This is a genomic window from Pseudomonas sp. SWRI92, assembly GCF_014268685.1.
GTDB classification, from domain to species: domain Bacteria; phylum Pseudomonadota; class Gammaproteobacteria; order Pseudomonadales; family Pseudomonadaceae; genus Aquipseudomonas; species Aquipseudomonas marvdashtae.
The window spans coordinates 226,295-282,109 of the sequence record NZ_JABWQY010000004.1 but is presented as its reverse complement, the minus strand read 5'-3'; the positions used below and the strand labels follow the sequence as shown (position 1 = coordinate 282,109).

Here is a 55,815-nt window from a genome sequence, read left to right as displayed (position 1 = left end):
AACCGAGCGCGGTGGAAACCAGCCCGAGGAATACCAGTACGCCCCACTGCAACGGCGCTTCAGGCCAGAAATCCGCCTTGCCGAACAGCAGGAACGCCGGCAACGCAACCATCAGCGCGCCCAGGTAGAAATAGCCGAAACGTCGGTAATGCGGCAGGTCACTCGGATGCCGCGCTACCAAGTGCTTGTACAACACCTGCCCCGCCGCATAGGTGAAGTTGGCCAGTTGCAGCAGCAAGAACCCCATGAAGAAATCCGGGTTGATCCGGTCGTAGCGAATCACCGCCGCGCCGGCCACGGCCACCAGCGCCGCGATCAACGCCCAGGGATTGAAGCGGCGGTTGAGGGCATCTTCGATCAAGGTCACGTGGAGCGGCGTGAGGATGGTGAACAACAATACCTCTGGGACCGTCAGCACTCGGAAACTCAGGTAAAGGCAAACGTAAGTCACGCCGAACTGCAAGGCGCCGATCAACAGCATGCCGCGCATGAACGACGGTTCCACCTGGCGCCAGCGCGTCAACGGAATGAACACCAGCCCCGCCAGCACGACCCGCACCAGCACCGCGAAATAACTGTCGACGTGGCCGGCCAGGTATTCGCCGATCAGGCTGAAGGAAAACGCCTGGATCAATGTCACAAAAAGTAGATAGCCCATACCGCCCTCGTTTCGAATGGCGGCGAAGATAACGGTTTTGAACAGTGGGAGCCATGAGATCGCAGGCAAAAAAAAGCCCGATCTCGCTTAAGCGTTCAATCGGGCTGATGCACTCAGGGAGCAATAAGTGCAAAGGGAGGTTCGATGCGCAAAACAGTTTGAAGGGAAGCGCCGAGTCACTAGACCACTTGGCGATTACCCGAGGATTAACGGATCAGGCGACTTGGGACAGCTTGGCGTTGGCCTGATTCAAGCCCTTCTCCTGGAAGTCACCGCCCAGGTTCAAGCCTTCGGCATGGATGAACGTGACATCGTGGATACCGACGAAGCCCATCACCTGGCGCAGGTACGGTTCCTGGTGGTCGGTGCTGCCGCCTGCATGGATGCCGCCGCGGGCGGTCAGGACGAAGGCGCGCTTGCCGGTCAATAAACCCTGGGGACCGGTGGGGGTGTACTTGAACGTCACGCCAGCACGCAATACGTGGTCCAGCCAGGCTTTCAAGGTGCTGGGAATCGCGAAGTTGTACATCGGCGCGGCCATCACCAGTACGTCGGCGGCCAGCAGTTCGTCGGTCAGTTGGTTGGAGCGCTCCAGCGAAGCGTTCTCGATGTCGTTGCGCTGCTCGACCGGTTTCATCCAGCCACCCAGCAAGTTGGCGTCCAGGTGCGGCACCGGATTGACGGCCAGGTCACGAACGCTGATCTCATCGGCAGGGTGTGCGGCTTTCCACTGGTTGATGAAGGTCTGGGTCAGTTGGCGGGAAATCGAATCTTGCTGGCGGGCACTGCTTTCGATGATCAGGACGCGGGACATGGCTTTGTAGGCTCCATCTGAGAATGTTGTCAGTCGATGGAGTGAAGGTTAAGCGCGATCATATCGATGAAAAAGCGCAAATAATTGCTGCAATGCATCGATATTTTCGTTTATAAGCGGAGCACGCCTAGCGACGCTGCCCGCCGTTGGCTACTTCGGCTTACAGGTCAGCTCGATGCGCAGCTTGATGATGTTGCGGTTGAACTTGGCGGTGGCGTTCTTGAATTTGCCGGCGGCGACTTCGATCTTGCGGGTGCGCGGCGCTTCGGGGCCGTTGCGGAAAACCACGGCGCAAGCCGCGTCCGTGTTGCCGTAGTTGTTGACTTGGATCGAGCCAATATCGGCATCGGTGTCGTAGGCGGTGTAGTCGATGCTCAGGCCGTTGAGGTGTTTTTCCACATCGATCGGGTAGGCGAACGCGGTCAATGGCAACAGGGCCAGCAACGCACAACAGATTTTCTTCATTCGGCAGTCTCCACCAAGGGACCGCCAGCTTAGGACAAGAGGAGCTCAATATGAAAGCGCCCCGCGTGACCCTTGATCAGTGGCGAACGTTGCAGGCGGTGGTGGACCACGGTGGTTTCGCCCAGGCTGCCGAAGTGCTGCACCGCTCCCAATCCTCGGTGAGCTACACCGTCGCGCGCATGCAGGATCAGCTCGGCGTACCGTTGCTGCGCATCGACGGGCGCAAGGCCGTGCTGACCGAAGCCGGTGGCGTACTGTTGCGCCGCTCCCGGCAATTGGTGAAACAGGCCAGCCAATTGGAAGACCTGGCCCATCACATGGAGCAAGGCTGGGAAGCCGAAGTTCGCCTGGTGGTCGACGCGGCCTACCCCAACGCCCGCCTCGTTCGCGCCTTGACGGCGTTCATGCCACAAAGCCGTGGCTGCCGGGTGCGGCTGCGCGAAGAAGTGCTGTCGGGTGTCGAGGAAGTGCTGCTCGAAGGCGTGGCGGACCTGGCCATCAGCGGTTTCAGCATTCCCGGATACCTGGGCGCGGAACTGAGCGATGTGGAGTTCATCGCGGTGGCCCATCCAGAACATGCCTTGCACCGCCTCAATCGCGAGCTGAACTTCCAGGACCTGGAAAGCCAGTTGCAAGTAGTCATCCGCGACTCCGGCCGCCAGCAACCCCGAGATGTCGGCTGGCTCGGTGCCGAACAGCGCTGGACCGTCGGCAGCCTGGCCACCGCCGCGAGTTTTGTCGGCAGCGGGTTGGGATTCGCCTGGCTGCCCCGCCATATGATCGAACGAGAACTCAAGGAAGGCTTGCTCAAGCGTCTACCCTTGGAACAGGGAGGCAGCCGCAACTCGACCTTCTATCTGTTCTCAAACAAGGAAAAACCCCTGGGCCCGGCCACGCAAATCCTGATCGAACTGCTGCGCACCTTTGACACCGCGCCGCTGGATGCGCCGTTCGCCGCCCCTGAACAAGCCTGACAAGGATTTCGCCGATGGCCTATTTCGAGCACGAAGGTTGCAACCTGCATTACGAAGAGTACGGCCACGGCGCGCCCCTGGTGCTGGTCCACGGGTTGGGCTCGAGCACGCGGGACTGGGAAAGACAGATCCCGGTGTTGTCCGCCCGTTATCGCCTGATCGTGCCCGATGTGCGCGGCCACGGTCGCTCCGACAAGCCCCGCGAGCGCTACAGCATCGAAGGCTTCAGCGCCGACCTGTGCGCCCTGATCGACCACCTCGACCTGGGCCCGGTGCACTTGGTGGGCTGGTCCATGGGCGGCATGATTGGTTTCCAGTTGGCCGTGGACGAACCCGCGCGGGTCAAGAGCCTGTGCATTGTCAACAGCGCCCCTGAAGTCAAAGTCCGCACGCCCGACGATTGCTGGCAATGGTTCAAGCGCTGGAGCTTGATGCGCCTGCTGAGCCTTGAAACCATCGGCAAGGCCCTCGGCGCCAAATTGTTCCCCAAGCCCGAGCAAACCGAGCTGCGCCTGGAAATGGCCCGACGCTGGGCACAGAACGACAAACGCGCCTATCTCGCCAGTTTCGATGCCATCGTCGGCTGGGGTGTGCAGGAACACCTGTCGCACATCGCCTGTCCAACCCTCATCATTTGCGCCGACCACGACTACACCCCGGTGGCGCTGAAAGAGGCTTATACGAAGCTTTTGCCTGACGCACGACTGGCGGTCATCGCCGATTCACGGCACGCTACACCGCTGGATCAACCCGAACGCTTCAACCAGACCCTGCTCGAATTCTTGACCGCAATCGATTCCACTACCCAGGATCACTGAACCCATGCTGAAAAAAATCGCCCTCGCCGCCGGCTCCGTCCTGTTTGCCGCCAACCTGATGGCCGCGCAACCAGCCAAGGCGCCACACGTCTTGCTGGATACCACCAACGGCCAGATCGAAATCGAACTGGACCCGGTCAAGGCGCCCATCAGTACCAAGAATTTTCTTGAGTACGTTGACAGCGGCTTCTACAACAACACGATTTTCCACCGCGTGATCCCAGGCTTCATGGCCCAGGGCGGCGGCTTTACCCAGCAGATGCAACAGAAAGACACCAAGGCGCCGATCAAGAACGAAGCCAGCAACGGCTTGCACAACGTTCGCGGCACCTTGTCGATGGCTCGCACTTCCAACCCGGATTCGGCCACCAGCCAGTTTTTCATCAACGTGGCTGACAACGCTTTCCTCGATCCGGGCCGCGACGCCGGCTACGCGGTGTTCGCCAAAGTGGTCAAGGGCATGGACGTGGTAGACGTCATCGTCAACTCCCAGACCACCACCAAGTCAGGCATGCAAAACGTGCCGATCGATCCTGTGATCATCAAGTCGGCCAAGCGCATCGACTAAACGCACAGGGCAAGCCTGAGCGGCGCCGGCAACCCCGCGCCGCTCACAGCAAAGAAGGAGAGCCCTCGCCCGGGCTATGTACCCCATGGTTTACCGCCGTTTTGAAAAACTGATCGACATCTTCCGCGACGCGCCGACCTCGGCCCCGCCGAACCGCGTCCTGCCCTTCTATACCTATTACCTGAAACAGGTCTGGCCCAGCTTCGCCGCGCTGCTGCTGGTGGGCCTGATCGGCGCGCTGATAGAAGTCGCGCTGTTCAGCTACCTGAGTCGCATCATCGACCTGACCCAGGCCACGCCCAGCGCAGACTTCTTCAAGCTCCACGGCGTGGAGCTGGCTTGGATGGCCGTGGTGGCGCTGGTGTTCCGACCGATCTTCGTGGCCCTGCATGACCTGTTGGTGCACCAGACGCTGAGCCCCAGCATGACCAGCCTGATCCGCTGGCAAAACCACAGCTACGTGCTCAAGCAGAGCCTGAACTTCTTCCAGAACGACTTCGCCGGGCGTATCGCCCAGCGCATCATGCAGACCGGCAACTCACTGCGCGACTCGGCGGTGCAGGCGGTGGATGCGTTGTGGCACGTGCTGATCTATGCCATCAGCTCCCTGGTGCTGTTCGCCGAAGCCGATTGGCGCCTGATGATCCCGCTGCTGATGTGGATCGCCAGCTACATCGGCGCGCTCTGCTATTTCGTGCCACGGGTCAAGGAACGCTCCGTGGTCTCCTCCGATGCCCGCTCCAAGCTCATGGGACGGATTGTCGATGGCTATACCAATATCACCACTCTGAAGCTGTTCGCCCACACCAACTTCGAACAGCAATACGCGCGCGAAGCCATCGAGGAGCAAACTGAAAAGGCTCAACTGGCCGGCCGTGTGGTGACCAGCATGGACGTCGTCATCACCAGCATGAACGGGCTGCTGATCGTCGGCACCACCGCCCTGGCGCTGTGGCTGTGGACGCAATCGCTGATCAGCGTCGGTGCCATTGCCCTGGCCACCGGCCTGGTGATTCGCATCGTCAACATGTCCGGCTGGATCATGTGGGTGGTCACCGGCATCTTCGAAAACATCGGCATGGTCCAGGACGGTCTGCAGACCATCTCCCAGCCCGTCAGCGTCACCGACCGCGACGAGGCCAAGCCGCTGGCCGTGGCCCAGGGCGAGGTGCGTTTCGAGCATGTGGATTTCCACTATGGCAAGAAAAGCGGCGTCATCGGCGACCTGAACCTGATCATCAAGCCAGGCGAGAAAATCGGCCTGATCGGCCCGTCCGGCGCGGGCAAGTCGACGCTGGTGAACCTGCTGCTGCGCCTCTACGACGTACAAGGCGGGCGCATCCTCATTGACGGCCAGGACATCGCCCACGTCGGCCAGGAAAGCCTGCGCGAGCGCATCGGCATGATCACCCAGGACACCTCGCTGCTGCACCGTTCGATTCGCGACAACCTGCTTTACGGCAAGCCCGACGCGACCGATGCGCAACTCTGGGAAGCGGTGCACAAGGCCCGCGCCGATGAGTTCATCCCGCTGCTATCGGACGCCGAAGGCCGCACCGGTTTCGACGCCCATGTGGGCGAACGCGGCGTGAAGCTTTCCGGCGGCCAGCGCCAGCGCATCGCCATCGCGCGGGTGCTGCTCAAGGACGCGCCGATCCTGATCATGGACGAAGCGACTTCCGCGCTGGACTCGGAAGTCGAGGCGGCGATCCAGGAAAGCCTCGAGACGCTGATGCAAGGCAAGACCGTGATCGCCATCGCTCACCGCCTCTCGACCATCGCCCGGATGGATCGCCTGGTGGTGCTGGAAAACGGCCGCATCGCCGAGACCGGCAGCCATGCAGAACTGCTGGCCCATGGCGGGTTGTATGCGCGGCTTTGGCAGCACCAGACGGGTGGATTTGTGGGGATCGACTGAGCCCGGAGTCTGCACAAAACCCGTGGCGAGGGAGCTTGCTCCCTCGCCACAGGGTGTTGTAGTGACCATTAGCAACCTCAGCACTGCCGATAAGGCAGTGCTGCTTTCGCCTCTTCGGCATACGCCAGCACCCCTTCATGCTCGCGCATGAGGAAATCCGCCACAGCTGCTTTCAGGCCCGGATGACGCAAGTAGTGCCACGAGCGGGTAATCACCGGTTCGAAGCCGCGGATCAACTTGTGCTCACCCTGGGCACCGGCGTCAAAGCGCTGCAGACCGTTGGCTATCGCATAGTCCATGCCTTGGTAGAAACAGGTTTCGAAGTGCAGGCGGTCGAACTCCGCCAGGCATCCCCAGTACCGCCCATAAAAGCTGTCGCCCCCCACCAGACTGAACGCCATTGCCACCGGCCGCGAACCTTGCTTGGCCAGGACCACGCGAATGGCCTCGGGCATGCGCTCGGCCAACAGGCTGAAAAACGCCCGGGTCAGGTACGGCGCCTGCCGTCGCACCGCGTAGGTGTTGGCGTAGCAGGCGTAGACAAAATCCCACTGCGCCTCGTCCAGTTGATGGCCTTCAAGCCACTCGAATTCTATGCCCTGCCCCGCCACTTGCTCGCGTTCCTTGCGCATCTGCTTGCGCTTGCGGGAACTGAGCGCATCGAGGAAATCCTGGAAGTCCCGGTAACCGCGATTCTGCCAGTGGTATTGGCAACCGATCCGCTGCAGCCAGCCCTCCTGCCCAGCCAGCGCCGCGTCGGTGAAAGGATCGGTGAAGTTGATGTGGGCGCTGGAGAGCGCTTCGATTTCCAGATAACCCGGCAGGCTGCCGAGCAATTCCAAGCCATCCTCCACACACGCCGCCAACAACCGCGGACCGCTGACCGGGCTGAACGGCACCGCCGTCAACAGCTTGGGATAATACTCGATGCCGGCCCGGGCGCAGGCATCGGCCCAGCCGTGATCGAACACATACTCACCGTAGGAATGCCACTTGCGATAACTGGGCAAGGCCGCCAGCAAGCGTCCCTCTTCGATGTGCAACAGGTGCTCGGGCTGCCAACCGGAATGCGCGCCCAGGCTGGCGCTGTCTTCGAGGGCGCTTAGAAAGGCGTGGCGCAGGAAAGGTTGATTGGCGGGCACCAGCGCGTCCCACTCATGTGGCGCGATGGCGGACAGACTGTCCAGGACGTGAAGCGGCATGCAGTTCCCCGTGATCCAGGTGATGGGGCGAGTATCGCCGATTCGGACCGTGCGGGCTAAAAAAAACCCCGCCAGTGGCGGGGTCGAAAGGAGCTGTAACAGATGAAAGTGGAGCGGTGTATCAAGTCAAAGCGATTTAGAACACGTACTGGGCACGTACCACCACACCCTTGCCGTCGTCGTCGCCGTTGACGTTGGTCACGTTGTCGGTCTTGGCCTTGACGTAGGCGGCAGAGATCTTCACCGCTTCGTTGGCGTACCAGTTGACGCCCAGGTTGTGCACCTTGGCTTCGGCATCGCCCACATCACGGGTCGCGGTGGCGGTGGTGATGTTGTCGTCTTCGACGGTCATGCTGTCGAAGCGGTAGAACACTTCCCAGGCACCGATGGATTTGTTCTGAGGCTTGATCGAATCGAACTTGCCGATTTTATAACCACGGGACTCACCGGTGATGGTGTAGGCACCCTGCACGTAGAAGCCATGGCCCTTGAGGTCTTCGAAGGCGTCGCTGTCAGCCTTGGTCTTGCGGGTGATGTATTCACCTTGGATCGAGGCTGGACCCATGGCGAACGCGGCTTCCAGGCCGAAAGCGGTGTCGGTGTCGTAGGAACCGGCCGGCGAGTTGTTGGCGCCGCCCAGGACCGGACGGTTGCCGTTAGGACCGGCGTCGTTGCCACCCAGGGTCTCGACACCACGCATGCCCAGACGGGAGCGATAACGGGCGTCGAATGCGGTGTCGGAAACGTCGCGGGAGGCCACGTTCAAACCGAAGTGCAGCACGTTGCCGGCTTCGTGCATCGGGGCGAACACGAAGCGACCGTTGGCCTGCTTGATGCTGTTGCCGTCGGTGTCGTCGGTGTCTTTGCTGAATACACCGGCCGACGCGTAGAACGAATCGGCGAAGACGCCGGAGGCTTGCAGGCCCAGGCCGTTCTGGTGGCCGTTCGCCCAGTCGATCAGGTCGTAGGCGGCGTTACGCTCGGGCGCGGTGACCCACTTGGAGCTGGTGGCTTTTTCCAGGCCGAAGTCCGGGTCGAAACGACCGACCTTGATCGACACCGGCTTGAAGCCGTTGTAGGCCAGGGACGCTTCGTCGAAGTAACCGTTGTCGGAATCGCCGCTGTTGTGGGAGAAATCGTAGTTGATGGTGTAGGCCCAGTCCGTGTACAGCACGCCGGACAGCTCCAGGAAGCCGCGGCGGATGTAAGCGGCATCGGCCTTGTCGCCATTGTCGGTGTAGATACCGTCGAACTGGCTGTAGTCAGCCTGCAAACGACCGCCGAGCTTGAAGCTGAACTCTTTGTCAGTGGTAGCGACCTCAAGGCCGCCCTTGGTCTTGACCACGATATCGGCGCCATCGGTGGTGACGGTGCCGGCGAAAGCCTGGGCGGTTACTGCCATTGCCAGTGCGCTGGCGGCAACACCTGCGAAGTGCTTACGGATCATCGAAGAATTCCCCTAGTTGGTAGTCTATGCGTTAGAAAACACGCGGAACTGGGCCCGCTGGTGTTGGGAGGGGATCTTGGCGACGGGGTGTGTCAGGCAAGTTGCTATCACATAAAGATTTTATGACAGCGGAACTTTTTACTTCGAATCGGAATAACTGAAGGGCAGCTTCGAGAGGTGAGCTGCAAGCGGCAAGCTAGAGCGTTGGCGGAGAAATCAGGTTGCCATCGTGGTGAGAGCAAGCGCTCTCACCACGGGTAGATCGAGCAGTTCAGGTCACCGCTTGCGCAGGATCACGCTGCCAATCGAGTAGCCGGCGCCAAACGAGCTGAGCACTGCGACCGAGCCGCTGGGCAGGTCATCCTGATACATGTGGAATGCAATCACGGAACCGGCCGAGCTGGTGTTGGCGTAGCGGTCGAGAATCACCGGGGCTTCCTCTTCGCTAGCCTCGCGCCCCAGCAGCTTGCGCACGATCAGCTGGTTCATGCTCAGGTTGGCCTGATGCAGCCAGAAACGCTTCACTTCGCCGACGTTCAGCTGGTTTTCCGCCAAATGAGCGCCGACCAGTTCCGCCACCATCGGGCAGACGTCACGGAACACCTTGCGGCCTTCCTGGACGAACAGTTTGTCTCGGGTGCCGAGGCCCTCTTCCGCCGCGCGGTTGAGGAAGCCGAAATTGTTGCGGATGTTGTTGGAGAACTTGGTGAGCAGCTTGGTGCTGACCACGTCGAACTGGTACGGCGATGTCGCCTGGTCCGCGCGCTCAATGATTACCGCTGTGGCCGCATCGCCGAAGATGAAATGACTGTCGCGGTCGCGGAAATTCAAGTGACCGGTGCAGACTTCCGGGTTGACCATCAGGATCGCCCGGGCCTGGCCCAGTTGCACGCTGTTGGCCGCGGCCTGGATGCCGAAGGTCGCCGAAGAACAGGCTACGTTCATGTCGAAGCCGAACCCTTCGATGCCCAGGGCTTCCTGGACTTCGATGGCAATGGCCGGATAAGGACGCTGCAGATTGGAACAAGCGACGATCACGCCGTCGATGTCGGCAGCGGTGCGGCCGGCGCGCTCAAGGGCCTGCTTCGCGGCGCCTACGGCCATTTCGCAGAGCACCGACCACTCGTCGTTGGAACGCTCAGGCAGGCGCGGCGTCATGCGTTGCGGATCGAGGATGCCCTCCTTGTCCATCACGAAACGGCTCTTGATGCCCGAAGCCTTTTCGATGAACGCCGCGTTGGATTCGGTCAATGCTTGGATTTCGCCGCGTTCGATGGCCTCGGCGTTGTCGGCGTTGAACTGCGCGACATAGGTATTGAAAGATTGCACCAGCTCTTCGTTGGAGATGCTGTTGGCCGGGGTGTACAGGCCGGTGCCGCTGATGACGACGTTATGCATGGTCGTTTCTCTGATCTGTTCAGGCAGAAAGTATTGGCACCGACGTACCAATACGCAAAGGGACTTTTCCCATCCGGGGGAAGCAGCCCAGGCATCGCTTTATTCCGATCCGCCCGTGGCCTTGAAGCTCAAAACCACGGGACCGGCATTTATAGGCGCGAAGTTTGCCATAAACGCTGGCGTTTGGCCCATTCTCCCTGGCCGTCCCTATGAAATAGGATCGGTCGCGCTAACCGAATTCATTCAGGGTTCCACCTGTCCCCACTGCTTGCCCAGGCGCTTGTCGGAAATCGGCACCTTGGTGCCCAACTGCTGGGCGAACAGCGACACCCGATATTCTTCCAACCACCAGCGATACAGCTCCAACTGCGGATCGCGCTTGCCTTCCTGGGCGTGTTTGCCCGCGCGGGCCTGGTATTGCGCCCAGAGGTTTGACAGCTCGCCACTCCAGACCCGGTCTTTCTGCACCTGGCTGCCGAGTTTCTCGAAACGTTGCTCGACGGCCCTGAGGTAGCGCGGCAGTTCCTTGAGCCACTGATGCGGGGTTTCACGTACAAAGCCCGGGTACACCAAGTGGCTGAGCTGCTGCTTGATATCGTTCAGGGCCACGGCCTGGGCGAGGTCGATCTTGCCTTTGAAGCGTTTTTGCAGGCCATGCCAGAGCTTGAGGATGTCCAGCGTCAGCTTCGCCAGGCGTTCGGCGTGTTCGGTCCAGCCGCCACGCTTGCGCTCGGCCAGGGCCGCCAGTGCGGCGCCGTCACGGGGCAGGCTCGGCTCGCCTTCGAGCACGCAACTGTCGAGGCTGGCGAGCAGAATGTCTTCCACCAGGCCGTCGATGCGGCCCAAGTCGCGGTACAGCAGGCCCAGCTCCGTCAGGCCTGGCAGCTTGCCACGGAGGAACTTCGCCGGTTCGGCCAGTTGCTGCATCAGCAAGCGCTGCAAGGCGCGACGGTGCTGGAACTCGGCTTCGGCCGGCGTTGGGAAGCGCCCTTCCTTGACCACGCCGCCTTCTTCCACCAGCGCCGGATAAACCGTCATCGACAACCCGGCGATCTTCTGCTGGGTTTTCTCCGCCACCGGCGCAAAGACTTTCGCCTCCACCGGCGCCTGGCTTTTCGCCGTTTGCGGTACGGCCAACGCGGCCTGGCTGGCTTCGGCAAAACGCGCCGTCAGCTCGGCCAGGTCACGTCCTTCGCCGAGGAACTTGCCCTGGCCATCGACGATTTCCAGATTCATGCGCAGGTGGCTCTCCACCTGCTGCGCCGCTTCGGTCCAGGCTTCGTCGCTGACCCGCGCGCCGGTCATGCGCAGTAACTCGCGTCCCAGCGCCTGGGGCAACGAGCCCTCGGCGAATGTCATGCGTTGCAGCGCGGCCTTGACGAAATCCGGCACCGGCACGAAGTTCTTGCGCAAGGCCTTGGGCAGGTTGCGCACCAGGGCGATGCACTTGGCCTCGATCATCCCCGGCACCAGCCATTCCAGGCGCTCCGGCGGCAACATCGGCAGCAGTGGCGCCGGCACGCGCAAGGTCACACCATCGCGCGGGTGATTGGGCTCGAAGTGGTAGCTCAACGGCAAGGTCAGCTCGCCGACGCGCAAGGTGTCGGGGTATTGAGCGGCCGTCACCTCGCTGGCCTCGCGCGCCAGCACGTCTTCTTCACGCATGATCAGCAATTGCGGATCTTTCTGGCTGTTGATCCGATACCAACTATCAAAGGTCGCGGTCTGGTGGATCTCCGCGGGCAGGCGCGCATCGTAGAACGCGAAGAGGGTTTCCTCGTCCGCCAGGATGTCACGCCGGCGCGCCTTGGCTTCCAGTTCGTCGAGTTGTTCCAAAAGGCGGGTGTTGGCGCTCAGGCACTTGGCCTTGGACTGGATCTCGCCGCGCACCAGCGCTTCGCGGATGAACAGTTCACGGGACACCACCGGGTCCACCGGCCCGTAATGCACCGGCCGGCGACCGACGACGATCAGGCCGAACAAGGTGATCTGCTCGTACGCCACCACTTGCCCGCGCTTCTTCTCCCAATGGGGCTCGAAGTGGTTTTTCTTGATCAAGTGCCCGGCCAGCGGTTCGATCCAGTCCGGTTCGATTTTCGCCACCATGCGCGCGTACAGCTTGGTGGTTTCCACCAACTCGGCGGTCATCAGCCACTGCGGACGCTTCTTGCCCAGGCCCGACGATGGATGAACCCAGAAACGCCGTTGACGAGCGCCGAGGTAATCGCCGTCTTCGGTCTTCTGGCCGATCTGGCTCAGCAGGCCCGAGAGCACCGCTTGGTGAAGCTTCGGGTAATCAGCCGGATCTTTGTTGAGGCTCAGCTGCATGTCGCGGCAGATCAGGCTCAACTGGCGGTGGGAATCGCGCCACTCGCGCAGGCGCAAGTAATTGAGGAAATTCTTTCGGCACCAATTGCGCAGCGGGCTGGCCGTCAGGGCTTGGCGCTGCTCTTCAAAACCGCGCCATAGATAGACCAGCCCGGCGAAGTCCGAGTCCGCGTCCTTCCATTGAGCGTGGGCCTGGTCGGCCGCTTGCTGGCGTTCCGGCGGGCGCTCGCGCGGGTCCTGGATCGACATGGCGCTGGCGACGATCAGCACTTCCTGCAAACTGCCCAGTTTTGCCGCTTCCAGCAGCATGCGGCCCATGCGCGGGTCCACTGGCAGCCGCGCCAACTGCCGACCCAACGGCGTCAACTGGCTGTTGCGGTCCACTGCCGAGAGCTCTTGCAGCAGGTTGAAACCGTCGCTGATGGCCTTGCCGTCCGGCGGCTCGATGAACGGGAAGTCGGTGATCTCGCCGAGGCGCAGGTGCAGCATCTGCAGGATCACCGCTGCCAGGTTGGTGCGCAGGATCTCGGGGTCGGTGAATTCCGGTCGGCCAAGGAAATCTTCTTCGCTGTACAGCCGAATGCAGATCCCTGGCTCGACCCGCCCGCAGCGACCCTTGCGCTGGTTGGCGCTGGCCTGGGAAATCGCTTCGATGGGCAGGCGCTGGACCTTGGCGCGATAGCTGTAGCGGCTGATGCGCGCGGTGCCGCTGTCGATCACGTAGCGGATGCCCGGCACGGTCAGTGAGGTTTCGGCGACGTTGGTTGCCAGCACTACGCGCCGACCTGGGTGGGACTGGAAAATCCGCTGTTGCTCGGCCGGCGACAGGCGTGCGTACAGCGGCAGGATCTCGGTGTGCTTGAGCTGGGCCTTGCGCAGCATGTCCGCGGCGTCACGAATCTCCCGCTCGCCCGGCAGGAACACCAGCACATCGCCAGGGCTGCGGCGCTCGCTACGTTCGTAGGCGGCGATTTCATCGAGGGTGGCTAGGATCGCCTGGTCGACGGTCAAGTCGTCTTCGACCCGGTTGCCCTCCTCGTCCTGTTCCAGGGTCAGCGGGCGGTACCAGGTTTCCACCGGGAAGGTGCGGCCCGAGACTTCGACGATCGGCGCATCATCGAAGTGCTTGGAAAAGCGCTCCAGGTCGATGGTCGCCGAAGTGATGATGACCTTCAGGTCCGGACGACGCGGCAGCAGGGTCTTGAGGTAGCCGAGCAGGAAATCGATGTTGAGGCTGCGTTCGTGGGCTTCGTCGACGATGATCGTGTCGTAGCGCTCGAGGTAGCGGTCGTTCTGGGTTTCGGCCAGCAGGATGCCGTCGGTCATCAACTTGATCAGGGTGTTGGCATCGCTCTGGTCCTCGAACCGCACCTGATAACCGACCAGCGCGCCCAACGGAGTGCCCAGCTCGTCGGCCACGCGGCTCGCCACGCTGCGGGCAGCGATCCGGCGCGGCTGGGTGTGGCCGATCAAGCCATGCTGGCCGCGACCGATTTCCAGGCAGATCTTCGGCAACTGCGTGGTCTTACCCGAGCCGGTCTCGCCGGCGATGATCAACACCTGGTGCTTGAGCAGCGCCTCTTTGATTTCGTCGCGCTTGGCGGCAATCGGCAAATTGTCGTCGTAGCGAATCACCGGCAGGCTCGCCTTGCGCGCCAACACCTGATCGCACGACGCTTGCATGCGCGTCACCCACTGGGCCAGCTTGGTCTCGTCGGGCTTCTTGCGCAGCTCGAACAACTGCCGCCGCAACCGGTTACGGTCGGCGAGCATGGCGTGATCGAGGTTTTTCAACAGTTTGTCGATAGCGGGGGCTTGGTCAGTCATCAGGTACGCAAGGGTCGTCGGTTTGTGCAAGGGAGCGATTGTCGCAGATTTGTGTCCAGGACGCCGAGCGCTAGCGCTTTTGTGGCGAGGGAGCTTGCTCCCGCTCGACTGCGAAGCAGGCGCCTGGATTTAACGCCGGTCATCAAATCGCCGGGGTGCGCTTCGCACACCAGCGGGAGCAAGCTCCCTCGCCACGGGGGATTCGTTCAGCCGCCGAGTTATTCGTTGTCCAGGTCCTTGCGCCGATACGGGAACACGTCGATTACCTTGCCAGCCCGAATCGCCTCTTGCAGGCTTTTCCAGTAGTCGGCGTTGTACAGCTCGCCATGCAACTGATCGAACAGCTTGCGCTGTCCGGCGTCGGCGAACAGGAAGGGTGGAAATTCCTCGGGGAAGACATCCAGCGGCCCGATGGAATACCAGGGCTCGGACGCCATTTCGTCTTCCGGCGTGCGCGGCTGGGGGATGTGGCGGAAGTTGGCTTCGGTCAGGAAGCAGATTTCATCGTAGTCGTAGAACACCACGCGGCCATGGCGGGTCACGCCGAAGTTCTTGAGCAACATGTCGCCAGGGAAGATGTTGGCGGCCGCCAGCTGCTTGATCGCCAGGCCATAATCCTCCAGCGCCTCGCGCACCTGGGCTTCGTTGGCGTTTTCCAGGTAAAGGTTCAGCGGCGTCATCCGGCGTTCAGTCCAACAGTGGCGGACCAACACCGTGTCGCCGTCCACCGACACCGTGGACGGTGCCACCTCCAGCAGTTCCTCCAGGCACGCTGGCTCGAACTTGCTCAAGGGAAAGCGGAAATCGGCGAACTCCTGGGTATCGGCCATGCGCCCGACCCGGTCGACACTTTTCACCAGCCGGTATTTCTCGATGACCGTGGCCCGGTCGACGTTTTTCGACGGCGAAAACCGGTCCTTGATGATCTTGAACACGGTGTTGAAGCCCGGCAGGGTAAACACGCTCATGACCATGCCGCGCACGCCGGGTGCCATGATGAACTGGTCGTCGGTGTTCGCCAGGTGATTGATCAAGGCCCGGTAGAACTCCGACTTGCCATGCTTGTAGAAGCCGATGGATGTGTACAGCTCGGCAACGTGCTTGCCCGGCAGGATGCGCTTGAGAAAACCGACGAATTCCGCTGGCACCGGCACGTCCACCATGAAGTACGAACGGGTGAACGAAAAGATGATCGACACCTGCGCCTCATCGGTGATCAGCGCGTCGATCTGGATACCCCGACCTTCGCGGTGCAGCAAAGGAATCACCAGCGGCCATTGGTCGTCCCGGGTGTAGATGCGCCCCACCAGGTAAGCGCCCTTGTTGCGATAAAGCACCGAGGAGAACAATTCCACCGTCAGCTCGGGGTCTTTGCAGACCCAGTCCGGCAGGTTGTCGCGCAGTTGGGTTTCGAGGCGTTTCAGGTCACCGGGCAGGTCGGCGTAGTCTTCGCTGAAGCGATAATCGGCGAACATCTGCGCCAGCATCTTGTCCAGCTGCCCTTCGGGTTTATAGGTACGAGTCTGGGCGGCGCGGGCACGACGCAGGCTCGGCCGGGTCGTGTGAATGAACATCGTGCCGTCGCTGATCAGGTCATGACTGAACAGGCCGCAAAAGATCGAGTTGTACCAGGTCTCGGACAACTCATCGTCGAAGCGCAGGTCGATCAGGCTGATGTAGGCGCTTTTCACCAGGGGCCAGCAACCGACATCCATCAGGGCTTCGGCAGCGAAGGCCTCGCGCAGCCTGGCCACGGTTTCGAAGACTTTTTCTTCGTACAAGCTGATGCGCGCCGCCGAAGCCGTCTGCGCCTCTTGCCACCGCGCCTGCTCGAACCGGGCACGGGCACCGTCGGTGATTTGCCGGAAATGCTCACGATAATCGTCGAAGCCGTCGAGGATCGAACGGGCGATATCGGTGGCGGGCCATGGCTGCGACATAGGGAAAACCTCGGCGGGTCATGCTTGTTATTGGCGACTGAGCTTAGAGGCCAATTGCGCGGCAACGCAACCATTGCCATTGGTCTTGGGGGCGGCGACACTTGCGACCCCATCAAGGAAGGAAATCCCCGTGAACCCCGTCGATATCTTGCGTTTGCTATCACTGGCCGCCATCTGGGGGGCGAGTTTCCTTTTCATGCGAATTATCGCTCCGGTAATTGGCACGATTCCCACGGCGTTTTTTCGCGTTTCCATCGCCTTCGTCGGACTGCTGGTGATCCTCGCGCTGATGCGTATCGATTGGAATTTCCGCGGCAAACTGAAAATCGTGATGGTGCTGGGCCTGATCAACTCAGGCATTCCGGCGACCTTTTATTCCCTGGCCGCACAAGTCCTGCCGGCCGGGTACTCGGCGATCTTCAACGCCACCACACCGCTGATGGGGGTGTTGATCGGCGGGTTGTTCTTCAGCGAAAAACTGACCCTGGCCAAGGTCAGCGGCGTGTTCCTTGGGCTCTTTGGCGTCGGCATCCTGACCGGCGCCGGCCCGGTGGCCTTCGACCTGCAATTGCTGATGGGCGCCCTCGCCTGCCTGCTCGCCACCACCTGCTACGGTTTTGCCGGTTTCCTCACCCGTCGCTGGCTCGATCACCAAGGCGGGCTGGACAGTCGCTTGTCGGCTTTGGGCAGTATGTTTGGCGCCACGGTTTTTCTGCTGCCACTGTTTGGCTACAGCGTCATCAGCCAACCACCGGCCAGTTGGGGCGGTTGGAGCGTCTGGCTTTCGCTGCTCGGATTGGGGTTGGTGTGCACAGCGCTGGCGTACATTCTTTATTTCCGCCTGCTCAGTTCCATCGGCCCGGTCAAGTCCATGACCGTGACCTTCCTGATCCCGCCGTTCGGCGTGCTATGGGGGGCGTTGTTGTTGGATGAACCGTTGGGAATGGCGCACCTGTATGGCGGAGTGTTGATTGCCGCGGCGTTGTGGCTGGTGCTCAAGCCTGGCGCGGCGAAACCGGTTGAGATTTCTGCCCGCTAGTCTTTCGGCGAACCCTGAAAATGCCATCGCGAGCAGGCTCGCGATGGCAGTGGTCCGACAGGAATCAGCTAGCGACTCTTACGAAATACAAACACCAAGCCGATGATAATCAGCACCATCCCCAGCAAGCTCAACAACGCCAGCCGGTTGCCAAATACTAGGTAGTCCATGATCGCTGTCACCGCCGGCACCAGGTAGAACAGACTGGTCACGTTGACCAGATTGCCCCGGGCGATAAGCCGATACAGCAGCAGGGTCGCCAGCACCGATACCACCAGCCCCATCCACAGCACCGGCACGATAAAACCCATGCTGTGTTCGAAGTGAAACGGCTGGAACGGCACGAACACCGCGCACAGGATGAGCCCGGCCAGGTATTGCACCGGCAGGGTGCCGAGCGGATTGTCGGTGATGCGCTTCTGCATGATCGAACCCGCGGTCATGCTCACCAGCGCCAGCAACCCACAGAGCATCCCCGCCAGGGACATGCCCGCCAGGCCGATGCCTTGGTACACCACCATCACCAGTCCAACCAAGCCCAGCGCCAGGCCGAACATCCGTTGCCAGGAACGTTGACGCTCCATGAGCACCACGGTGAGGATCGGCTGCACACCCATCAGCGTGGCCATCACGCCGGGGGTAACGTTCAGTTGCAGCGCCAGCAGATAGAAAATCTGATAGGCCCCCAACAACACCAGGCCGGTCACCGCCGCATAGAGCATCGGCTTGCCGGGCCGTGGCAGCTTGAACTTCAGCAACGGGACCAACAGCACCAACGCACACAGGGCGATAGCGAAACGGATCAGCAGGAAAGCGAACGGTGACGCATGGGCCAGGCCCAATTTTGAAAAGATCGCCCCGCTGCTCCACAGCAAAACGAACAGGCTCGTGGAAGCCGTCGCCAATAAGGCGTTTTTGGAAAAGGAAAACATGAAAACCACCTGTAGTCAGGCAAAAAGCCAACTCAGCCGAAGCTGAAATCCAGTCGTTTTTTCAGGCGGGCACAGGGAACGGCAGCCGTTGCCGGTCAGCCCTGAACGCCAACACCCGGCGGTGATACGCAGGCGTACACCGAAGAGCGACTGACAGGTGGGGGGTATTGACCGATCTGCTCAGGCGGCGGGTTCCCGCACGGCACGACGCCAGCGTCGAACGCTGGAACCACAACCGCGGTGAAAGGGAATGCAGGCATGAGCCGATCTCTTGGAAGGTGGGTTCGAAAACCCGGAGAGCGCTGACTATAACCAGCGTCCTATGAACTACGCAATGTTTAAACAAACAACCAATAGCCCAGCGCCGTCAACACGGCCACCGCCAGCACGGGCCGCATCACCCGGTAGGCCTTGGGGTGCTTGCGTTTGAATTGCTTGACCCGGCCGCTGATGCCGTCGCTGAGCGATTTGCTCCAGGCATAGGCCCGGTTGATGCCGCCGACGTGCTCATCGTCCAGGTTCTGCGGTGCGGTGGCGCGTCCGAGGAAGGCGCTGATGGCGCGGTTGAAGCGAGTCATCAGCGGATTTTTCAGGGGCCGCTCAACATCACAGAACAGGATCACGCGAGTCTGCGGTGTTTCGTTCTTGACCCAGTGCACATAGGTTTCATCGAACATGACGTCCTCTCCGTCGCGCCAGGCATAGATCTGCCCGTCGACGAAGATCCGGCAATCGTCGGAATTGGGCGTGGACAGTCCCAAGTGATAACGCAGCGACCCGGCGAACGGATCGCGATGAGGATTGAGGTGGCTGTCGCCCGGCAGCAGCGCGAACATCGCGCCTCGCACGTTGGGGATCCGATTCACCAGCTCGACGGTTCTGGGGCACAACAGCTCTGCCGAAGGCAGCGGTTTGTCGTACCACTTGAGGTAGAAACGCTTCCAGCCCTTCTTGAAGAACGAACCGAAACCAGCGTCGTTGTTTTTCTCCGCGGCGCGGACGTAGCCCTCGTCGCACAGGTGCATGGCCTCGTCGCGGATCACCTGCCAGTTGTCCTTGAGCACATCCAGTTCGGGAAACTTGCTGCGATCCAGGTACGGCTTGGCAGGCACCCCGGAAAACAGGTACATCAAGGCGTTGTAGGGGGCGAACAACGCGGAGTGATTGACGAACTGGCGCAACACCGGCAGACGCGCCTTGCCACGCAAATGCACAAACAGCGTACTGCCCAGGAACAGCAGCAACACCGAGGCCTTGGCGACAAACGAAACGGTCATTTCTTTCAACTCCTTGTTTGAATTGCGCAGCGCCATCAGCCCGACGCGGCGGCAGGCCATGTTAAATATCCTCGTCCAGATGAAACATCGGCAGACGCGACATTCACTGTTGAGGATTACGCAACAAAGCCCTTGTTAACATGCGTCAGCTGAACCTTGGCTGACGCACCGAACGAATCCCAATCTGCCTTCCAAATGGGCGAGATGCTTCTTGTGGCGAGGGAGCTTGCTCTCTCGCCACAAAAGCCTGCTCTTTCGGCCAAAATTCCCCGCTAAACCGGCGTTCGGTTACTGCTGAGTCTCCTGCTCGGTAAACAAGTCGCTGAACAGCATGCTCGACAGGTAGCGCTCGCCCGAGTCCGGCAGGATCACGACGATCGTCTTGCCCTGCATTTCCGGTTTTTCCGCCAGGCGCACAGCCACTGCCATCGCCGCGCCGCAGGAGATGCCGCAGAGGATCCCCTCTTCCTGCATCAAGCGCAGGGCCATGGCCTTGGACTCATCGTCGGTGACCCGCTCGACCTGGTCCACGATCGACAGATCGAGGTTCTTCGGTACGAAACCCGCACCGATCCCCTGGATTTTGTGCGGACTGGGCTTGATCTCCTGCCCCGCCATCACCTGGGTAATCACCGGCGACGCTTCGGGCTCTACCGCCACGGACAGGATCGGTTTGCCGCAGGTGTTCTTGATATACCGCGAAACGCCGGTAATGGTTCCGCCGGTCCCCACGCCCGCGACCAGCACATCGACGGCGCCGTCGGTGTCGTTCCAGATTTCCGGACCGGTGGTTTTCTCGTGGATGGCCGGGTTGGCCGGGTTATCGAACTGCTGCGGCATGAAATACTTCGACGGGTCGCTGGCGAGGATTTCGGCGGCTTTCTCGATGGCGCCTTTCATGCCTTTCGCCGGCTCGGTGAGCACCAGTTCCGCGCCCAAGGCCTTGAGGACCTTGCGCCGCTCGATGCTCATGGACGCCGGCATGGTCAGCATCAGTTTATAGCCACGGGCAGCCGCCACGAACGCCAGGCCGATCCCGGTGTTGCCCGAGGTTGGCTCGACGATAGTCATGCCAGGCTTGAGTTTGCCCGAGCTTTCAGCGTCCCAGATCATGTTCGCGCCGATCCGGCACTTGACCGAATAACCTGGGTTGCGCCCTTCGATCTTGGCCAGGATGGTCACACCACGAGGGGCGATGCGGTTGATCTGCACCAGCGGCGTATTGCCGATGGAATGGGCGTTGTCAGCGTATATACGACTCATGACCGGGTCCTTAATGCAGAGGGAATTTAGCGCTTTAAGGTAAGCCTGTTGCCAAAGGGCGTCCAGTTGCACCGAACGTTCCCGCTGTGACAACAGTCAATGGTTTAACAACGGAGACTACTGACATGAAGCGTCGATACAGCTGGCCACTGTGGGCCTTCGTCGCCATCGTTGCGCTACTGGTGGCCCTGCATTTCGCCTTGCCTTACCTGGTGCGCAACTACCTGAACGACAAACTGGCCGACATGGGCAGTTACCGTGGTCAAGTGACCGATGTCGACCTGGCCCTCTGGCGCGGTGCCTATCGGATCAACGGCCTGCGAATCGTCAAGGTTGACGGTAAGGTCCCGGTGCCATTCGTCGATGCGCCACTGGTCGACTTGTCCGTGAGCTGGCACTCACTGTGGCATGACCACGCGGTCGTGGCCGAGGTGGAGTTCGCCCATCCCGAAGTCAATTTCGTCGACGGTGGCGCCAACCGACAAGACTCCCAGACCGGCCAAGGCACCGACTGGCGCGAGCAGTTGAGCAAGCTGATGCCCATCACCCTCAACGAGGTGCGGATCAACGATGGCAAGGTTACCTTCCGCAACTTCAACTCCAAGCCGCCGGTCAACCTGCGAGCCACCAACGTGAATGCCACCTTCCATAACCTGACCAACGTGGTCGACACAGAAGGCAAGCGCGACGCCCGCTTCGAGGGCAAGGCCCTGGTGGCCGAACATGCACCACTGGAAGTCCAGGCCACGTTCGACCCGCTGAGCGACTTCGAGGACTTCGATTTCCGCCTGCGGGCCAGGAACATCGAACTCAAACGACTGAACGACTTCGCCGCGGCCTACGGCAAGTTTGACTTCAACGCCGGCCACGGCGACCTGGTGGTCGAAGCCGAAGCCAACAACGCCAAGCTCAGCGGCTATATCAAGCCGCTGCTGCGCGACGTGGATGTGTTCGACTGGCAGCAGGACGTGGAAAACAAAAACAAGAACATCTTCCGCTCCGTCTGGGAAGCGTTGGTCGGAGGGGGTGAAACGGCCCTCAAGAACCAGCGCAAAAACCAGTTTGCCACCCGCGTGGAACTCAGCGGCAACGTCCACCAACAGGACATAGGTGCGTTCGAAGCCTTCCTGCAGATCCTGCGCAACGGTTTTGTCCAGGCCTTCAGCGCCCGCTACGAGCAACCGCCACCGTCCGAGGATTAAGGCTTGCGGGTGACGGTGTAGCGGCCGCTCTGCTCCGCCGCCGCTACGGCTGTGGTGCGTTGCAGCGAGTCCCAGCCCAGGCAGGCCAGGGCCAGCGAACGCGGCACCGCCTCGCGGCCACTGCTGTAGCGGCTGATGCTACGGGCGCTGACCCCCAGCGCTTCGGCCGCCTGGTTCAACGGCAAGCCGGTGCGGGCGCGCCAACTGATGAAGATGCGGGTGTTTTCATCTTCTGCATTCTGCGCCAGCGCATCCAGGTACAAAGTGTCGGCGCCGATCTGAATATCCAGCGCCGGCCACTCGACGCTCCAGCCGTCGTCACCCAGCACCGCGCCTTCAAACGCGCCCTCCTCCAGCAAAGGTCGCAGGCCCGGAAAATGTTGCACATCGGCGCTCAGGTCCAGCGTCAGTTGCTGACCATCGATAAAAGTCAGTTCGAGAATGCACGGTAATAAAGGCTGCACGGCCAATAGCCGCGGTCGTTTCATGGGTAGCATCGTTGCCAATCCTCCAGCAGTTGCGCCTGATGAGCCCTGACCCAGTCCAACGACCAACACATGGCTTACGTGTAGCGCACTTGTGGCGAGGGAGCTTGCTCCCGCTGGGCCGCGAAGCGGCCCTAAAAGCCTGCGAGCGCTGCGCACTCGAGCGGGAGCAAGCTCCCTCGCCACAAGTGCGGCTGACCGTTAGAAAAGTATGAATCCGGAACTGTATCGCCAAATTGGCGATACGCAATACTGGCAAGCGGCCGAGACTGAGTCAACATGTGACGCCCCATTCAGAGACTGAATACAGCGTCTGCGTTCACAGTCGGCGGGGGCTCGCGTTATAGTCGGGCACGATATCTATTTCGCGCGCCTTGCCTCGCCGGGCCGGCGACACCGTTCGAGGAAATACCGATGAAGTTCGAAGGCACCCGCGCCTACGTGGCCACCGATGACCTGAAACTGGCCGTGAACGCAGCCATCACCCTGGAGCGGCCGCTGCTGGTCAAGGGCGAACCGGGCACCGGCAAGACCATGCTTGCCGAACAACTGGCCGAGTCCTTCGGCGCGCGCCTGATCACTTGGCACATCAAGTCAACCACCAAGGCTCACCAGGGCTTGTACGAGTACGACGCGGTCAGCCGCCTGCGGGACTCGCAATTGGGCGTAGACAAAGTCCATGACGTGCGCAACTACTTGAAGAAAGGCAAGCTCTGGGAAGCGTTTGAATCCGAGGAGCGGGTAATCCTGCTGATCGACGAGATCGACAAGGCCGACATCGAGTTCCCCAACGACCTGCTCCAGGAACTCGACAAGATGGAGTTCTACATCTACGAGACCGACGAAACCATCAAGGCCAAGCAGCGCCCGATCATCATCATTACCTCCAACAACGAAAAAGAACTGCCGGACGCCTTCCTGCGCCGCTGCTTCTTCCACTACATCGCCTTCCCCGACCGCGTCACCCTGCAAAAAATCGTCGATGTGCATTACCCGGACATCAAGAAAGACCTGGTCAGCGAAGCGCTGGACGTGTTTTTCGACGTGCGCAAGGTGCCGGGCCTGAAGAAAAAACCTTCCACCTCCGAACTGGTGGACTGGCTCAAGCTGCTGATGGCCGACAACATCGGCGAAGCGGTGCTGCGCGAGCGTGATCCGACCAAGGCCATTCCGCCGCTGGCCGGTGCCCTGGTCAAGAACGAGCAGGACGTGCAATTGCTCGAACGCCTGGCGTTCATGAGCCGTCGCGGCACTCGCTGATCCTCTTCGTCTAACAAGAGCGAGGGCGATTGCCATGCTGCTAAACCTGTTCAATGAGATGCGCGCCGCCAAGGTGCCCGTGTCGGTGCGTGAATTGCTGGACCTGATCAACGCGCTGAAACAGCGGGTGATCTTTGCCGACATGGATGAGTTCTACTACCTGTCCCGAGCGATCCTGGTGAAGGACGAACGGCATTTCGACAAATTCGACCGGGCGTTTGCCGCGTACTTCAACGGCCTGGAGAAACTCGACGATCACCTCCAGGCGCTGATTCCCGAAGACTGGTTGCGCAAGGAGTTCGAGCGCTCGCTGACCGATGAAGAACGGGCTCAAATCCAGTCCCTCGGTGGCCTGGACAAACTGATCGAAGAGTTCAAGAAGCGCCTGGAGGAACAGAAGGAACGCCACGCTGGCGGCAACAAGTGGATCGGCACCGGCGGCACCAGCCCGTTCGGCTCCGGCGGCTTCAACCCCGAAGGCATTCGGGTCGGCGACGCCGGCAAGCGCCAGGGCAAGGCCGTGAAGGTCTGGGACCAGCGCGAGTACAAGAACCTCGACGACCAGGTCGAACTGGGCACCCGCAACATCAAGATCGCCCTGCGACGCCTGCGCAAATTTGCTCGCCAAGGTGCGGCCGAAGAGTTGGACATCGACGGCACCATCGACCACACCGCCCGGGACGCCGGCCTGCTGAACATCCAGATGCGCCCCGAGCGACGCAACACCGTCAAGCTCTTGCTGCTGTTCGACATCGGCGGCTCGATGGATGCCCACGTGAAGATCTGCGAAGAACTGTTCTCGGCCTGCAAGACCGAGTTCAAGCACCTGGAGTACTTCTACTTCCACAACTTCGTCTACGAATCGGTGTGGAAGAACAACCTGCGCCGCACCTCGGAGCGCACATCGACCCAGGACTTGCTGCACAAGTACGGCGCCGACTACAAAGTAATCTTCATCGGCGACGCCGCCATGGCCCCTTACGAAATCACCCAGGCCGGCGGCAGCGTCGAGCACTGGAACGAAGAAGCCGGTTATGTGTGGATGCAGCGCTTCATGGAGAAATACAAGAAGCTCATCTGGATCAATCCGTACCCGAAGGATACCTGGGGTTATACCGCCTCGACCAACATCGTGCGGGAGTTGGTGGAAGACCGGATGTATCCGCTGACCTTGCGAGGCTTGGAAGAAGGGATGCGGTTTCTCTCCAAATAAGCACTTCGCGCCAGTGATGTCTCTTCGCGACCCCGGCGGATCGCGAAGCTTTTCAACCCCTCAAGAACGCCTGAAGACATTCAACCTGCTGCCGATGCGCAACCTCCTGCACCACCGGCCGCAACCGCACCTGCGCCCCCGGCAGGCATTGCGCCAGCCGCGCCAGGGACAGCGGTGTCAGGGCGCCCAGGCGCGGATAGCCGCCGATGGTTTGCCGATCGTTGAGCAGCACGATCGGCTGGCCGTCCGGCGGCACCTGCACGGCCCCCAGCGGAATGCCCTCGGAAATCATCGCCGGCCCCTGATATTCCAGCGCCGTGCCCAGCAAGCGCATGCCCATGCGATCGGCGCGACTGTCCAGCGTCCACGCAGTGTTGAACGCATCGAACAGGCTGCGTCCACTGAACGCGCCATTCTGCGCGCCGAGGATCAGGTCCAGCGGCTGCGCTTGTTTAAAATCTGGAATCAGCGCGTACGGCATGGGCCGAGGCGTCGCCGCGCCTGAATAACTCAAGTGTTCGCCGCGACTCAACGCCCGCCCCCGCCCATCCAGGCCACCCAGTTCTTCGCGCACCACCGTCGCCCGGCTGCCCAGCACCGCGGGCGCGTCGAACCCGCCGGGCGCCGCCAGGTAAGCCCGGGCGCCAAGCACCGGCTGGGTGAGCGCCAGGGTCTGGCCTCGGCGCAGGCTAAAAAACCGCCACGACGCCACCGCCTGGCCATCCACCCGCGCGCCCAGATCAGCCCCGGCCAGCGCCAGCACGCAATCTTCCTCGGCCACCACGGTAAAGCCGCCGAGGGTGATTTCCACCACCGCCGCGTCGGGCGCGTTGCCCAACATCCAATTGGCCCAGCTCATCGACAGCCAGTCCGCCGCCCCGCCTTGGGTCACGCCCAAGTGCCTTACGCCGAAACGGCCGGTGTCCTGCAACAGGCACAGCGGTGTGCTGGCCTCGATCAACAAACGACTCATGCCTGGGCCTCCAACGGGCTGTCGTCGCCGCCCAGGGCGATGAATTCAGCGTGATCGATGGCGGCAAAACGCACCGTGTCGCCGGGTCGCATCAAGCTGTAGCCGTCGCGCTCACGGTCGAACAGTCTGGCCGGGGTGCGACCGATCAGGTTCCAGCCGCCGGGCGAGACCACCGGGTACGCCGCGGTCTGGCGCTCGGCGATGCCCACGCTGCCCGCGGCTACCCGCTTGCGCGGCGTATCGAGGCGCGGCGCGGCCAGTTCTTCGTCAACCAGCCCCATGAAGGCGAAGCCCGGCGCGAAACCCAGGGCAAACACTTGGTACTCACGCTCGGTGTGGCGACGGATCACTTGCTCCACCGTCAACCCGCTGCGGCTCGATAGCAGGACCAGCTCAGGCCCGACGCTAAGGTCGTACCACACCGGCAACACATGGCATTGACCGACGGAGCCGGCGTCCGGCGAAAGATTGTTCAGCGCCTCGCCGATCAGCTCGCGAGCCTGGGTTGGCGTCAGGGCCAGCAAATCGTAATGCACCATCAGCGTGGTGTAGGACGGCACCAGGTCGATCAAGTCGCCGGCAAAAACCTCACGCAAACGCTCGCTGGCGGCGAGCATCCACGGCATGTTGGTCTCGGCGATCTCATCGAACAGGCGAACCATCAGGCAGTCCACCGCCACCACTTCCAAGCGCGGCTTCATGGCGCGTTCTGCCCATCCAGGGCCTGGCGGATACGCTGCACGGCGGCTACGGAACTGGCGTTGTCGCCATGCACGCACAAGGTGTTGGCGTGCAGATTCAAGGGGCTGCCATCGCTGGCCGTTAGCGCATCGCCGCGGGCGATGGTCAGGGCCTGCCCGATGATGATCTCGGGATCGTGATGCACCGCCCCGGGCAATTGCCTGGAAACCAGGTGACCGGCACTGTCATAGGCTCGGTCGGCGAAGGCCTCGAACCACAGCGTCAAGCCATACTCATCGCCCAAGGCTTGGGCGGCGCTGTTGTCCCGAGTCGCCATCAGCATCAACGGCAATTGCCGGTCATAAGCGGCGACTGCCTGGATTACCGCGCGCAGTTGCGCCGGGTTGGCCATCATGTCGTTGTACATCGCGCCGTGGGGTTTGACGTAGCTGACCCGACCACCTTGGGCGCGGCAGATACCGTCCAGGGCGCCGACCTGATAGTGCAGCAGGTCCTGCAACTCCTGGGCGCCATAGGCCATGGAACGTCGGCCGAAGCCCGCCAGATCCTGATAGGCCGGGTGCGCGCCGATCCGTACGCCATGGCTCAGGGCCAGGCTGACGGTCTTGCGCATGATGCTCGGGTCGCCGGCATGGAAGCCGCAGGCGATGTTGGCGCAATCGATAAAGGGCATCACCTCGGCGTCCAGACCCAGGGTCCAGTTGCCGAAGCTTTCGCCGATGTCGCAATTCAATAGCAGGCGGTTCACGGTGAACGCTCCTGTAGGCTCTTTCTTTTTAGCTATGGGGCATTTGGCCCCACAGGTTATCAGTTACTCGGCTTCCAACTGCTTGCCTTGGGTTTCCGGCAGGCTCAGGGCCGCGAGGATCACCACTCCGTAGGACACCGCCGCGAACGCACCGATACCGACGCTCAATGGCACCTTCTGGCTGAGAATACCGATCAACAGAGGGAACAGCGCCGCCACTGCCCGGCCAATGTTGTAGCAGAAACCCTGGCCCGAGCCCCGGATGCGGGTCGGGAATAACTCGGTAAGGAACGAGCCCATGCCGCTGAACATTCCCGAAGCGAAGAAACCCAACGGGAAGCCCAGCCAAAGCATCACGGTATTACTCACCGGCACTTGGGTGTACAGCAGCACGATCGTGAATGAACCGACGGCGAACAGGACGAAGTTTTTCTTGCGACCGAGGATGTCGCTCAAGTACGCGCTGATAACGTATCCCACATAGGAACCGACGATAACCATCGCCAGGTATCCGCCGGTGCCCAGCACGCTCAAACCGCGCTCGTTTTTCAGGAATGTCGGCAGCCAGGAGGTGATCGCGTAGTAACCGCCCAACGCGCCTGTCGTCAGCAGCGAAGCCCGGATGGTGGTGAAGAGGATGCCGGGGGCAAAGATCTCGTAGAACTTGGCCGGATTCTCCGGCGTCAGCCGGGCCTTGGTCTGGTTGTAGATTTCCGGATCCTTGACCAACCGGCGGACGAAAATCACGAACACCGCCGGCACGATGCCGAGGATGAACAACGCGCGCCAAGCGTCTTCCGGCGGCAAGACCGAGAACAACAGCGCATACAGAATCGCCGTCATGCCCCAGCCCAGCGCCCAACCCGATTGCACCATGCCCACCGCCTTGCCACGGTCCTTGGCGCGGATCACCTCGCCCATCAACACCGCGCCGGCGGTCCACTCGCCGCCAAAGCCGAAACCCATCAATGTGCGGGCGATCAACAACTGTTCGTAGTTCTGGGCGAAGCCGCAGAGGAAGGTAAAGAAGGCGAACCACAACACCGTCAGTTGCAAGGTGCGCACCCGGCCGATGCGGTCCGAGAGAATACCCGCGACCCAACCGCCGATGGCCGAAGCGATCAGCGTGCTGGTGTGGATCAGCCCCGCTTCACCGGTGGTGATGCCCCACATGGCGATCAGGGTCGGCACCACGAAACTGAGCATTTGCGTGTCCATGCCGTCCAGGGCATAACCGATCTTGCAGCTCCAGAACGTGCGCCGTTCCTGCTGGTTGATGTTGCGGTACCAGTCGAACGGGCCGGAACGGGCCTGCGGCTGGGGGACGCCGAGCGTGTCGGGTGCACTCATGGTGGTTCTCCACGGTTTTATTGTTGTGAGTCTCGACGACGCTGGCGTGGAGACCGTTGCCCCGATTCTTGAGCGCGCAGCCGATCCCGTCCAACGAATAAAACCTTGGCCGGGTCATAAGAAAAATTTGATTGGGTAGGTTTGCAGGTTGGTGCGAAGCCCTTGTGGCGAGGGGATTTATCCCCGCTGGGCTGCAGAGCAGCCCCCATCATTTCACCAGCGGGGATAAATCCCCTCGCCACAAAAGCCCGCTGCGGCGCTACAGCCCGCGCAGGTCGCGCTCTTCGATTGGCCGGCTCTGGCGCAGGCGCTTGCCGCCCAGCACGACCCAGTCGATCAACCGGAACAGGCATTCCAGGCCGAACGACAGCAACAGGGCACCGCTGATGCCCCAGATCATGGCCTCGGGGGTCAGCAGGATCTGGTAGCTGTAGCCGTTCCAGGTTTCCTTGCGGATGTCCGGGTCGGCGGCCAAGGCCACTTGCAGCAGGCGGATGTACCACGGGCCTTGCATCGCCTGGAATTGCTTGTCCAACGCCTGCTGACGCACCAGCAAGGTGTTCAGGCTGTCGGCATCGCTGCGAAAGATCGGGTCTTCGCTGGCGCGGTAATGCGCTACCAGGGCTTGCATGTCGCCCTTGAAAAACTGATTCGCGGTGCCCTGGAAACCCTGGAGCCCGGTTTGCGCCTCGATCAGGTGAGCCTCGACCCGCTTGGCATAGTCGCTGACAAAGCCTGGCACCTGGACCCCGACCAGCAGGCCCACCGCGAACAACACCAACCGTAGATAACTGAGCAACATAGCGTGACGTCCTTATTCGGTCCGGCCGTGGCTGACGCATTCACCGCGTCGCCACAGGCTCCATTGGCCCGGTTCGTAGCGGGTCCAGGTTTCGTTTTCAGTCAGGGGTTCGGTGGCAATTACCGTGACCACGTCGTTGGGCGTGGTTTCGGCCTGGAAATCGACAATCACGTCGACATCCTTGAGCCGCGCCGGACCGAACGGCGCGCGCCGGGTGATCTGCGCCAGTTTGGTCGAGCAATAGCAGAACAGCCAGTCACCGTCGCTGAGCAGGCAATTGAACACGCCTTTGCTGCGATATTCGCTGCAGGCTTCGATCAACGATGGCAATAAATGCTCCACGTCCACCGGTTCCGGAAAGGCTTGGCGCACCCGGTTGAGCAAATCACAGAAAGCCGCTTCGCTGTCGGTATCGCCCACGGGGCGGTAGAAGCTCACACCCGGCTGGAAATCGGCGAGCTGGCCGTTGTGGGCGAAACACCAGTTGCGCCCCCACAACTCGCGCACGAACGGGTGGGTGTTGGAGAGACAGACCTTGCCGACGTTGGCCTGGCGGATGTGCCCGATCACCACTTCGCTCTTGATCGGATATCGCTGCACCAGGTTTGCCACTTCCGACTCGCTGCTCGCGGCCGGGTCTTGGAACAGGCGCAAGCCGCGGCCTTCATAGAAGGCGATCCCCCAGCCGTCGCGATGCGGTCCGGTCTTGCCCCCGCGTTGCATCAAACCGGTGAAACTGAACACGATGTCGGTCGGCACATTGGCACTCATGCCCAATAATTCACACATGCTCGAACCCTCAAAGGAATGGGAGGCCTGGCTACAGGCGCGGTTCGATACGCGAACGCTGAGGGTTGCTCGGCACGGGCGGGCGACCGTAGCGGTCATCGCCGGCGACGCCGAACGGCGGTTCGTCATCAGGCTCGGCTGCCTCGGCGGCTTTCGCGGCGGCAGCTCGCTCCTTGCGGGCCTTTGAAGCACGTTCGATAGGGAAGCGGATCAGCACGACAATCAGGTAGAGGCCGAAGGCGATCATGCCGTACATGAGCAGGTCCGACGCTGCGCGCCAGAGATTGTTGCCAACCTTGAACAGCACATCCAGGGCGACAATCGCCAGCGCCGGCGCAACCTTTTCCTTCACCGGGTCGACGATGGTCGGGCTGAACAGCAGCACCGCCATCAACAGCCGTAGCGGCTCGCGCAACCAGCGCCACATGAAGCGGGTCATGCGCATCCATACCAGCAGGCAGCCCAAGGCGGCGAAGGCGTAGAGGCCCCAGGCAATCAGATAGTCGTTCTCGGTCATGGTGTCCATGGCAAGGCAGGCAAAGAGGCGCTTATAGTAACGGCTTTTCGCTCGTCAGGCTGCCCCGGCGTCTGCCCCTTGGCTGGCGTGGTGAGTTTTTCGGTCCGGCAACAGAACTGACGCCACCGGCCCCTTGTCCCTTTTTGTATCCAGCCCGAGAATTTTTTCATGCCCCTATCCGCCCACGTTCCCGACGCACCGATTGCCCGCAAGGACGCCGGTGTCGACCCGTATGCCTGGCTGCAGGAGCGCGACACCGACGCCGTGCTCGAATACCTCAAGGCCGAAAACCGTTATCAGGAAACACGACTCGCCGATCAGGCCGAATGGCGCGAAACGCTGTTCCAGGAAATCAAGGGACGGATCCTCGAGACCGACCTGTCCCTGCCCTCGCCCTGGGGCCCGTACCTGTATTACACGCGCACCACGGCTGGCGACGAATATCCGCGCCATTACCGCTGCCCGCGTCCGGCCGACGACAGCCTGACCGTCGATGAAAGCCATGAACAACTCTTGCTGGACCCGAACGCGCTGGCCGGCGGCGGGTTCTTTTCCCTGGGTGCGTTCAGCATCAGCCCCGACCATCAGCGTCTGGCCTACAGCCTGGATACCACGGGCGATGAGATCTACACCCTGTTCGTGAAGGAATTGTCCAACGACAAGGTCAGCGAACTCTCCTTCGAAAACTGCGACGGCAGCATGACCTGGGCCAACGACAGCCTGACGCTGTTCTTTGGCGAACTGGACGACACCCATCGCCCGCACAAGCTGCTGCGCTATCGCCTGGACGGCACCGCCGCCGAAGAGGTGTTCCATGAGCCGGACGGGCGTTTCTTCCTGCACTGCTACCGTTCGAGTTCGGAGCGCCAGCTGATCCTGTCCCTGGGCAGCAAGACCACCAGCGAGATCTGGGTGCTGGACGCCACGCAACCGCAACTGCCGTTTACCTGCCTGGCGCCACGGGTCGAGCACCATGAATATGATGTCGATCACGGCTTGCTCGACGGTCAGTGGACCTGGTTCATCCGCAGCAACCGCGACGGCATCAATTACGCGCTGTACCAGGCCGCCGATACGGGCGAAGCGCCGACCGAGGCCGACTGGCAGAACCTGATCCCCCACAGCGACACAGTGATGATCGATGGCCTGAGCCTGAACGCCAGCGCAATGACGTTGAGCCTGCGCGAAGGCGGCCTGCCGATCATCGAAGTTCATCCACATGGCTTGCCGGCATATCGGGTGCAGTTGCCGGACGCGGCCTACAGCCTGCATGTACAGAACAGCCTGGAATTCGTCAGCGAGCGGATTCGCCTGCGCTACGAGGCCCTGAACCGTCCGGCGCAAATCCGCCAGCTGGACCTGGCCAGCGGCGCACAAGTCGTGCTCAAGCAAACCCCGGTGCTGGGTCCGTTTGACGCCGATGCCTACGTTAGCCAGCGGCTCTGGGCGACCGCACCGGACGGCACGCAGGTGCCCATCAGCCTGGTGGTCAAGCGTGAAGCCCTCGGCCAGCCGGTGCCGCTGTATCTGTATGGCTACGGCGCCTATGGCGAGAGCCTCGACCCGTGGTTTTCCCACGCGCGGCTGAGCCTGCTGGACCGTGGCGTGGCGTTTGCGATCGCCCATGTACGCGGCGGCGGCGAGCTGGGAGAAGCCTGGTACCGCGCCGGCAAGCAAGAGCACAAACACAACACCTTCAGCGACTTCATCGCCTGCGCCGAACACCTGATCGCCGAGGGCTTCACCACGGCCGATCAGTTGGCAATCAGCGGTGGTAGCGCCGGTGGCCTGTTGATCGGCGCGGTGCTCAATCAGCGCCCCGAGCTGTTCAAGGTGGCAGTTGCCGAAGTGCCGTTCGTCGATGTGCTCAATACCATGCTCGACCCCGAGCTGCCGCTGACCGTCACGGAATACGACGAATGGGGCAATCCCGAAGAGCCGCAGGTCTATGATCGGATCAGGGCCTACGCCCCCTATGAAAATGTTCGCGCCCAGGCGTATCCGGCGATGCTGGTGATCGCCGGCTACAACGACAGCCGCGTGCAATATTGGGAAGCGGCGAAATGGGTGGCCAAACTTCGGGCCACCAAGACCGATGACAACCCGCTGCTGCTCAAGACCGAACTGGGCGCCGGTCACGGTGGAATGAGCGGTCGCTATCAGGGATTGCGTGACGTAGCGCTCGAATATGCGTTTGTGCTGAAGGTTTTGGGACGGGCCTGAGGAACTCTGTGGGATGGCCGGGTCTTAGCTCCATTGGCCTGGCATCCCATCTGTCCTCTCCCAGGCCAGGCTGACCCTGTAAACACAAGAAAAGACCGTGACGACATGTCAGAACCGACTTTACTGAACAACCAGATTCGCGATTGGCTGATGGACTGCGGCCTGTTCGACCAATTGCTGCCCGTCGACTTCGCGGCGGCGGCGGGCTATTTCAGCGTCAGCACCATCGCCCAAGGCGAAGCGATTTTTCGCGAGGGCGATGCCGGTAGCTTCATGTGTATCCTCCATACCGGCCAGGTCGCCGTGCAGAAAACCGGCCCTGACGGCCAACCCGTCACCATCGCTACACTGCGCAGCGGCCGGGCGTTCGGCGAGATGGCCGTGCTCGACGGCGAACGGCGCTCGGCCAGTTGCATTGCAGCCACTGATTGCCAGTTGCTGAACCTGGGCAAGGACTCCCTGGAAAAAATGCTCAACGACGCGCCGAAGATTGCCGCCAAGATCATCCGCGCCCTCGCCGTCTCCCTGTCCAAGCGCCTGCGCATGGCCGACGGGCAATTGCTCTCGCAGCAGGTCTAGCCTCCAGGCGACTTGGCCTTCGGCGGCTTAGGTTCCAGGCCCGGTATCGGTTGATCCTTCGGCGGCCTGGGCATTTCGATCGGTGGCAACAAGGGCGGGCCGCCACTTCCGGGGCCGGCCTTGGGTACGCCGCTGGGCGCGACCGGCGGGTACGGCATGGGCGTGGCGGTGCCGGGCGAACCGGGAATGCTCGGCGGCGATACCGGAATCGTCGGTTGCTGGGCCTGTGCATAACTTATCGAGAGCGCCGCCAGGGCAATGGCCGTTAGAATGCTGCACTTCATCAATGGCTCCATGGCTATTGTCTGCTTTGAGGCTAGTCCCTACCGGGCAAGTCTGCCCCTTCCCATGAGATTTCCATGAAACGTTTCGTTCTACTCGACACCACCCCTATCCCTGACAACGGCGGTGCCCTGTGCCTGTTCGAGTATGGCGAAGACTTCGTCATCAAGATCCAGGGCGGTGACGGCGGGCAGTTGATGAATACGCGCATGCACGGTTCCGAAGATGCCCTGGCCGAGATTCCTTGCCGCAAGGTCGCCGGCCGTCCTGGCTCGCGCGTGCTGATCGGGGGGCTCGGCATGGGCTTCACCCTCGCCTCGGCCCTCAAGCATTTGGGCAAGAGCGCCGAAGTGGTGGTGGCCGAACTGGTTCCCGGCGTGGTGGAGTGGAATCGCGGCCCCTTGGGCGAAAAGGCCGGACGGCCGCTGTCGGACCCGCGCACGGTGATCCGCATGGAAGACGTCGCCAAGGTACTGCAAGCCGAGCCCCAGGGCTTCGACGCAATCATGCTGGACGTCGACAACGGCCCCGAAGGCCTGACCCAGAAAGCCAACAGCTGGCTCTATTCGGCCGGTGGCCTGGCCGCCTGCGCCAAAGCCCTGCGGCCCAAGGGCGTGCTGGCCGTGTGGTCGGCCAGTGCTGACCGGCAGTTTTCCGACAAGCTGAAGAAGGCCGGCTTCAAGGCTGAAGAGGTGCAAGTCTTCGCCCACGGCAACAAAGGCACCCGCCACACCATCTGGATTGCCGAGAAGCTCAAGGGCTGAGCTAAACTCTGTCCAACCGTCATCAGTCTTTTCTACAAAGGTGAACCCATGAGTTCGTCCACCCCACCGTCCAACACTGCCAAGCTGGACCGCATCCTTGCCGACGCCCAGCGCGACCGGGAAATGGGCTACCGCGACAAAGCCCTGAAAATGTACCCCCACGTCTGCGGCCGCTGCGCCCGTGAGTTTTCCGGCAAGCGCCTGAGCGAGCTGACCGTTCACCACCGCGACCACAACCACGACAACAACCCGCAGGACGGTTCCAACTGGGAACTGCTGTGCTTGTACTGCCACGACAACGAGCACTCGCGTTATACCGACCAGCAATACTTTGGCGAGGGCTCCCTGAGCACGCCGAAGATCGCCAAGGCGACCCATAACCCCTTCGCCGCACTGGCCGGACTGATGAAAAAAGACGAGTAGCAGGCCATCGGGTGGCAAGGGAGCCTGCTCCCTCGCCACAGGCGTATCGTTTTTCGTAAGTGAACGGCATTCCCCGTATAATCGCGCCTTTTCTCAAAGGCACCCCGTCCGTGGCCAACAAACGCTACAGCTGCATCGGTCTGTTCAACCCCAAGTCACCGGAAAACGTCGGTTCGGTGATGCGCGCCGCCGGTTGCTACGGCGTGGCGTCGGTGTTCTACACCGGCAAGCGTTATGAACGCGCCGCCGACTTCGTCACCGACACCAAGAAAGTCCACTACGACATTCCGCTGATCGGCATCGACGACCTGAAGAAGATCCTGCCCCTTGGCTGCGTACCGGTGGCCGTCGAGCTGGTGGAAGGCGCCCGGCCGCTGCCCGAATACACGCACCCGGACCGCGCCTTGTATATCTTCGGCCCGGAAGACGGCTCGCTGGACAAAGACATCCGCGACTGGTGCGAAGACGTGATCTACATCCCCACCAACGGCTGCATGAACCTGGCGGCCACGGTCAATGTCGTGTTGTACGACCGCATGGCCAAAGGCAACAACACGCGCTCGGGTCCGCAATTCCGCTGACCGGCGCGAAATTGATGGAACGACGGATTCGCTCTGGCAGTCAGCTTTATACAAATCCCCACACTGGAGACAGATCATGAGCGATAACAATCCGTTCGGGCCGGTTGAGACCACCCCTTTTCAATCCCGTACCCCGCAAAACGTACACGGCTGGGAGCGCATTGGTTCACTGGCCGGTGGGGTGCTGATGATGGGCAAGGGCCTGCGCCGCGGCGGAGTGTTCGGCCTGGCTCAACTGGCAATCGGCGGCATGGCCCTGGCCCGCGGCATCACCGGACACTGCTCGGCCAAGAGTATGCTGGAAAGGAATCGTCAGCATCTGCACGAGGCCCGCGCCCGGATCGAACAGGCGGGCGATGAGTTGTCGCGCATGAAGGCCAATGCAACGGCCGCGACCGATACAGCCACCGTTACCGGAAATGATTCGCTGGTTTCGCCGAAGGCTGGGCTCTGATCTCGGCTGTGCGACCGATGAAGCGAAATTACTGAAGTAACCGAGTGTCCAGCGCGGTGGAACGTTCGCCAAGAATGCTCTCGCTGAGCTGGACAAACTCCTCGGTATCCACCGTTTCCAACCGCATCGCGCCCTGTAGCACGTCATCGAGCGAACGCTTGTTGTGCGTCTTGAGGCGGATTTCGCGGTCCAGCTCCTGCAACAACAGCACCGCCTTGGCCACCATTGCAGGGCTCACCTGTTCGCCGCGCAAGGTCGTGACGCCCTTGCTGTCCCGGACGAGGCGATCATTCAGGCCCTGATAACGCTCATCGCTCATACCGCCGGCGCGGCGCAGCAGTTCGATGGCGTAATACTCGTTCAACCCTTCGCCAATCCAGTCGCTACGATCGTGATCGTTGATGCGCGCCAGTACCTGGACCAATTCCCGTAATAGCGGGCTACTGCCCCGTTCGCTGACCAGCGGTGGACGGCTGTGCAGGTAAACCGAATCACGACCGGCCTGGGCACCCCGCCACATCGGGTCGCTCGCACCGACGATCAGCAGCTTGGCAGGATGACGCGGCAGCGCTGCCTGCACTTGCGGCCAGACGAAGGTCAGCAGCGTCAGCACGTCCATCCGCCGCATGCCCTGGCCTTGGGGCGAAGCGACGGTGACCTCGGTCTCACCCAGGCGCGTGCGGCGGCTGCCGAGCTTGCCGGCGAGCATCCAGCCCGTGGGCCGGTCGAACAAGCGCGAAGGGTTATCGATGCGAAAGCGTTGCTTGCCGATACGCGGCCAGGACGTCTCGATGCTCTTCCAGCCGACGGGCAGTTCGAACTGCAGGCGCGACACCAACTCGATGCCGTCCTGCTGATCCAGCTTGGCCGGCGGCACCAGGTCGTCGCCGCGCAGCAGGGCCCATCCCGGGGACATGCGGGTCTCAAAAGAACCGTTCTTGCGCGATTCGCTGATGCGCACGCGGTAGGTCAGGCTCGCCTTGTCGGTGGCTGGACGCCAAACGCCTCGCGAGCCGTGGCCGGGGGTGAGCTGCCATTGGCCGTCCGCCTTGAAATCGCTGTAGCGGTCTTCGTCGCCAAGATCGAAATCCAGGCTGCGCACCGCCGAGCCCCGCGCGAGGGTCAGGCGTACTTCGGCCTGATCGCTCTGCGGCAACAAGTGAACGTGATAATCAAGGTCGACTTTCTGCGCCGCCCACAGCGGCCCGCACAACGCCAGCAGTGCAGCCGCCAGCATCCATTTCAATCCTGCCGCCATGGGCGCTCCCTGTGGTGCGATGTCGTTGGATTCAGCCTGCGCGGAAAATCAGGTGATCTTCCCAATCGTCTTCAGCCACGCTGCCTTCGGCCAGCATGCGCCCCGACTGGGAAATGCGTTCGTGGTGCACGGCGTCCCGATCGCCGCAGACCAGATGGTGCCACAGCGGCAAATCCTTGCCCTCGCTGACCAGTCGATAGCCACAGGTCGGCGGCAGCCACTTGAACTCATCGGCCTTGCCCGGCGTGAGCTGGATGCAGTCCGGGACAAAGTCGCGGCGATTGGGATAATCGGTGCACTGGCACGTCTTCAGGTCCAACAGTTTGCAGGCGATGCGCGTGTAGTAGACGCTGTTGTCGTCTTCATCTTCGAGCTTTTGCAGGCAGCACAGGCCACAGCCGTCGCACAGCGATTCCCATTCCTGGGGATCGAGCTGATCGAGGGTTTTGCGTATCCAGAACGGTTCGACTTTGGCGGCCATGGCTCGGGCATCAACATCACGTGGTGAAAAGGCCGACAGTCTAGTGCCGGGACCTCCCGAGGCCAAGCATTGGCGACTGCCGGTAACAGGGGCTTGTCAGGCCGGGCGCAGGGACGTAGGTTGCGTCATCACGTTCCGCCGCCGTGGCGATTGGCAAGCTGGGGGACAAATCCACCCTGGCCGACTACCTCCAGGCACGAGAAGTCCCAAGCCCGCGCCGGCCGTTGAGCGAGCTGGTGGCCGAAGGCGACTTCACTCTGTAAGGAGCCCGCCGAACCCGTGGCGAGGGAGCTTGCTTCCTCGCCACAAGGGCTCCCGCGCACTGAAGTAGATACGGTGCTCCCACCCTTTGATCGGGGTGGGTTTCAATAGCCCCGATTGAAATCCACTTCCCCACGCAGCCCATCACCGGCCTCATAGGCCCGCAGGTTTTCCAGGAACAGTTGCACCATCATCGGCGGCGAGGTCGGAGCCGAGCTGTGACCGGTCAGCAGCAGGCCCCACGCGGTCCAGAATGGATGGCGCTGCGGCAATGGCTCTTGGCGGCAGACGTCGATCACCGCGCCGGCCAAGTGCCCTTCTTTCAAGGCTTGCACCAGGTCTGCATCGACCACGGCCACGCCACGGCCGACATTGATAAACAGCCCGGTGGGTTTGAAATGCTTGAACAGCGCCGCATCATAGATGTCGTGGGTGTTCGGGGTGTTCGGCAGCAGATTGATCACGTAATCCACTTCGCCCACCAGGCGTGGCAAATCTTCCAGCGCGCCGACTTCGACAAACGGCGCCAGCTCCCGGGCTTCGCTGGCGATGCCGTACAACTGCACGCCAAACGGCACCAGGAACTGCGCCACGCACTGACCTATATCACCGGTCCCGACAATCAGCACCTTGCGTCCCGCCAGGCTTTGCCCTTGGCGGTTGTCCCACTTGCGCTCCACTTGGCTGACCAACCGCGCAAGCACTTCGCGCTCATGGCCCAGCATGTAGGTCAGCACGTACTCAGCCATTACCTGGCCGAAAATACCGACGGCGCGGGTCAGTCGGTAATCGCGTGTCAAACCCTCGGCCAGCAGCGGCGTGATGCCTGCCCAGGTCGATTGCAACCAACGGGGTTGATGGCCTTGACGCAACAGCGTCGCCAACAGATCTGGCTGGCCGAGCCAGACCGGGCAGTCCGCGGCCAGCCGCGACAACTCGGCGGAATCGCCGCTGGTCAGCACTTCGATATCGGGTGCAGCTTGGCGCAGAAGCTGGGCATACACCGCGTGGTCGTGTTCGGCAATCAGAACGCGCATGAATCTAACCTTTCAAAAACAGTGCAGACGGCCGCTGACAGAGTATCGCTCCGTCCCTACGGACCATCGCCAAATCGTTTCAATGTTTCAAGAGGCGCCGAGACCGGCGCCTGGGTAGTGTCAGATCGGGTCGTTGCGTCGCAGCAACTCTTCCGGCAAATGCTCGATGTACTCGTCTTCGGCCGGTGGCATTTGCAAGTGATAACCCTGGGTGTCGAGATTTTCCAGCACCTTGTTGATGTCCTCCCGAGACAGCTCCCGCTCGGGACTCAGCACCAGGTCAAAGGCATGGATCGCCTTGCCGAATGCCGCCATTAATGGCTCCGGCACACGCTTCAAGGCATCGCTCTTGAGCACATACAGGTACATCTCGTTTTTCTTCGAGCTTCGATAGATGGAGCAGATACGTTTCAAGGCTGTTCTCCGGCGGTGGCCAGGCTGTCGAGCAGGGCCTGGCCCATCAACTCGCGGCGCCAGCCACGCAGCGAATCGGGCAATTGGTAAGGACCCTCGGGAAAGCCGCTTTTTAACAGGGCTTCGAGGGTTTTCTTGCGCAGCATCAGCTCCGGCGCTATGCCCAGGCGCTCGGCTTCGGCCTGCCCCAGCGCCTTGAGGCGCTTGAGCAGCGCCGACGCCTCGATGGGCAGTGGCTCGGGCACGGCGGGTGGCCATTGCTCGGGGGGCACGCTGGCCGCACGTTTGATCAGGTCCAGCAGAAATTCGCCGTCCTGGCGCACGGTACGCGGATGCATGTCTTCGATCTTCGCCAGCGCGCCGAGATTATCCGGCTGCGTGCGGGCCAGGGGCCACAGTGAATGCTCACGGATGATGCGATTGCGCGGCAGGTCACGGGCCCGCGCTTCGCGCTCGCGCCAGGCACACAGCTCGCGCAGCACGGCCAGTTGCGCACGGGACAGCTTCCAGGCCAGCTTGGCCTCGCGGTACACCTCGTACGGGTCGATTTCGCGACGCAGGTTGGCCACCAGTTCGGCGCCGTCCTCTAGCACCCAGGCGTACTTGTCGTCGGAAAGTTTCGGGCGCAGCTGTACGAAAACTTCCGCCAGATGCACCGCATCTTCCGCGGCGTAGCTGATTTGCGTCTCGGACAAGGGGCGTTGCAACCAGTCGGAACGGGTCTCGCCCTTGGGCAGTTCGATGGCCAGTACTTCCTGCACCAACCGCGAGTAGCCCATGGAAAAACCAAGGTTCAAGTAGGCGGCGGCCAATTGCGTGTCGAACAACGGCGCGGGCAGGCTGCCGGTCAGGCGCAGCAGGACTTCCAAGTCCTCGCTGCAGGCATGCAACACCTTGAGCACCGCCGGGTTCTCCAGCAGCGCGGCCAAGGGTTTCCAGTCATTGATGGCCAAGGGATCGATCAGGTAGGCGCGCTTGCCATCGCCGATCTGAAGCAAGCCGGCAATCGGATAAAAAGTGTCGACCCGCATGAATTCGGTGTCGAGGGCGACGAATGGCAACGCTTGCCATTCGGCGCAAAACTGACCGAGGCTATCGTTGTCGCGAATCCAGTGAATATCGATGGCCACACGGCTCTCCCTTGAAGAATGGCGCGCAGTATATATCGCCGTCGGCGGTTGCGAGCATCTACGGAGCAAGAGCTTGAGAGAAATCGCCTGCGCAAACGCAAGAATAGTCCTACATCCAGAGTTAACCGGCCTTGCGTAATACGTAAACTCGCTTCATCGCGAAACCCGGCAGGAAATCCTGGTGCCACAGCACGGTGAATCCGGCCTCGATGAACTGCGCTTCGACGTCGCCCTTATCGGCCAGGCCCCGCGGTGTCGGCTTGCCGAGCTTGAGAGGCCCTTCGATCTGGACCGAGACAATCACCGTGTCGCGACTGACCCGATGAAATTCGTGCAGCAAGGCCAGGCGATGCTCGCTGGCCTTGACGTGCAGAAACAGCTGCAAACAAAAAATACAGTCGACCGCATTGGCTGACAGGCCGAGGGTAAACGCCGAACTCGGGAAAGTCGTGACCCGTTCGAGCAATGCGCCTTCATGATGGCTGCGGGCGTGCTCAAGCATGCCTGGCGACGGGTCCGCCGCCAGGATCACCCGGTTGGCATGTTCGCCCAACACCGGCCAGAACCGCCCCGCCCCACACGCCACGTCCAGCACCAGCCCAGGCTCACCCGCCACTTTCAAGGCGTTGCGCACCAACTGCTCGTCACGCCAGAACGCCAGGCGCAAGCGGCGAGGCGCCGGCTGACGGCAAATTTGCGCATGCTCCTGGTCATGCTGCCTGGCGAACTCAAGCTCGACAGTGGATGGGGATTGCCGGGGCATGCTCACAGCTCATGAAGAAAGATTGAAGAACAGGTTAAACAACGCTGCGTGAAAAAAAGGTGTAGGCATTATTTCCGGGCCAGCACACCGTCAATCACCGCACCGCGACAGCTGGCGAACAAGTCGAGATCCTGGTTGTAGACTTTGCTGTTGACCTCCAGCAGCCCAAGCATCGAATGGAACAGGTTGTCCTGGCTCAGGGGTTTGTCCCGACTCAGTTGCAGGCAATGGGTATCGACGGCGAAGGACTTTTGGTAGCTGTCGGAAAACCAGGCCAGCATCGCCACGTGCTTCTGTTGCTCCGGGGCCAGCATGTACGGCGTGCCATGAAGGAACAGGTTGTATTCGCCCAAGGACTCGCCATGGTCCGACAGGTACAGCATCGCGGTGTCGACTTTGTCCTGATTGGCGCGCAGCAGATCGATCAGCGTCGACAGCACGTGATCGGTGTACACCAAGGTGTTGTCGTAACCGTTGACGATGCTTTCGCGACTGCAATTGTTCAGCGCGTTGCTTTCGCACACCGGAGTGAAATGCTCGTACTCCTTGGGATAACGCTTGAAGTACTCCGGCCCATGGCTGCCCATCTGGTGCAATACCAGCACAGTGTCCTTGTCGAGGGTGTCGATGAAATGCTGCAGGCCCTGGAGCAGAATCTCGTCGCGGCACTCACTGTTGGCGCACAGGGTCGGGTCCTTGAGATTGCTCACATCTTGCACCGTGACCCGGTCGCAGGTGCCTTTGCAGCCGGACTGATTGTCCCGCCAGATCACCTCCAGCCCGGCGCGCTTGAGCACGTCCAGCAGGCCCTCTTCGTTCCTCGCCTTGCTGGCGTCGTAGTCCTTGCGCCCCATGTTGGAAAACATGCAGGGGACCGACACGGCGGTTTCGGTGCCGCAGGAATGTACGTCGGTGAAGGCGATCAGCCCCGCCTCTTTATCCAGTTGCGGCGTAGTATCGCGGGTATAGCCCAAGATGCCGAAGTTTTCGGCCCGGGCACTCTCCCCCACGACCAGCACGGTAAGGGATTTTCGCCCATGGGTCTGCCAGGCGGGATTCCGGCTCGCATCCTCGCCCAAGGCAATGAACGGTTGCTTGGCCGACGCGACCTGCTCGCGCAAGTAGCCGATCGACGCGCCAATGTAGTTGCTTGGCACGACCATCAAGTGCAACTCGTGGTGGTTGCGAAACAACGAAGACAGGCCCTGGTAGTTGATCAATGCAACCCCACCGAGCACGGCCGCCGAGGCCACCGCGACAATCAACTTACTTAACAACTCCTTGGGCCAGCGACGATAGTTTATGGGGGTCTTGAACAACAGCAAGGCTGGCAGCACGCCCAATAAAAAGAGATAGCCAAACAATTTTATTGACAGTAAGTCACGCACTTCCGTGGCATTGGTTTCGGCGAAGTTGCGCAACATGCCGGCGTCGATCAAGACCCCATACTGGGCCATGAAATACGCCACGCCGGCACTGATCAGAAACAGCAGCGTCAGCACAGGCTTGAGCAGCGGACGGAACGCCAGCAGCGTCAGCACCAGGTTGAACGCGCAGAACACCATCACGCCAAAGGCCAGGCACAGCAAAACTCCGTGACCGTCCGATGCGGTGATCGTGAGCAGGTGTTGCCAGAGCACCAGATTAAAGCCCACTAATAGAAACGCACTGGCGATCAGCGTCACCCACTCGGGGCGCACGGCTTTAACAGTTGACATGATGGCGAGGACTTCCTGAGCGTTCTTTATAAGGCTGGCGCAGTAAATGTGAAAAATTCATTTCCTACGGCAACACAAACTCTAGATAGCCCGCCATCAATTTTTCGTGAAAAAGTTGCTGTTAAATTATTATTTAAGTGGCCACTTCAAACAGCCATCGCCTAATCGATCCACGGCGTGTGCACACCGTATTTCAAAGACCGATGGCCGCCTTGGCGTAAGGACCACGGTCGATGTCTAGAATCTCCACGCACAACTGCACGCTGACCCCGGCCGGCCACGGACCAAGCTCCTGGACCACGGCCAGCAGATTGTCTGCCAGTTGTTTCTTGATTTCCGGCGAACGACCGCTTAGCAGCGCCAGTTTCACATGCACGAACCCGCGCTCACCGATGCCAGTGCCGACCCGAAAGGTCTCGATTTTCACGGCCCGACTCTTGATGTCGAACTCTGCGGCGAACTGCCCGGACGCTACCAGCGCGTTGTTCAGGCGCAACAGCGCGACGTCGGCGTTCAGCTCAGTCAGGTTGGCGGTGTACTCCATGTGCAGGTGAGGCATGTGTTCGACTCCAATTCGAAAATATGATCTTGAGATGACAGCCGCCGCAACCATACCTCGACTTTGCTGTTTCAGGCAGGTTTTGTTTCGCCCATCGGACCCACGCGCTCACTCATGAACGCCTCCAGACGGGACCTCAGCCAACGCTCGGCCGGGTCATTGTCGACGTGGCTCAGCCAGACCATGGACAGGTCCAGGGTTGGCGTCTTGAAGGGAAAAGGTTCGCTGAACAACTGGCCGGAAGCAGCCATGGCGGTGGCGGTATAGTCCGGCAGGCTGGCGATCAGGTCCGTGCCTGCCAGTAGCGCCGGCAATGCGCTGTACTGCGGCACCGACAGCACCACTTGACGCTTGCGACCGATTTCCGCCAGCCATTCATCGGCATACCCGGCGATGTTGGCGGTATGGGACACCAGCACGTGTGGCCGCGCGCAGTATTCGTCCAGGGTCAACGGCGTGTCCGAGGCATCGGCCCGCAACACGCAGGGCTGGATGTGCCGCAGCAGCTTGCGCTTGGCGTTGGCCGGTAACCCGCGAGTCTGGCTGATACCGACAGTGATGTCGCCGGACGCCAGCAGGTCGGGGATGCGCCAATAGTCGACGTGCTGCACCACGAACACGATCTGCGGCGCCTCCTGGCGCAAGCTGCGCAACAGCGGCGGCAGCAGGCCAAACTCCACGTCATCGGACAGGCCGATGCGAAACGTCATGGTGCTGCTGGCGGGATCGAAATCATGGGTCAGGCTCAAGGCCACCGACAGCGAATCCAGGGCCGGCGACAGGTGCTGGATGATTTCCTCGGCCCGGGCAGTCGGCTCCATGCGATGACCGACGCGAATGAATAACGGGTCGTTGAACAGCGTGCGCAAACGGTTGAGCGCCGAACTGATGGTCGGTTGGCCCAAAAACAGTTTCTCCGCTACCCGTGTCACGTTGCGCTCGAGCATCAGCGTTTCGAAAACCACCATCAGATTGATGTCGGCCTTGCGCAGTTCGTTGCGATTCATCCATGGCTCCTGGTTCGCGTTTTGAGCAGGTGCTGCAATTTTCTGAAATATCTCACAATCATTGGAAACGTTTTCCCAATAGCGAAAACTTTCAGCTTGGCTAGGCTTGCGACGACATGTACGAAACATGCCTTGAATCAGTAAATCGCAGGGAGCGAACCGATGTATTTTGAGATCTACAGACAGACCCGAGGTACCCCGAACACCGGACAAGGCCAATGGCGCTGGCGCTTGAGGGCCGGCAATCATGAAACCATCGCCAGTGGTGAATCCTACGTGAACAAGGCGGATTGCCTGCATGTTATCGGGTTGATCAAAAGCGCCCATGGCGAGACGCCGGTGAAGGAGATCTGAAGCCGGACACGGGCACACCTCGAAAAGCTGCTCAGCTAGACGAGCAGCTTTGCTCACGCTGGAGTTTTTTGCTGCACGAGGCACCAGACAGGTATCGTGTGCGGACAACAGCGAGAGGTCGTTGCCCATGACTCAATCAAGCAGCCGTCGCGATTGGCTGATGCGTGCGCCTGAATCGAGGAAACTGGAACGCATCGAGGCCTATTTCAGTGGGCATGGCTACACCACCCACCGACATGACACCTATGCCATCGGCTTCACCCTTTCCGGTGTCCAGAGCTTCAATTATCGGCACAGCAAACGTCATAGCCAGCCGGGCGGCACCATCGTGCTGCACCCGGACGAGGTCCATGATGGTGAGGCCGGGACAAGCGACGGCTTCCGCTACCGGATGTCGTACATAGAGCCATCGCTGATCCAGCAAGTACTGGGCGGTAAGCCGTTGCCCTTCATTGAAGGCGGGCTATCCAACGATCTTCGCCTCAACATCGCGACCCGCAGGCTGCTCGGCAGCCTGGAACATGGCCTCGATCCGCTGGAGGAAGAAGACGCCATCTACGACGTCGCCCAGGCGCTCTCTGTCGCGGCGGGTGGCCAGCGTGGACGCCGACTGATCGACTATCCGGCGGCAGAGCGTGCACGCCTATTCATCCACGACGCCCTTGACCAGCCGATTACCCTGGATGACCTGGTTCAAGCCAGTGGCCGGGACCGGTGGAGCCTGTCTCGGGATTTCCGCGCTTTGTACGGCACCAGCCCCTACCGCTACATCACCCAGCGTCGATTGAACGAAGCTCGGCGATTGGTATTGCATGGCGTGCCGTTGAGCGAAGCAGCCGTGGCTTGCGGTTTTTTCGACCAGAGCCATATGACTCGACTGCATACCCAGGCTTTTGGTATTTCACCGGCACGCTGGCTAAAGATGCTGCGTTGAGGTGTTACGCCGCGCAACGCCAAAGCTGCACGATCATCCAATACCTGCCTCGCCCTTGCGCCGTAAGGTAGCGCTCATCACCCAGTTTTGAGGAGCGTGTCCCGATGAATCAGTACTCCCCGATCAACTTCGCCCAGAAATACTCACTGTTTGATGAACAGTGGGCGCCAAAGGTCATCGCCGAAATGAACGACTATCAGTTCAAGATCGCCCGGCTAGAAGGCGACTTCATCTGGCACACCCATGCCGACACCGACGAAACATTCGTCGTGCTGGAAGGTGAGCTGCGTATCGACTTTCGCGACGGCGCAATAACGATTGGCCCGGGCGAGATGTTCGTGGTGAAGAAGGGTGTCGAGCACAAACCCAGTGCCGAACGGCAAGTGAAACTGCTATTGATCGAGCCTCGGGGCGTCATCAATACCGGCGAAGAAACCAATGAGCGAACGGCGGTCAATGACGTCTGGATCTGACCGAGCCAGGTTCAGTCGTATTCTGCTTCCTGATGGTCGCCCAGCAGCCGTCGCTGGCGAGGTGTCGCGGCGGCCAGGACCTCAGGGTTGAACTGCCAATGTAAATAAGGCGAGAACTTCTGCGCAATCATCCGCCGGCCGTAGTGCACCTGGAGCATGTACCGCGTGCGGTCGACGGTGCGGTTGTCACTGCCGGCGTGCCACAACTCGCTACGCAATATCAGGACATCGCCCGCCCGGCACAGCACTGGCTGCGCCGCACGGCCCTGCCATTGCGTTTCACCCGCCATTGGCGCGCGGCCAGCCTTGTGGCTGCCGGGAATGACCTGTGTCGGGCTCAAGTCGGCATCGATGTCATCGAGATAAAACTGCGCGGTGAACACCTGCATCGGCAGGTCAAAGGCCGGGGTTTCCAACAGGCTGGAGGGTAGCGCCATAGGAAGGTAATCCAGATGCAGCGGGGCGCCGATGAAACCTGGATAGCAGCGCCAGGCCGTCTGACCGATAATGTGACAATCCTCCCCCAAGGCAGCCTCGGCCAGCTCGATCACCCCGCTCACTTCCAGGTACGGCAGCCAGAACGGGTCACGGTTGAACACACATTTGTAATGATCGATGACGCCGCTGTAGTCCCAGTGCTGGGGTTTCAGCTGGTCGGTTGCATAACGCAGGTCGGCGATCTGACCCGCGCTCAAGACAGCCTGCATCAGGACAAAACCGTCCTGATGCAACGCTCGCAACTGATCGGCAACGGACACGACAACACCTGCCTCAGGTACGGAAGCGGCCGGTCAGCTCTGCCAGGTTTCTCGAAAGATTGGAGAGCTGCTGGCTGGCCTGCATGCTCTGGGCAGAATTGGAGGCCGCTTCGTTGGACAGATCACGGATATCGGAAATATTGCGGGCTATTTCCTCGGTGACGCTGCTCTGCTCTTCACATGCGCTGGCGATCTGCGCGGCCATGTCGTTGATCCGTTGGATCGAACCACCGGTACCGCTGAGCACCTGATCGACACCCGCGGCGCGTTCAACACTGTCCCGGGCCTTATCGCTACCGACCTGCATGGCTTGCACGGCCTTGGCGACACCACTTTGCAAGCGCTCGATGCGAACCTGGATGTCCTTGGTCGAATCCTGGGTCCGCGCCGCCAACGCCCTCACTTCGTCGGCGACCACGGCAAAACCACGGCCTTGCTCACCGGCTCGCGCAGCTTCGATGGCCGCGTTCAGCGCAAGCAAGTTGGTTTGCTCGGCAATGCCGCGGATTACCTCGAGTACGGCGCCGATGCTGGAAGTTTCCTGGGCCAGTGCCTCGATCGTGCCCGAAGCGCTCTCCACTTCTTGGGCCAACTGGCGGATCGACTCGATGGTACTGCTGACCACCTCGGCACCGTCACGGGATTGGCTGCTCGCCTGCTGCGCGGCGCCCGAGGCATTCGCCGCGTTATGCGCCACTTCATGCACCGCCGCGCTCATCTGCGTGGCGGCGGTGCTGACCTGATCCAGTGCGGCGTGCTCGCTGCTAATCAATCGGTCATTCGTCGCCGCCATGGTGGCCATGGCGCGCGCCGCGGAGTCGACTTCCCCGGTCACCCGCCCGACCTCGGCGATCAAAGGCTGCAGCTTATCGAGAAAGCGGTTGAAAGCGCTGCCGAGCTGGCCCAACTCATCGGCCGAACGCACTTCGAGACGCCCCTTCAAATCGCCCCCGCCCTCGGCGATCTGCTCGACCCTTTGCAACAACCGGCGCATAGGGGTCAGCACTACCAAGGGCAGAACAACGATTACCAAGATGCAACCAAGCAGGCCGACCAGCAGAATCACGCCCTGATGTATACCGACGGCCTCGCCGTTTTCAATCGCCGCGTCGCCCTCACGGTGCGAGGCGGCATCTTCCAGCTCACCCAGCTTGTCGATGGAATCACGCATGGCTTCGAACAGGCGCTCGCTGTCACTAAAACTCAGGGCGCTGGCACCCTGCGGATCGCCGACAGACTGCTCGAGGACCCGCCGCGAAACCTGCATCCATTTGCCGAAGCTGTCATTGAACTGACTGACCAACGCCTGCGCCTCGGCACCGGGCTGCATTGCGGCATATTGCTGCACACGGTCGTAAGCCTGCTTGGCATTCTCGCCATGACTGGCACTCAGCGCTTGCACATGTACGTCTGCATGACCATCCAACAGACTGCGCTCGGCCACGAACGCCTGATAAAGATCACGATCAGCATTGAGCAACAGGCTGATGGCCGGCAGATAACGTTTAGTCAATTGCGTGCTGGATTCGGTCACCTGGCTGATGCCACGCATGCCTGTCCACCCCATCAGGGCCAGCAATACAGCCAGGAAGGCGATCGGGAGAGTGATTTTCCAGCGAAAGCCAAGGTCGGCAAAAAATCGCGGCATGGGGGTCACTCCTTACACGGGGGAATACCTACCTATCGGCAGCCATGTCTTGAGCTATAGCCCATTAGTCTGATTGTCACAAAGAAGTGACGAAACGACTCAACCAAAAGTGAGGCGCTTCGTAGGACCTTTCTGAAAACCACATTGATAGCCTTCATCTGGATACAAGCCCGTCGCACAGGTTCTCCAGCCGCGATAGGCTTCAAAGATCGCCGCAGATAGCACCTCACCGTCAGGATTCAAGAGAATGTTCACTCTGGAAAACTGATATACAATAGATATCACCCTCAGGAAGAAGGTGTACAGGAGCAGGACGCTCCCTAACTTGAGACCACGCTACACATGGAGCACATCATGCCCAGCATCGCTGAAAAATCCGAAAGCTTCCTGCTGCGGTTACGTAAACAGGACACACCGACGGGGGTCAGTCTCTCGACCATCGAGTTACTTATGCGTCAGACCGGCCTGAGTAAAACCGAAATCGCTCACCTCGCACTGCGTCAGCTAGCTGACCGTTATTTACCAAAGTACGAGCTGGATGACGGCCCGTTGACCCAAGAACAAATCGCCGCGATTCGTGCCGCTAGCCCTGCTACGGATATTCCGGAGGAACGCGTAACCAGAAGGCTCTATTAATGACCGTTCCTTTTCGTCCACTGCCTGCACCAGGCGATTTTGTCTGGTGCCATTTTCCAGAGGTTGTCGGGAAACCCGGCCCAAAAGCTCGACCCGGTTTAATAGTCGCTGTTTTTGATGACGACCACGCCGTAAGAATCGCCTATGGAACGACTCAAAAAACCGAGAAGCTTTACCCAGGTGAGTTTGTGTTAGATCCCGCAGATCCTGGTTTTTCTTCAAGCGGACTGACCCACCGGACAAAGTTCGATTTGAATCATGAAGTCCAGGTTTTATTCGATTCAGATTGGTTTGCACCGAACCAAAGCGTCTATGCCTGCGTCCCCTTGCCGAAGATGGGGAGGCTGGACGTCAGTTACTACCCAGCCGTGCAAAAAGCCGCCAAAGCCAAACGTCAGAAATAGTCTTTATCGGCTCGCCGACGCCCAGCGCACCCAAGCGGGCCGGCGTTGGATTGCTGACGATCTGCCGCAAAACTGCGACCGAAACGCCGTGATTATTTAGATCCCAGAATGGGGTGGGCGCAATAAAAAGGGCGGCGGGACGCAATTGCAGAAGGGGAATTTTCTGACATTTCCAGCCCACATAATTCAGGGAATCTTCTTACGCATCATCTGATTGATGATTTCTACAGAAGGGCTCTATAGTCCAATTGTCGTTCGTAAGAGCGGCTTGGGTTTGGCGACCCAATGACAAATGGTAAGAAAAGCCCTCAATCAAACGGAGTTTGAAATGAATAGATACATGGCTCTTACCAACAATGCCGACGATCAACCCCTCTTCGTCGATACCTCTGCGCCTTTGCACATCCTGCTCGACACGGCGGGCTATAGAATTCGCGCGGTCACCCAGCTTCTAGAGAACCTCGCCATGCGAGGAGATATTCCGAGTGAGTCAGTGGTCCTCCAGGACTTTGCACAACTATGCTGCATCTCCTTGAGGGATGGCTGCGACGTGCTCGATGTCATTGCCCGGCGATTGGATGCAGAGCCGGCCTAGCTCAAAGGGCCTCTCACGGGGCCCATTTCGTCGAAACGAGCATGGTTCGATGACACTGAAACCCTCCGGTTTACCCAGACTCGATTAATCACATAAGCTGATCAACGCACCTCGGAGGCTCCGATGGCTACTATAAAAAAGTCGAGAAAGCGCGCAGAAAAGTCACTCACGAAGAGCTGACATTTCTTGACGTTCGACAAGCTGCACGTGATGGTCAGAAAGTGTTCGATAGATTTGTAATCACTGGCAAGCTTCCTATTACAAAGTAGGCTTGGATGCCAGTCGTTAAAACTTCCGCACTTTTTGAAGAAACACGGAACTGGAAAAATATAAATCATCAAGGCGTAAACCAATGAAAATCGGAAGTTTCATTCTCAGCCTCTCGATTTACAGCGTACTTCAAACACTCTCAATCCATGCGCTGGCGGAAAGCAAGCTGTGGGTGACCACTGATCGCACCGCCAGACACACCTGTCCTTCTACCGAGTGTGGAGTAGCAGGCCGTCTAATGTTTAGGGAGGGGGTAGACGTTTTAGAAAGAAAAGGAGATTGGGCCCGTATCACCAAGGCGTACTCAGCATCTTGTGTTGGAGGTAAAAGCGAGTATGTGAAAGACGGGAACAAAGCCTGCACCAGTGCCAACGGCATTAGAGAAGGAAAATTCGCCGAATGGGTCCAAATCAAAGATTTTAGTAAGAATCGTCCTAATGACCCCGCAGAGAACGCAACCGGCGATGATTCCCTCATCAAAGGTTCGGACGACTACAGAATCTACAAGGCCAAATTTTCCCAGGCCGCTCGCCAACTCATAGACGAAGGAACCTGTACGGAAGGAGACTTCATAGAGATGGGAGGGTGGATGGCTTCGAGCAATAGGGGCCCGGGGATGTACTTCACGTATTGCGGCGGTATGTCCCTAAGCAACAAAGTCTACCTAGATGCCAATACGGGGAAAACCAGTCGTTAAAAAGAGCTGGGCCAACCACCACGCGTCTACAAGTCGTATCTCCCGCCCTTCTCCCAAGTCGATAGCTAACCTATCAACCGCATTCACAGAGCATTCTGAGACGGCATCATAGCGAGCCCTTTAGCTCCCCCCTAAACCAAACGCAAGAAACGAAAAAACCCCTGAAATGTTCAACCATTTCAGGGGTTTAGTCATACACAATTATGGCGGAGAGATAGGGATTTGAACCCTAGGTACTGTCGCCAGTACAACGGATTTCGAATCCGTCCCGTTCGGCCACTCCGGCATCTCTCCAGTGGCGCGCATCATACCAGCACATTTGCCGGAAGCGAACCCCCGGGCGAAATTTTTTCCGTGCTATCAGATGCTTGCGTCGATTACAGCGGTACACCCAGGCGCTGGGCGACTTCTTCGTAGGCTTCGATGACGTCACCGAGGCCTTGGCGGAAGCGGTCCTTGTCCATCTTCTTCTTGGTGTCCTTGTCCCAGAGGCGGCAGCCGTCCGGGCTGAATTCGTCGCCCAGGACGATGGAGCCATCGCTGAACACGCCGAATTCAAGCTTGAAGTCCACCAGCAACAGGCCAGCGTCGTCGAACAGCTTGGTCAGCACTTCGTTGACCTTGAGGGACAATTCCTTCATGCGCGCCAGTTGTTCGCTGGTGCCCCAACCGAAGGCCACGACGTGGGATTCGTTGATGAAGGGATCGCCCTTGGCGTCGTCCTTCAGGAACAGCTCGAAGGTGTAGGGATTGAGCTTCATGCCCTCTTCCACGCCCAGGCGCTTGACCAGGCTGCCGGCGGCGTAGTTACGCACGACGCATTCGACCGGGATCATGTCCAGCTTCTTGACCAGACATTCGTTGTCGCCCAGCAGCTTGTCGAACTGGGTCGGCACGCCGGCGGCTTCGAGTTTCTGCATGATGAAGGCGTTGAACTTGTTGTTCACCATGCCCTTGCGGTCGAGCTGTTCGATGCGCTTGCCGTCGAACGCCGAGGTGTCGTTGCGAAACAGCAGGATCAAGCGGTCAGCGTCGTCGGTCTTGTAAACCGACTTGGCTTTGCCGCGGTAGAGTTCTTCACGTTTTTCCATGATGGGCTCCGCTTGCTAAGTAGTGGGCTAGGCGATATGTCGCCAGTCGAGCCCTGAATCTTGATCGGCCAGTTGCAGCCAGTCCGGGTCGCACCCAAGGGTGTCGACAAAACATTGCCGGGCCAGCTGCGGCAGGTTGTTCTTGCTGCTCAGATGGGCCAGGACCAGGTGTTGCAGGCCTTGCCAGCCCAACTCGGCCACCAGGAATGCCGCCTGGTGGTTGTTCAAATGTCCGTGTTCCCCGCCGACCCGCTGCTTGAGGAAGTACGGATAGTACCCTCGCGCCAGCATGTCGCGGCAATGGTTGGACTCGATCATCAGCGCATCGAGGTCCCGATAACTGTCCATGACCCTGTCGCAGTACGAGCCCAGGTCGGTCAGCAATCCGAAGCGCCGCTCGCCATCGCTGAAGACATATTGCGTCGGCTCACGGGCGTCATGCGCCACGCTGACCACGCTGATGTCCAGGGCACCGATGCGCAACTGCTCGCCACCGGCCACGAAGCCAGCCGGTTCGATGGGTTTGCGCAGGCCGCCATGCGTTCCGCGACTCAGGTAGACCGGCAGATTGTAGCGCCGAGACAGCAAACCCACGCCATGCACGTGGTCGGCATGTTCGTGGGTCACGAGTATCGCGCTCAGTTGCGCCGGATGGACACCCAGGCGCAACAGGCGCTTCTCGGTTTCTCGCAAGGAGAAACCACAATCGACCAGCACATAGGTACCGGCGCTGGCGATCAGCGTGCCGTTGCCCTGGCTACCGCTGCCGAGAACGGCAAAACGCATCGGATCAGCCCAGGTTGTCCTGAATCACGCCCAACACTTTGCGGGCCACATCGGCCGGCGCAACGGTGTTGATGTTTTTCTCGACGGTCACCTGGACGTTGTCGCCGACCTTGCTCAGGCGAACCTGATAACGCTCGGCACGGGCTTCGATTTCTTCCTTGTCCGGCGCGCTGCCGAACAGACCACTGAAGAAGCCAGGCTTCTCGTCTTTCTTCTCGGCTTTTTCAGCGAGGTTGATGTAGTAAAGGCCCAGGCTGCGGTTGATGTCCTCAACTCGCCATTCGCCCTGCTCCAACGCACGACCCACGCTCGACCAGGCACGATCCAGGTCGGAGCCGACGTTGAGCACCGGGTTACCGCTGCCGTCCTCGCTCAGGCTGACGCGGCTTGGGGTGTCGTAGTCCCGGGTGGCCAGCATCGACACCGAACCGCCCTGCTCGGCGGTGCGGCTCATGCTGGCGAGCATGTCGTCCACCAGCGCGGCGTCGAGGCCGCTATTGACCGAGCGGTTGGTGAAGGCCACGTCGGCGGTGCTGCCGGCGGGACGCTCGGCGCTGACGACGTAGATTTCACTGGTGTTGCGCTGCACACCCGGCTCGATCCGTACCCGTACGCGGGTTTCGCTGTCGGCGGCGACACCGGCGGCGCTCAGGCGCTTGGCCATGGCGGCGGACAGTTCATCGGCGCGTTGCCAGGTGGTGGTGAATTCGCCGGTCTGTGGGCGCTGCTCATCCAGGCGGAAACCGTTGTCCTGGAAGAACTGGATCGCCACGGGCCAGACTTCGGCCGGCGGGTGCTGGCCCATGACCCAGCTCGAATCGCCACTCTTTTGCAGGGTGTAGTCGCTCGCATCGGCCACGGCCGACAGCGGCTGTGGACGCGGCACGATGTATTCGCCCTTGACGCTGTCGTCGGCGACGTTGCGCGGGATCGGCAACAGCGGATCCAGGCGCTTGGCGACGCTGACGTCGGGTGGCAGTTGCATCGGTGCAGTCTGTTGCGCTTCGAGGTAGTCGCTACCACGGTCACGGAAATAACCATCCGGGCCCCAGACCCATCCACAGCCACTGGTGCTGGAGATAATCAAGGCAAGTGCGGAAAGGCCGGCCATTCGCTTCATGCGTTGTAGTTCCTCAATTAAACCAGGACGCCGGACTGGCGCATGGCCTGCCGCAGCGGTTCTTGACAGGTATTGCTCAACCAGGTGAGCGGCAGGCGAATGCCTTCGTGCATCAAGCCCATTTCGACCAGGGCAAATTTCACTGGGATCGGATTGGCCTCGATGAACAGGTCCTTGTGCAGCGGCATCAGTTTTTCGTTGAGTGCCCGTGCGGTGTCGGCGTCGCCCTTGAGCGCGGCCTCGCACAGGTCGGCCATCTCGCGCGGGGCGACGTTGGCAGTGACGGAGATGTTGCCCTTGCCGCCCATCAGGATCAGCTCGACGGCCGTTGGATCATCGCCGGACAGCACGAGGAAATCCTTGTTGACGCCATCGATGATGGCCTTGGCTCGCACGAGGTCGCCGGTGGCTTCCTTGATGCCGATGATATTCGGGACGGTGGACAGGCGAATCACAGTCTCGGCCTGCATGTCGCAGGAGGTGCGGCCGGGGACGTTATAGAGGATCTGCGGGATGTCGACCGCTTCGGCAATGTGCTTGAAGTGCTGGTACAAGCCTTCCTGGGTCGGCTTGTTGTAGTACGGAACGACCAGCAGGCAGGCGTCGGCCCCGGCTTCCTTGGCGTTGCGGGTCAGCTCGACGGCCTCGCGGGTGGAGTTGGCGCCGGTACCGGCGATCACCGGAATGCGCCCATTGACCTGCTTGACCACGGCGCGGATGACTTCGATGTGCTCGTTGACGTCAAGGGTTGCCGACTCGCCGGTTGTACCGACGGCGACGATGGCGTGGGTGCCGTTTTCAAGGTGGAAGTCCACGAGTTTGCTGAGGCTGGCCCAGTCAAGACGCCCTTGTGCATCCATGGGTGTGACCAGTGCCACCATACTGCCCGCAATCATGAAACCGCTCCTGCCGGAAAAAGAGAGCCGTAATGGTACTGGCGCCAAGATGCTTGTACAAGCGAACTCCCATTCCCCTTGGCGATGGTTTTCGCTACCCTTCAGCCTTTGATCGGTACCGATAAGCTCATACGCCGGTTTCCAGCCTCCGTTTTCGTCGCTACAAGCCTCGATCCTGCTCTTGAACAGGTGTTTGCGTGATGTCCCGCAGCGCAGCGCCACAAAAAAGCAAAAGGCTTGAACCGTTCGTTTTCCCAGTGCTGTCGCCCCGTCGAGCTGAAACATACCGACCGCTCATCGCTTTAGGAAT

56 protein-coding genes, 1 tRNA gene and 1 pseudogene (1 of these 58 running past the window's edge) are annotated in these 55,815 nt (G+C 60.7%); 22 read left to right on the top strand and 36 right to left on the bottom strand.

Annotated elements, in window-relative coordinates; all coding sequences use genetic code 11:
• The 3 genes from HU762_RS10145 to HU762_RS10135 all read right to left on the bottom strand — a co-directional run.
• Window positions 1-658: the 5' portion of a carboxylate/amino acid/amine transporter gene (locus HU762_RS10145; protein ID WP_186636111.1), read on the bottom strand. It extends 209 nt beyond the left edge of the window; the window shows 658 of its 867 coding nt (coding positions 1-658); its start codon is at window positions 656-658; its stop codon lies beyond the left edge, outside the window.
• A 214-nt stretch (window positions 659-872) separates the two neighbouring features.
• The gene (locus tag HU762_RS10140) at window positions 873-1,472 is read right to left on the bottom strand and encodes an FMN-dependent NADH-azoreductase (RefSeq protein WP_186636108.1); all 600 of its coding nucleotides are present in this window, start codon (window positions 1,470-1,472) and stop codon (window positions 873-875) included.
• A 150-nt stretch (window positions 1,473-1,622) separates the two neighbouring features.
• A complete protein-coding gene (locus HU762_RS10135) occupies window positions 1,623-1,937 on the bottom strand; it encodes a 3-phosphoglycerate kinase (protein WP_186636105.1) in 315 nt (104 codons plus the stop codon).
• Between the two features lie 50 nt (window positions 1,938-1,987).
• Between HU762_RS10135 and HU762_RS10130 the strand changes: the two genes are divergently transcribed.
• From HU762_RS10130 to HU762_RS10115, 4 genes are all read left to right on the top strand, one after another.
• Window positions 1,988-2,911 carry a LysR family transcriptional regulator gene (locus HU762_RS10130; protein ID WP_109755825.1) on the top strand — a complete coding sequence of 308 codons (924 nt, stop codon included), beginning with the start codon at window positions 1,988-1,990 and terminating at the stop codon, window positions 2,909-2,911.
• Between the two features lie 14 nt (window positions 2,912-2,925).
• Window positions 2,926-3,729 (top strand): alpha/beta hydrolase, encoded by an 804-nt coding sequence (locus HU762_RS10125; protein ID WP_186636102.1) that lies wholly within the window; start codon window positions 2,926-2,928, stop codon window positions 3,727-3,729.
• Between the two features lie 4 nt (window positions 3,730-3,733).
• Window positions 3,734-4,297, top strand: a complete 564-nt coding sequence (locus tag HU762_RS10120; RefSeq protein WP_186636099.1) for a peptidylprolyl isomerase — start codon at window positions 3,734-3,736, stop codon at window positions 4,295-4,297.
• An 85-nt stretch (window positions 4,298-4,382) separates the two neighbouring features.
• Window positions 4,383-6,215, top strand: a complete 1,833-nt coding sequence (locus HU762_RS10115; protein ID WP_186636096.1) for an ABC transporter ATP-binding protein — start codon at window positions 4,383-4,385, stop codon at window positions 6,213-6,215.
• Between the two features lie 77 nt (window positions 6,216-6,292).
• Here HU762_RS10115 and HU762_RS10110 read toward each other — a convergent pair whose 3' ends face one another.
• From HU762_RS10110 to aceK, 5 genes are all read right to left on the bottom strand, one after another.
• A complete protein-coding gene (locus tag HU762_RS10110; RefSeq protein WP_186636093.1) occupies window positions 6,293-7,417 on the bottom strand; it encodes a GNAT family N-acetyltransferase in 1,125 nt (374 codons plus the stop codon).
• A gap of 136 nt (window positions 7,418-7,553) precedes the next feature.
• A complete protein-coding gene (locus HU762_RS10105; RefSeq protein WP_186636090.1) occupies window positions 7,554-8,864 on the bottom strand; it encodes a porin in 1,311 nt (436 codons plus the stop codon).
• A 276-nt stretch (window positions 8,865-9,140) separates the two neighbouring features.
• A complete protein-coding gene (locus tag HU762_RS10100; RefSeq protein ID WP_186636087.1) occupies window positions 9,141-10,262 on the bottom strand; it encodes a beta-ketoacyl-ACP synthase III in 1,122 nt (373 codons plus the stop codon).
• Window positions 10,263-10,505: 243 nt separating this feature from the next.
• Window positions 10,506-14,417 (bottom strand): ATP-dependent RNA helicase HrpA, encoded by a 3,912-nt coding sequence (hrpA, locus tag HU762_RS10095; RefSeq protein ID WP_186636084.1) that lies wholly within the window; start codon window positions 14,415-14,417, stop codon window positions 10,506-10,508.
• A 218-nt stretch (window positions 14,418-14,635) separates the two neighbouring features.
• On the bottom strand, window positions 14,636-16,357 hold the full coding sequence (aceK, locus tag HU762_RS10090) for a bifunctional isocitrate dehydrogenase kinase/phosphatase (RefSeq protein ID WP_186636080.1): 1,722 nt from the start codon (window positions 16,355-16,357) through the stop codon (window positions 14,636-14,638).
• Window positions 16,358-16,487: 130 nt separating this feature from the next.
• On the opposite strand from aceK, the gene HU762_RS10085 reads away from it, so the two are divergent.
• Window positions 16,488-17,396: a DMT family transporter gene (locus HU762_RS10085; RefSeq protein ID WP_186636077.1), complete on the top strand. Its 909-nt coding sequence runs from the start codon at window positions 16,488-16,490 to the stop codon at window positions 17,394-17,396.
• A gap of 68 nt (window positions 17,397-17,464) precedes the next feature.
• Here HU762_RS10085 and HU762_RS10080 read toward each other — a convergent pair whose 3' ends face one another.
• From HU762_RS10080 to cysK, 3 genes are all read right to left on the bottom strand, one after another.
• On the bottom strand, window positions 17,465-18,328 hold the full coding sequence (locus HU762_RS10080; RefSeq protein WP_186636074.1) for a DMT family transporter: 864 nt from the start codon (window positions 18,326-18,328) through the stop codon (window positions 17,465-17,467).
• Between the two features lie 338 nt (window positions 18,329-18,666).
• A complete protein-coding gene (locus HU762_RS10075) occupies window positions 18,667-19,605 on the bottom strand; it encodes an aspartyl/asparaginyl beta-hydroxylase domain-containing protein (protein ID WP_186636282.1) in 939 nt (312 codons plus the stop codon).
• 288 nt (window positions 19,606-19,893) lie between these two features.
• Window positions 19,894-20,868, bottom strand: coding sequence for a cysteine synthase A (gene cysK / locus HU762_RS10070; RefSeq protein ID WP_186614079.1), 975 nt, complete (start codon window positions 20,866-20,868; stop codon window positions 19,894-19,896).
• A 125-nt stretch (window positions 20,869-20,993) separates the two neighbouring features.
• Here cysK and HU762_RS10065 point away from each other — a divergent pair, with 125 nt between their 5' ends.
• Entirely contained in the window at window positions 20,994-22,070 is a 1,077-nt protein-coding gene (locus HU762_RS10065) for a DUF748 domain-containing protein (RefSeq protein WP_186636071.1), read from the top strand.
• Here the strand turns inward: HU762_RS10065 and HU762_RS10060 are convergent.
• Window positions 22,067-22,567, bottom strand: coding sequence for a DUF2442 domain-containing protein (locus HU762_RS10060; RefSeq protein ID WP_186636068.1), 501 nt, complete (start codon window positions 22,565-22,567; stop codon window positions 22,067-22,069). The two genes, HU762_RS10065 and HU762_RS10060, sit on opposite strands and share 4 nt — an antisense overlap.
• A 402-nt stretch (window positions 22,568-22,969) precedes the next feature.
• Here HU762_RS10060 and HU762_RS10055 point away from each other — a divergent pair, with 402 nt between their 5' ends.
• The gene (locus HU762_RS10055) at window positions 22,970-23,815 is read left to right on the top strand and encodes a MoxR family ATPase (protein WP_186636066.1); all 846 of its coding nucleotides are present in this window, start codon (window positions 22,970-22,972) and stop codon (window positions 23,813-23,815) included.
• Window positions 23,816-23,849: 34 nt separating this feature from the next.
• Entirely contained in the window at window positions 23,850-25,028 is a 1,179-nt protein-coding gene (locus tag HU762_RS10050) for a VWA domain-containing protein (RefSeq protein WP_003198888.1), read from the top strand.
• A gap of 52 nt (window positions 25,029-25,080) precedes the next feature.
• Here HU762_RS10050 and HU762_RS10045 read toward each other — a convergent pair whose 3' ends face one another.
• From HU762_RS10045 to HU762_RS10015, 7 genes are all read right to left on the bottom strand, one after another.
• A complete protein-coding gene (locus tag HU762_RS10045) occupies window positions 25,081-26,001 on the bottom strand; it encodes a biotin-dependent carboxyltransferase family protein (RefSeq protein WP_186636063.1) in 921 nt (306 codons plus the stop codon).
• Window positions 25,998-26,702, bottom strand: coding sequence for a 5-oxoprolinase subunit PxpB (gene pxpB / locus HU762_RS10040; RefSeq protein WP_186636060.1), 705 nt, complete (start codon window positions 26,700-26,702; stop codon window positions 25,998-26,000). The genes HU762_RS10045 and pxpB overlap by 4 nt, the downstream gene beginning before the upstream one ends.
• A complete protein-coding gene (locus HU762_RS10035) occupies window positions 26,699-27,451 on the bottom strand; it encodes a 5-oxoprolinase subunit PxpA (RefSeq protein WP_186636057.1) in 753 nt (250 codons plus the stop codon). Before HU762_RS10035 ends, pxpB begins: the two co-directional genes overlap by 4 nt.
• 63 nt (window positions 27,452-27,514) lie before the next feature.
• On the bottom strand, window positions 27,515-28,801 hold the full coding sequence (locus HU762_RS10030) for an MFS transporter (RefSeq protein WP_186636054.1): 1,287 nt from the start codon (window positions 28,799-28,801) through the stop codon (window positions 27,515-27,517).
• Between the two features lie 259 nt (window positions 28,802-29,060).
• On the bottom strand, window positions 29,061-29,603 hold the full coding sequence (locus HU762_RS10025; RefSeq protein WP_025212399.1) for a DUF2937 family protein: 543 nt from the start codon (window positions 29,601-29,603) through the stop codon (window positions 29,061-29,063).
• 12 nt (window positions 29,604-29,615) lie between these two features.
• Complete coding sequence (locus HU762_RS10020) at window positions 29,616-30,392, bottom strand: class II glutamine amidotransferase (protein WP_186636051.1); 777 nt, start codon at window positions 30,390-30,392, stop codon at window positions 29,616-29,618.
• 31 nt (window positions 30,393-30,423) lie between these two features.
• A complete protein-coding gene (locus HU762_RS10015; RefSeq protein WP_186636048.1) occupies window positions 30,424-30,918 on the bottom strand; it encodes an MFS transporter in 495 nt (164 codons plus the stop codon).
• 159 nt (window positions 30,919-31,077) lie between these two features.
• Between HU762_RS10015 and HU762_RS10010 the strand changes: the two genes are divergently transcribed.
• Window positions 31,078-33,132, top strand: coding sequence for a S9 family peptidase (locus HU762_RS10010; protein ID WP_186636045.1), 2,055 nt, complete (start codon window positions 31,078-31,080; stop codon window positions 33,130-33,132).
• 105 nt (window positions 33,133-33,237) lie between these two features.
• Window positions 33,238-33,711: a cyclic nucleotide-binding domain-containing protein gene (locus HU762_RS10005; protein WP_186614101.1), complete on the top strand. Its 474-nt coding sequence runs from the start codon at window positions 33,238-33,240 to the stop codon at window positions 33,709-33,711.
• Here the strand turns inward: HU762_RS10005 and HU762_RS10000 are convergent.
• Window positions 33,708-33,995 (bottom strand): hypothetical protein, encoded by a 288-nt coding sequence (locus HU762_RS10000; protein ID WP_186636043.1) that lies wholly within the window; start codon window positions 33,993-33,995, stop codon window positions 33,708-33,710. The two genes, HU762_RS10005 and HU762_RS10000, sit on opposite strands and share 4 nt — an antisense overlap.
• A 75-nt stretch (window positions 33,996-34,070) precedes the next feature.
• Between HU762_RS10000 and HU762_RS09995 the strand changes: the two genes are divergently transcribed.
• The 4 genes from HU762_RS09995 to HU762_RS09980 all read left to right on the top strand — a co-directional run bounded on the left by HU762_RS09995 (window position 34,071) and on the right by HU762_RS09980 (window position 36,215).
• Complete coding sequence (locus HU762_RS09995) at window positions 34,071-34,757, top strand: hypothetical protein (protein ID WP_030141186.1); 687 nt, start codon at window positions 34,071-34,073, stop codon at window positions 34,755-34,757.
• A gap of 48 nt (window positions 34,758-34,805) precedes the next feature.
• Window positions 34,806-35,180, top strand: coding sequence for a YajD family HNH nuclease (locus HU762_RS09990; RefSeq protein ID WP_025212393.1), 375 nt, complete (start codon window positions 34,806-34,808; stop codon window positions 35,178-35,180).
• A 110-nt stretch (window positions 35,181-35,290) separates the two neighbouring features.
• Window positions 35,291-35,761 (top strand): RNA methyltransferase, encoded by a 471-nt coding sequence (locus HU762_RS09985; protein WP_030141187.1) that lies wholly within the window; start codon window positions 35,291-35,293, stop codon window positions 35,759-35,761.
• Window positions 35,762-35,837: 76 nt separating this feature from the next.
• Window positions 35,838-36,215, top strand: a complete 378-nt coding sequence (locus HU762_RS09980; protein WP_186614109.1) for a DUF2892 domain-containing protein — start codon at window positions 35,838-35,840, stop codon at window positions 36,213-36,215.
• Window positions 36,216-36,243: 28 nt separating this feature from the next.
• Here the strand turns inward: HU762_RS09980 and HU762_RS09975 are convergent, their stop codons facing one another.
• Both HU762_RS09975 and HU762_RS09970 read right to left on the bottom strand, forming a co-directional pair.
• Window positions 36,244-37,473, bottom strand: coding sequence for a hypothetical protein (locus HU762_RS09975; RefSeq protein WP_186636040.1), 1,230 nt, complete (start codon window positions 37,471-37,473; stop codon window positions 36,244-36,246).
• A gap of 31 nt (window positions 37,474-37,504) precedes the next feature.
• The gene (locus HU762_RS09970) at window positions 37,505-37,954 is read right to left on the bottom strand and encodes a YcgN family cysteine cluster protein (RefSeq protein WP_033054039.1); all 450 of its coding nucleotides are present in this window, start codon (window positions 37,952-37,954) and stop codon (window positions 37,505-37,507) included.
• A gap of 137 nt (window positions 37,955-38,091) precedes the next feature.
• Between HU762_RS09970 and HU762_RS09965 the strand changes: the two are divergent.
• Window positions 38,092-38,217: pseudogene (locus tag HU762_RS09965) on the top strand (nitroreductase family protein); the annotation flags it as partial.
• Window positions 38,218-38,319: 102 nt separating this feature from the next.
• On the opposite strand, the gene HU762_RS09960 reads toward HU762_RS09965, so the two are convergent.
• The 7 genes from HU762_RS09960 to HU762_RS09930 all read right to left on the bottom strand — a co-directional run bounded on the left by HU762_RS09960 (window position 38,320) and on the right by HU762_RS09930 (window position 44,843).
• The gene (locus HU762_RS09960) at window positions 38,320-39,252 is read right to left on the bottom strand and encodes a D-2-hydroxyacid dehydrogenase (RefSeq protein ID WP_186636037.1); all 933 of its coding nucleotides are present in this window, start codon (window positions 39,250-39,252) and stop codon (window positions 38,320-38,322) included.
• Window positions 39,253-39,372: 120 nt separating this feature from the next.
• Window positions 39,373-39,666, bottom strand: a complete 294-nt coding sequence (locus HU762_RS09955; RefSeq protein WP_186614117.1) for a YcgL domain-containing protein — start codon at window positions 39,664-39,666, stop codon at window positions 39,373-39,375.
• Window positions 39,663-40,796 carry a ribonuclease D gene (gene rnd / locus HU762_RS09950; protein WP_186636034.1) on the bottom strand — a complete coding sequence of 378 codons (1,134 nt, stop codon included), beginning with the start codon at window positions 40,794-40,796 and terminating at the stop codon, window positions 39,663-39,665. Before rnd ends, HU762_RS09955 begins: the two co-directional genes overlap by 4 nt.
• A 121-nt stretch (window positions 40,797-40,917) precedes the next feature.
• Window positions 40,918-41,559: a class I SAM-dependent methyltransferase gene (locus HU762_RS09945; RefSeq protein ID WP_186636031.1), complete on the bottom strand. Its 642-nt coding sequence runs from the start codon at window positions 41,557-41,559 to the stop codon at window positions 40,918-40,920.
• A gap of 68 nt (window positions 41,560-41,627) precedes the next feature.
• The gene (locus tag HU762_RS09940; RefSeq protein ID WP_186636028.1) at window positions 41,628-43,277 is read right to left on the bottom strand and encodes a phosphoethanolamine--lipid A transferase; all 1,650 of its coding nucleotides are present in this window, start codon (window positions 43,275-43,277) and stop codon (window positions 41,628-41,630) included.
• A gap of 193 nt (window positions 43,278-43,470) precedes the next feature.
• Entirely contained in the window at window positions 43,471-43,836 is a 366-nt protein-coding gene (locus HU762_RS09935; RefSeq protein ID WP_186636026.1) for a 5-carboxymethyl-2-hydroxymuconate Delta-isomerase, read from the bottom strand.
• 71 nt (window positions 43,837-43,907) lie between these two features.
• On the bottom strand, window positions 43,908-44,843 hold the full coding sequence (locus tag HU762_RS09930; RefSeq protein WP_186636022.1) for a LysR substrate-binding domain-containing protein: 936 nt from the start codon (window positions 44,841-44,843) through the stop codon (window positions 43,908-43,910).
• Between the two features lie 162 nt (window positions 44,844-45,005).
• Between HU762_RS09930 and HU762_RS09925 the strand changes: the two genes are divergently transcribed.
• From HU762_RS09925 to HU762_RS09915, 3 genes are all read left to right on the top strand, one after another.
• On the top strand, window positions 45,006-45,197 hold the full coding sequence (locus HU762_RS09925) for a DUF1508 domain-containing protein (RefSeq protein ID WP_186636019.1): 192 nt from the start codon (window positions 45,006-45,008) through the stop codon (window positions 45,195-45,197).
• Between the two features lie 127 nt (window positions 45,198-45,324).
• A complete protein-coding gene (locus tag HU762_RS09920) occupies window positions 45,325-46,131 on the top strand; it encodes an AraC family transcriptional regulator (protein ID WP_186636016.1) in 807 nt (268 codons plus the stop codon).
• A 104-nt stretch (window positions 46,132-46,235) separates the two neighbouring features.
• Window positions 46,236-46,604 carry a cupin domain-containing protein gene (locus HU762_RS09915; RefSeq protein WP_186636013.1) on the top strand — a complete coding sequence of 123 codons (369 nt, stop codon included), beginning with the start codon at window positions 46,236-46,238 and terminating at the stop codon, window positions 46,602-46,604.
• Window positions 46,605-46,615: 11 nt separating this feature from the next.
• Here HU762_RS09915 and HU762_RS09910 read toward each other — a convergent pair whose 3' ends face one another.
• Both HU762_RS09910 and HU762_RS09905 read right to left on the bottom strand, forming a co-directional pair.
• Window positions 46,616-47,362, bottom strand: a complete 747-nt coding sequence (locus HU762_RS09910; protein ID WP_186636010.1) for a phytanoyl-CoA dioxygenase family protein — start codon at window positions 47,360-47,362, stop codon at window positions 46,616-46,618.
• Between the two features lie 13 nt (window positions 47,363-47,375).
• A complete protein-coding gene (locus HU762_RS09905; protein ID WP_186636007.1) occupies window positions 47,376-49,010 on the bottom strand; it encodes a methyl-accepting chemotaxis protein in 1,635 nt (544 codons plus the stop codon).
• Window positions 49,011-49,364: 354 nt separating this feature from the next.
• Between HU762_RS09905 and HU762_RS09900 the strand changes: the two genes are divergently transcribed.
• The 4 genes from HU762_RS09900 (at window position 49,365) to HU762_RS09885 (ending at window position 51,612) form a co-directional block, all read left to right on the top strand.
• Window positions 49,365-49,646 (top strand): hypothetical protein, encoded by a 282-nt coding sequence (locus HU762_RS09900; protein WP_186636004.1) that lies wholly within the window; start codon window positions 49,365-49,367, stop codon window positions 49,644-49,646.
• A complete protein-coding gene (locus tag HU762_RS09895) occupies window positions 49,646-50,050 on the top strand; it encodes a hypothetical protein (protein WP_186636001.1) in 405 nt (134 codons plus the stop codon). Before HU762_RS09900 ends, HU762_RS09895 begins: the two co-directional genes overlap by 1 nt.
• Window positions 50,051-50,378: 328 nt before the next feature.
• Entirely contained in the window at window positions 50,379-50,645 is a 267-nt protein-coding gene (locus tag HU762_RS09890; protein WP_186635998.1) for a short-chain dehydrogenase, read from the top strand.
• Between the two features lie 352 nt (window positions 50,646-50,997).
• Window positions 50,998-51,612, top strand: coding sequence for a hypothetical protein (locus HU762_RS09885; protein ID WP_186635995.1), 615 nt, complete (start codon window positions 50,998-51,000; stop codon window positions 51,610-51,612).
• Between the two features lie 204 nt (window positions 51,613-51,816).
• Here HU762_RS09885 and HU762_RS09880 read toward each other — a convergent pair.
• From HU762_RS09880 to dapA, 5 genes are all read right to left on the bottom strand, one after another.
• A tRNA-Ser gene (locus HU762_RS09880) sits at window positions 51,817-51,906 on the bottom strand.
• 83 nt (window positions 51,907-51,989) lie between these two features.
• Entirely contained in the window at window positions 51,990-52,703 is a 714-nt protein-coding gene (gene purC / locus HU762_RS09875) for a phosphoribosylaminoimidazolesuccinocarboxamide synthase (protein WP_186635992.1), read from the bottom strand.
• A 27-nt stretch (window positions 52,704-52,730) separates the two neighbouring features.
• Complete coding sequence (locus HU762_RS09870) at window positions 52,731-53,489, bottom strand: MBL fold metallo-hydrolase (protein WP_186612227.1); 759 nt, start codon at window positions 53,487-53,489, stop codon at window positions 52,731-52,733.
• Window positions 53,490-53,493: 4 nt separating this feature from the next.
• Complete coding sequence (gene bamC / locus HU762_RS09865) at window positions 53,494-54,609, bottom strand: outer membrane protein assembly factor BamC (RefSeq protein ID WP_186635989.1); 1,116 nt, start codon at window positions 54,607-54,609, stop codon at window positions 53,494-53,496.
• A gap of 17 nt (window positions 54,610-54,626) precedes the next feature.
• Entirely contained in the window at window positions 54,627-55,505 is an 879-nt protein-coding gene (gene dapA, locus HU762_RS09860) for a 4-hydroxy-tetrahydrodipicolinate synthase (RefSeq protein ID WP_186635985.1), read from the bottom strand.
• Window positions 55,506-55,815 lie beyond the last annotated feature (310 nt).

What these genes read in the sequence shown, in the direction of transcription:
- HU762_RS10140 (WP_186636108.1), bottom strand. Translation starts at nt 1,472, where the DNA reads ATGTCCCGCGTCCTGATCATCGAAAGCAGTGCCCGCCAGCAAGATTCG.
- HU762_RS10135 (WP_186636105.1), bottom strand. Translation starts at nt 1,937, where the DNA reads ATGAAGAAAATCTGTTGTGCGTTGCTGGCCCTGTTGCCATTGACCGCG.
- HU762_RS10130 (WP_109755825.1), top strand. Translation starts at nt 1,988, where the DNA reads ATGAAAGCGCCCCGCGTGACCCTTGATCAGTGGCGAACGTTGCAGGCG.
- HU762_RS10125 (WP_186636102.1), top strand. Translation starts at nt 2,926, where the DNA reads ATGGCCTATTTCGAGCACGAAGGTTGCAACCTGCATTACGAAGAGTAC.
- HU762_RS10120 (WP_186636099.1), top strand. Translation starts at nt 3,734, where the DNA reads ATGCTGAAAAAAATCGCCCTCGCCGCCGGCTCCGTCCTGTTTGCCGCC.
- HU762_RS10115 (WP_186636096.1), top strand. Translation starts at nt 4,383, where the DNA reads ATGGTTTACCGCCGTTTTGAAAAACTGATCGACATCTTCCGCGACGCG.
- HU762_RS10110 (WP_186636093.1), bottom strand. Translation starts at nt 7,417, where the DNA reads ATGCCGCTTCACGTCCTGGACAGTCTGTCCGCCATCGCGCCACATGAG.
- HU762_RS10105 (WP_186636090.1), bottom strand. Translation starts at nt 8,864, where the DNA reads ATGATCCGTAAGCACTTCGCAGGTGTTGCCGCCAGCGCACTGGCAATG.
- HU762_RS10100 (WP_186636087.1), bottom strand. Translation starts at nt 10,262, where the DNA reads ATGCATAACGTCGTCATCAGCGGCACCGGCCTGTACACCCCGGCCAAC.
- hrpA (WP_186636084.1), bottom strand. Translation starts at nt 14,417, where the DNA reads ATGACTGACCAAGCCCCCGCTATCGACAAACTGTTGAAAAACCTCGAT.
- aceK (WP_186636080.1), bottom strand. Translation starts at nt 16,357, where the DNA reads ATGTCGCAGCCATGGCCCGCCACCGATATCGCCCGTTCGATCCTCGAC.
- HU762_RS10080 (WP_186636074.1), bottom strand. Translation starts at nt 18,328, where the DNA reads ATGTTTTCCTTTTCCAAAAACGCCTTATTGGCGACGGCTTCCACGAGC.
- HU762_RS10075 (WP_186636282.1), bottom strand. Translation starts at nt 19,605, where the DNA reads ATGACCGTTTCGTTTGTCGCCAAGGCCTCGGTGTTGCTGCTGTTCCTG.
- cysK (WP_186614079.1), bottom strand. Translation starts at nt 20,868, where the DNA reads ATGAGTCGTATATACGCTGACAACGCCCATTCCATCGGCAATACGCCG.
- HU762_RS10065 (WP_186636071.1), top strand. Translation starts at nt 20,994, where the DNA reads ATGAAGCGTCGATACAGCTGGCCACTGTGGGCCTTCGTCGCCATCGTT.
- HU762_RS10060 (WP_186636068.1), bottom strand. Translation starts at nt 22,567, where the DNA reads ATGCTACCCATGAAACGACCGCGGCTATTGGCCGTGCAGCCTTTATTA.
- HU762_RS10055 (WP_186636066.1), top strand. Translation starts at nt 22,970, where the DNA reads ATGAAGTTCGAAGGCACCCGCGCCTACGTGGCCACCGATGACCTGAAA.
- HU762_RS10050 (WP_003198888.1), top strand. Translation starts at nt 23,850, where the DNA reads ATGCTGCTAAACCTGTTCAATGAGATGCGCGCCGCCAAGGTGCCCGTG.
- HU762_RS10045 (WP_186636063.1), bottom strand. Translation starts at nt 26,001, where the DNA reads ATGAGTCGTTTGTTGATCGAGGCCAGCACACCGCTGTGCCTGTTGCAG.
- pxpB (WP_186636060.1), bottom strand. Translation starts at nt 26,702, where the DNA reads ATGAAGCCGCGCTTGGAAGTGGTGGCGGTGGACTGCCTGATGGTTCGC.
- HU762_RS10030 (WP_186636054.1), bottom strand. Translation starts at nt 28,801, where the DNA reads ATGAGTGCACCCGACACGCTCGGCGTCCCCCAGCCGCAGGCCCGTTCC.
- HU762_RS10025 (WP_025212399.1), bottom strand. Translation starts at nt 29,603, where the DNA reads ATGTTGCTCAGTTATCTACGGTTGGTGTTGTTCGCGGTGGGCCTGCTG.
- HU762_RS10020 (WP_186636051.1), bottom strand. Translation starts at nt 30,392, where the DNA reads ATGTGTGAATTATTGGGCATGAGTGCCAATGTGCCGACCGACATCGTG.
- HU762_RS10015 (WP_186636048.1), bottom strand. Translation starts at nt 30,918, where the DNA reads ATGGACACCATGACCGAGAACGACTATCTGATTGCCTGGGGCCTCTAC.
- HU762_RS10010 (WP_186636045.1), top strand. Translation starts at nt 31,078, where the DNA reads ATGCCCCTATCCGCCCACGTTCCCGACGCACCGATTGCCCGCAAGGAC.
- HU762_RS10005 (WP_186614101.1), top strand. Translation starts at nt 33,238, where the DNA reads ATGTCAGAACCGACTTTACTGAACAACCAGATTCGCGATTGGCTGATG.
- HU762_RS10000 (WP_186636043.1), bottom strand. Translation starts at nt 33,995, where the DNA reads ATGAAGTGCAGCATTCTAACGGCCATTGCCCTGGCGGCGCTCTCGATA.
- HU762_RS09995 (WP_030141186.1), top strand. Translation starts at nt 34,071, where the DNA reads ATGAAACGTTTCGTTCTACTCGACACCACCCCTATCCCTGACAACGGC.
- HU762_RS09990 (WP_025212393.1), top strand. Translation starts at nt 34,806, where the DNA reads ATGAGTTCGTCCACCCCACCGTCCAACACTGCCAAGCTGGACCGCATC.
- HU762_RS09980 (WP_186614109.1), top strand. Translation starts at nt 35,838, where the DNA reads ATGAGCGATAACAATCCGTTCGGGCCGGTTGAGACCACCCCTTTTCAA.
- HU762_RS09975 (WP_186636040.1), bottom strand. Translation starts at nt 37,473, where the DNA reads ATGGCGGCAGGATTGAAATGGATGCTGGCGGCTGCACTGCTGGCGTTG.
- HU762_RS09970 (WP_033054039.1), bottom strand. Translation starts at nt 37,954, where the DNA reads ATGGCCGCCAAAGTCGAACCGTTCTGGATACGCAAAACCCTCGATCAG.
- HU762_RS09960 (WP_186636037.1), bottom strand. Translation starts at nt 39,252, where the DNA reads ATGCGCGTTCTGATTGCCGAACACGACCACGCGGTGTATGCCCAGCTT.
- HU762_RS09945 (WP_186636031.1), bottom strand. Translation starts at nt 41,559, where the DNA reads ATGCCCCGGCAATCCCCATCCACTGTCGAGCTTGAGTTCGCCAGGCAG.
- HU762_RS09940 (WP_186636028.1), bottom strand. Translation starts at nt 43,277, where the DNA reads ATGTCAACTGTTAAAGCCGTGCGCCCCGAGTGGGTGACGCTGATCGCC.
- HU762_RS09935 (WP_186636026.1), bottom strand. Translation starts at nt 43,836, where the DNA reads ATGCCTCACCTGCACATGGAGTACACCGCCAACCTGACTGAGCTGAAC.
- HU762_RS09930 (WP_186636022.1), bottom strand. Translation starts at nt 44,843, where the DNA reads ATGAATCGCAACGAACTGCGCAAGGCCGACATCAATCTGATGGTGGTT.
- HU762_RS09925 (WP_186636019.1), top strand. Translation starts at nt 45,006, where the DNA reads ATGTATTTTGAGATCTACAGACAGACCCGAGGTACCCCGAACACCGGA.
- HU762_RS09920 (WP_186636016.1), top strand. Translation starts at nt 45,325, where the DNA reads ATGACTCAATCAAGCAGCCGTCGCGATTGGCTGATGCGTGCGCCTGAA.
- HU762_RS09915 (WP_186636013.1), top strand. Translation starts at nt 46,236, where the DNA reads ATGAATCAGTACTCCCCGATCAACTTCGCCCAGAAATACTCACTGTTT.
- HU762_RS09905 (WP_186636007.1), bottom strand. Translation starts at nt 49,010, where the DNA reads ATGCCGCGATTTTTTGCCGACCTTGGCTTTCGCTGGAAAATCACTCTC.
- HU762_RS09900 (WP_186636004.1), top strand. Translation starts at nt 49,365, where the DNA reads ATGCCCAGCATCGCTGAAAAATCCGAAAGCTTCCTGCTGCGGTTACGT.
- HU762_RS09895 (WP_186636001.1), top strand. Translation starts at nt 49,646, where the DNA reads ATGACCGTTCCTTTTCGTCCACTGCCTGCACCAGGCGATTTTGTCTGG.
- HU762_RS09890 (WP_186635998.1), top strand. Translation starts at nt 50,379, where the DNA reads ATGAATAGATACATGGCTCTTACCAACAATGCCGACGATCAACCCCTC.
- HU762_RS09885 (WP_186635995.1), top strand. Translation starts at nt 50,998, where the DNA reads ATGAAAATCGGAAGTTTCATTCTCAGCCTCTCGATTTACAGCGTACTT.
- purC (WP_186635992.1), bottom strand. Translation starts at nt 52,703, where the DNA reads ATGGAAAAACGTGAAGAACTCTACCGCGGCAAAGCCAAGTCGGTTTAC.
- HU762_RS09870 (WP_186612227.1), bottom strand. Translation starts at nt 53,489, where the DNA reads ATGCGTTTTGCCGTTCTCGGCAGCGGTAGCCAGGGCAACGGCACGCTG.
- bamC (WP_186635989.1), bottom strand. Translation starts at nt 54,609, where the DNA reads ATGAAGCGAATGGCCGGCCTTTCCGCACTTGCCTTGATTATCTCCAGC.
- dapA (WP_186635985.1), bottom strand. Translation starts at nt 55,505, where the DNA reads ATGATTGCGGGCAGTATGGTGGCACTGGTCACACCCATGGATGCACAA.